Annotated in this window: 57 protein-coding genes and 1 pseudogene (1 of these 58 only partly in view); 25 read left to right on the top strand and 33 right to left on the bottom strand. The window is 61.7% G+C overall.

Translation table 11 applies throughout. The features are described 5' to 3' along the window. Together V7756_RS11460 and V7756_RS11455 are read left to right on the top strand one after the other, a co-directional pair. Nucleotides 1–698, top strand: partial view of a DUF72 domain-containing protein gene (locus V7756_RS11460; RefSeq protein WP_335610308.1) — the 3' portion only. The gene continues 223 nt to the left of window position 1, outside the view; the window shows 698 of its 921 coding nt (coding positions 224–921); its start codon lies off the left edge, out of view; the stop codon is at nt 696–698. A gap of 107 nt (nt 699–805) precedes the next feature. Beyond that, a complete protein-coding gene (locus V7756_RS11455; protein ID WP_335610307.1) occupies nt 806–1,225 on the top strand; it encodes a MaoC/PaaZ C-terminal domain-containing protein in 420 nt (139 codons plus the stop codon). 47 nt (nt 1,226–1,272) lie between these two features. Here V7756_RS11455 and V7756_RS11450 read toward each other — a convergent pair whose 3' ends face one another. Genes V7756_RS11450 through V7756_RS11435 form a run of 4 tightly spaced genes read right to left on the bottom strand, consistent with a single transcriptional unit; the run spans nt 1,273 to nt 4,350 of the window. Next, complete coding sequence (locus V7756_RS11450; protein WP_335610306.1) at nt 1,273–1,929, bottom strand: glycosyltransferase; 657 nt, start codon at nt 1,927–1,929, stop codon at nt 1,273–1,275. Next, nucleotides 1,926–2,525: a class I SAM-dependent methyltransferase gene (locus V7756_RS11445; RefSeq protein WP_335610305.1), complete on the bottom strand. Its 600-nt coding sequence runs from the start codon at nt 2,523–2,525 to the stop codon at nt 1,926–1,928. The genes V7756_RS11450 and V7756_RS11445 overlap by 4 nt, the downstream gene beginning before the upstream one ends. Then, nucleotides 2,522–3,313, bottom strand: coding sequence for a PIG-L deacetylase family protein (locus V7756_RS11440; RefSeq protein ID WP_335610304.1), 792 nt, complete (start codon nt 3,311–3,313; stop codon nt 2,522–2,524). The genes V7756_RS11445 and V7756_RS11440 overlap by 4 nt, the downstream gene beginning before the upstream one ends. Nucleotides 3,314–3,321: 8 nt before the next feature. Next, nucleotides 3,322–4,350 (bottom strand): acyl-CoA dehydrogenase family protein, encoded by a 1,029-nt coding sequence (locus V7756_RS11435; RefSeq protein WP_335610303.1) that lies wholly within the window; start codon nt 4,348–4,350, stop codon nt 3,322–3,324. A 30-nt stretch (nt 4,351–4,380) separates the two neighbouring features. Here V7756_RS11435 and V7756_RS11430 point away from each other — a divergent pair, with 30 nt between their 5' ends. From V7756_RS11430 to lepB, 4 genes are all read left to right on the top strand, one after another. Continuing rightward, nucleotides 4,381–4,974: an Sbal_3080 family lipoprotein gene (locus tag V7756_RS11430; RefSeq protein WP_335610302.1), complete on the top strand. Its 594-nt coding sequence runs from the start codon at nt 4,381–4,383 to the stop codon at nt 4,972–4,974. A 52-nt stretch (nt 4,975–5,026) separates the two neighbouring features. Next, on the top strand, nt 5,027–5,452 hold the full coding sequence (locus V7756_RS11425) for a thiol-disulfide oxidoreductase DCC family protein (RefSeq protein WP_335610301.1): 426 nt from the start codon (nt 5,027–5,029) through the stop codon (nt 5,450–5,452). Beyond that, nucleotides 5,442–5,843: a DoxX-like family protein gene (locus tag V7756_RS11420; RefSeq protein WP_335610300.1), complete on the top strand. Its 402-nt coding sequence runs from the start codon at nt 5,442–5,444 to the stop codon at nt 5,841–5,843. The genes V7756_RS11425 and V7756_RS11420 overlap by 11 nt, the downstream gene beginning before the upstream one ends. Before the next feature lie 132 nt (nt 5,844–5,975). Then, nucleotides 5,976–6,812 (top strand): signal peptidase I, encoded by an 837-nt coding sequence (gene lepB / locus V7756_RS11415; protein WP_335610299.1) that lies wholly within the window; start codon nt 5,976–5,978, stop codon nt 6,810–6,812. A 36-nt stretch (nt 6,813–6,848) separates the two neighbouring features. Here lepB and V7756_RS11410 read toward each other — a convergent pair whose 3' ends face one another. Genes V7756_RS11410 through V7756_RS11400 form a run of 3 tightly spaced genes read right to left on the bottom strand, consistent with a single transcriptional unit; the run spans nt 6,849 to nt 9,231 of the window. Next, nucleotides 6,849–8,225: a TRAP transporter large permease gene (locus V7756_RS11410; protein ID WP_335610298.1), complete on the bottom strand. Its 1,377-nt coding sequence runs from the start codon at nt 8,223–8,225 to the stop codon at nt 6,849–6,851. After that, nucleotides 8,225–8,785 (bottom strand): TRAP transporter small permease subunit, encoded by a 561-nt coding sequence (locus tag V7756_RS11405; protein ID WP_335610297.1) that lies wholly within the window; start codon nt 8,783–8,785, stop codon nt 8,225–8,227. Before V7756_RS11405 ends, V7756_RS11410 begins: the two co-directional genes overlap by 1 nt. Before the next feature lie 53 nt (nt 8,786–8,838). Then, nucleotides 8,839–9,231, bottom strand: coding sequence for an acyl-CoA thioesterase (locus V7756_RS11400; RefSeq protein WP_335610296.1), 393 nt, complete (start codon nt 9,229–9,231; stop codon nt 8,839–8,841). 246 nt (nt 9,232–9,477) lie between these two features. On the opposite strand from V7756_RS11400, the gene V7756_RS11395 reads away from it, so the two are divergent. The 5 genes from V7756_RS11395 (at nt 9,478) to phoU (ending at nt 16,131) form a co-directional block, all read left to right on the top strand. Beyond that, nucleotides 9,478–10,446, top strand: a complete 969-nt coding sequence (locus V7756_RS11395) for a PstS family phosphate ABC transporter substrate-binding protein (protein ID WP_335610295.1) — start codon at nt 9,478–9,480, stop codon at nt 10,444–10,446. Between the two features lie 114 nt (nt 10,447–10,560). Then, nucleotides 10,561–12,837, top strand: coding sequence for an ABC transporter permease subunit (locus V7756_RS11390; protein ID WP_335610294.1), 2,277 nt, complete (start codon nt 10,561–10,563; stop codon nt 12,835–12,837). Between the two features lie 9 nt (nt 12,838–12,846). Beyond that, nucleotides 12,847–14,523, top strand: coding sequence for a phosphate ABC transporter permease PstA (gene pstA / locus V7756_RS11385; RefSeq protein ID WP_335610293.1), 1,677 nt, complete (start codon nt 12,847–12,849; stop codon nt 14,521–14,523). A gap of 28 nt (nt 14,524–14,551) precedes the next feature. After that, entirely contained in the window at nt 14,552–15,385 is an 834-nt protein-coding gene (gene pstB, locus V7756_RS11380; RefSeq protein WP_335610292.1) for a phosphate ABC transporter ATP-binding protein PstB, read from the top strand. Between the two features lie 14 nt (nt 15,386–15,399). Then, nucleotides 15,400–16,131: a phosphate signaling complex protein PhoU gene (phoU, locus tag V7756_RS11375; protein ID WP_335610291.1), complete on the top strand. Its 732-nt coding sequence runs from the start codon at nt 15,400–15,402 to the stop codon at nt 16,129–16,131. Nucleotides 16,132–16,196: 65 nt separating this feature from the next. Here phoU and V7756_RS11370 read toward each other — a convergent pair whose 3' ends face one another. Continuing rightward, nucleotides 16,197–16,511 (bottom strand): c-type cytochrome, encoded by a 315-nt coding sequence (locus V7756_RS11370; protein WP_335610290.1) that lies wholly within the window; start codon nt 16,509–16,511, stop codon nt 16,197–16,199. Between the two features lie 321 nt (nt 16,512–16,832). Between V7756_RS11370 and V7756_RS11365 the strand changes: the two are divergent. Next, a pseudogene (locus V7756_RS11365) lies at nt 16,833–17,992 on the top strand (iron-containing alcohol dehydrogenase). A 57-nt stretch (nt 17,993–18,049) separates the two neighbouring features. On the opposite strand, the gene V7756_RS11360 reads toward V7756_RS11365, so the two are convergent. The 10 genes from V7756_RS11360 to V7756_RS11315 form a co-directional block, all read right to left on the bottom strand. Further along, a complete protein-coding gene (locus V7756_RS11360) occupies nt 18,050–18,721 on the bottom strand; it encodes a hypothetical protein (RefSeq protein ID WP_335610289.1) in 672 nt (223 codons plus the stop codon). A gap of 65 nt (nt 18,722–18,786) precedes the next feature. After that, nucleotides 18,787–20,136 (bottom strand): PASTA domain-containing protein, encoded by a 1,350-nt coding sequence (locus tag V7756_RS11355; protein WP_335610288.1) that lies wholly within the window; start codon nt 20,134–20,136, stop codon nt 18,787–18,789. A gap of 12 nt (nt 20,137–20,148) precedes the next feature. Then, a complete protein-coding gene (locus V7756_RS11350) occupies nt 20,149–20,883 on the bottom strand; it encodes a hypothetical protein (protein ID WP_335610287.1) in 735 nt (244 codons plus the stop codon). 2 nt (nt 20,884–20,885) lie between these two features. Beyond that, entirely contained in the window at nt 20,886–21,659 is a 774-nt protein-coding gene (locus V7756_RS11345) for a hypothetical protein (RefSeq protein ID WP_335610286.1), read from the bottom strand. After that, nucleotides 21,656–22,183, bottom strand: coding sequence for a hypothetical protein (locus tag V7756_RS11340; protein ID WP_335610285.1), 528 nt, complete (start codon nt 22,181–22,183; stop codon nt 21,656–21,658). The genes V7756_RS11345 and V7756_RS11340 overlap by 4 nt, the downstream gene beginning before the upstream one ends. 24 nt (nt 22,184–22,207) lie before the next feature. Further along, a complete protein-coding gene (locus tag V7756_RS11335; protein ID WP_335610284.1) occupies nt 22,208–22,912 on the bottom strand; it encodes a hypothetical protein in 705 nt (234 codons plus the stop codon). A 30-nt stretch (nt 22,913–22,942) separates the two neighbouring features. Beyond that, nucleotides 22,943–23,422, bottom strand: a complete 480-nt coding sequence (locus tag V7756_RS11330; protein WP_335610283.1) for a hypothetical protein — start codon at nt 23,420–23,422, stop codon at nt 22,943–22,945. A 3-nt stretch (nt 23,423–23,425) separates the two neighbouring features. Next, complete coding sequence (locus tag V7756_RS11325; protein WP_335610282.1) at nt 23,426–25,150, bottom strand: OmpA family protein; 1,725 nt, start codon at nt 25,148–25,150, stop codon at nt 23,426–23,428. Nucleotides 25,151–25,162: 12 nt separating this feature from the next. Then, a complete protein-coding gene (locus tag V7756_RS11320; protein ID WP_335610281.1) occupies nt 25,163–25,741 on the bottom strand; it encodes a tetratricopeptide repeat protein in 579 nt (192 codons plus the stop codon). After that, nucleotides 25,728–26,843 (bottom strand): hypothetical protein, encoded by a 1,116-nt coding sequence (locus V7756_RS11315; protein ID WP_335610280.1) that lies wholly within the window; start codon nt 26,841–26,843, stop codon nt 25,728–25,730. Before V7756_RS11315 ends, V7756_RS11320 begins: the two co-directional genes overlap by 14 nt. 626 nt (nt 26,844–27,469) lie before the next feature. Between V7756_RS11315 and V7756_RS11310 the strand changes: the two genes are divergently transcribed. Then, the gene (locus tag V7756_RS11310) at nt 27,470–28,378 is read left to right on the top strand and encodes a response regulator (RefSeq protein ID WP_335610279.1); all 909 of its coding nucleotides are present in this window, start codon (nt 27,470–27,472) and stop codon (nt 28,376–28,378) included. A 3-nt stretch (nt 28,379–28,381) separates the two neighbouring features. On the opposite strand, the gene phoR is transcribed toward V7756_RS11310, so the two are convergent. The 4 genes from phoR to V7756_RS11290 all read right to left on the bottom strand — a co-directional run bounded on the left by phoR (nt 28,382) and on the right by V7756_RS11290 (nt 31,971). Continuing rightward, the gene (gene phoR / locus V7756_RS11305) at nt 28,382–29,674 is read right to left on the bottom strand and encodes a phosphate regulon sensor histidine kinase PhoR (protein ID WP_335610278.1); all 1,293 of its coding nucleotides are present in this window, start codon (nt 29,672–29,674) and stop codon (nt 28,382–28,384) included. Nucleotides 29,675–29,741: 67 nt separating this feature from the next. Beyond that, a complete protein-coding gene (gene phoB / locus V7756_RS11300) occupies nt 29,742–30,431 on the bottom strand; it encodes a phosphate regulon transcriptional regulator PhoB (protein WP_335610277.1) in 690 nt (229 codons plus the stop codon). A gap of 101 nt (nt 30,432–30,532) precedes the next feature. Further along, nucleotides 30,533–31,423 carry a 4-hydroxybenzoate octaprenyltransferase gene (gene ubiA, locus V7756_RS11295; RefSeq protein WP_335610276.1) on the bottom strand — a complete coding sequence of 297 codons (891 nt, stop codon included), beginning with the start codon at nt 31,421–31,423 and terminating at the stop codon, nt 30,533–30,535. Nucleotides 31,424–31,449: 26 nt separating this feature from the next. Continuing rightward, nucleotides 31,450–31,971 carry a chorismate--pyruvate lyase family protein gene (locus V7756_RS11290; RefSeq protein WP_335610275.1) on the bottom strand — a complete coding sequence of 174 codons (522 nt, stop codon included), beginning with the start codon at nt 31,969–31,971 and terminating at the stop codon, nt 31,450–31,452. A gap of 181 nt (nt 31,972–32,152) precedes the next feature. On the opposite strand from V7756_RS11290, the gene V7756_RS11285 reads away from it, so the two are divergent. From V7756_RS11285 to V7756_RS11275, 3 genes are all read left to right on the top strand, one after another. Beyond that, a complete protein-coding gene (locus V7756_RS11285; RefSeq protein ID WP_335610274.1) occupies nt 32,153–32,320 on the top strand; it encodes a rubredoxin in 168 nt (55 codons plus the stop codon). Between the two features lie 51 nt (nt 32,321–32,371). After that, nucleotides 32,372–33,538, top strand: a complete 1,167-nt coding sequence (locus tag V7756_RS11280; RefSeq protein WP_335610273.1) for an NAD(P)/FAD-dependent oxidoreductase — start codon at nt 32,372–32,374, stop codon at nt 33,536–33,538. A gap of 199 nt (nt 33,539–33,737) precedes the next feature. After that, the gene (locus tag V7756_RS11275; protein ID WP_092287169.1) at nt 33,738–34,010 is read left to right on the top strand and encodes an HU family DNA-binding protein; all 273 of its coding nucleotides are present in this window, start codon (nt 33,738–33,740) and stop codon (nt 34,008–34,010) included. A 79-nt stretch (nt 34,011–34,089) separates the two neighbouring features. On the opposite strand, the gene V7756_RS11270 is transcribed toward V7756_RS11275, so the two are convergent. The 3 genes from V7756_RS11270 to V7756_RS11260 form a co-directional block, all read right to left on the bottom strand. Next, complete coding sequence (locus tag V7756_RS11270; protein WP_335610272.1) at nt 34,090–35,496, bottom strand: aminoacyl-tRNA deacylase and HDOD domain-containing protein; 1,407 nt, start codon at nt 35,494–35,496, stop codon at nt 34,090–34,092. A 99-nt stretch (nt 35,497–35,595) separates the two neighbouring features. Next, a complete protein-coding gene (gene recG, locus V7756_RS11265; RefSeq protein WP_335610271.1) occupies nt 35,596–37,680 on the bottom strand; it encodes an ATP-dependent DNA helicase RecG in 2,085 nt (694 codons plus the stop codon). Next, nucleotides 37,677–38,591, bottom strand: coding sequence for a hydrogen peroxide-inducible genes activator (locus tag V7756_RS11260; RefSeq protein WP_335610270.1), 915 nt, complete (start codon nt 38,589–38,591; stop codon nt 37,677–37,679). Before V7756_RS11260 ends, recG begins: the two co-directional genes overlap by 4 nt. 365 nt (nt 38,592–38,956) lie before the next feature. Between V7756_RS11260 and V7756_RS11255 the strand changes: the two genes are divergently transcribed. Beyond that, nucleotides 38,957–39,805, top strand: a complete 849-nt coding sequence (locus V7756_RS11255) for an NAD-dependent epimerase/dehydratase family protein (protein ID WP_442908994.1) — start codon at nt 38,957–38,959, stop codon at nt 39,803–39,805. A gap of 3 nt (nt 39,806–39,808) precedes the next feature. On the opposite strand, the gene V7756_RS11250 is transcribed toward V7756_RS11255, so the two are convergent. Then, complete coding sequence (locus tag V7756_RS11250) at nt 39,809–41,095, bottom strand: PQQ-dependent sugar dehydrogenase (protein WP_335610364.1); 1,287 nt, start codon at nt 41,093–41,095, stop codon at nt 39,809–39,811. Between the two features lie 213 nt (nt 41,096–41,308). Here V7756_RS11250 and V7756_RS11245 point away from each other — a divergent pair, with 213 nt between their 5' ends. Beyond that, nucleotides 41,309–41,731 carry an OsmC family protein gene (locus V7756_RS11245; RefSeq protein WP_335610268.1) on the top strand — a complete coding sequence of 141 codons (423 nt, stop codon included), beginning with the start codon at nt 41,309–41,311 and terminating at the stop codon, nt 41,729–41,731. A gap of 213 nt (nt 41,732–41,944) precedes the next feature. Here V7756_RS11245 and V7756_RS11240 read toward each other — a convergent pair whose 3' ends face one another. The 4 genes from V7756_RS11240 to gmk form a co-directional block, all read right to left on the bottom strand. Then, nucleotides 41,945–42,325 carry a RidA family protein gene (locus tag V7756_RS11240; RefSeq protein WP_335610267.1) on the bottom strand — a complete coding sequence of 127 codons (381 nt, stop codon included), beginning with the start codon at nt 42,323–42,325 and terminating at the stop codon, nt 41,945–41,947. Between the two features lie 15 nt (nt 42,326–42,340). Then, a complete protein-coding gene (gene spoT, locus V7756_RS11235) occupies nt 42,341–44,488 on the bottom strand; it encodes a bifunctional GTP diphosphokinase/guanosine-3',5'-bis pyrophosphate 3'-pyrophosphohydrolase (RefSeq protein WP_335610266.1) in 2,148 nt (715 codons plus the stop codon). A gap of 64 nt (nt 44,489–44,552) precedes the next feature. Continuing rightward, the gene (gene rpoZ, locus V7756_RS11230) at nt 44,553–44,810 is read right to left on the bottom strand and encodes a DNA-directed RNA polymerase subunit omega (RefSeq protein WP_335610265.1); all 258 of its coding nucleotides are present in this window, start codon (nt 44,808–44,810) and stop codon (nt 44,553–44,555) included. A gap of 108 nt (nt 44,811–44,918) precedes the next feature. Further along, nucleotides 44,919–45,542, bottom strand: coding sequence for a guanylate kinase (gene gmk / locus V7756_RS11225; protein WP_335610264.1), 624 nt, complete (start codon nt 45,540–45,542; stop codon nt 44,919–44,921). 144 nt (nt 45,543–45,686) lie between these two features. On the opposite strand from gmk, the gene V7756_RS11220 reads away from it, so the two are divergent. After that, nucleotides 45,687–46,931: a DUF2254 domain-containing protein gene (locus tag V7756_RS11220; RefSeq protein ID WP_335610263.1), complete on the top strand. Its 1,245-nt coding sequence runs from the start codon at nt 45,687–45,689 to the stop codon at nt 46,929–46,931. A 127-nt stretch (nt 46,932–47,058) separates the two neighbouring features. Continuing rightward, nucleotides 47,059–47,832, top strand: a complete 774-nt coding sequence (locus tag V7756_RS11215; RefSeq protein WP_335610262.1) for a GntR family transcriptional regulator — start codon at nt 47,059–47,061, stop codon at nt 47,830–47,832. Between the two features lie 43 nt (nt 47,833–47,875). Here the strand turns inward: V7756_RS11215 and V7756_RS11210 are convergent, their stop codons facing one another. After that, complete coding sequence (locus tag V7756_RS11210) at nt 47,876–49,234, bottom strand: NCS1 family transporter (protein ID WP_335610261.1); 1,359 nt, start codon at nt 49,232–49,234, stop codon at nt 47,876–47,878. A 236-nt stretch (nt 49,235–49,470) separates the two neighbouring features. Here V7756_RS11210 and V7756_RS11205 point away from each other — a divergent pair, with 236 nt between their 5' ends. Further along, nucleotides 49,471–49,779 carry a hypothetical protein gene (locus V7756_RS11205; RefSeq protein ID WP_335610260.1) on the top strand — a complete coding sequence of 103 codons (309 nt, stop codon included), beginning with the start codon at nt 49,471–49,473 and terminating at the stop codon, nt 49,777–49,779. 106 nt (nt 49,780–49,885) lie between these two features. On the opposite strand, the gene V7756_RS11200 is transcribed toward V7756_RS11205, so the two are convergent. Further along, nucleotides 49,886–50,629 (bottom strand): aspartate/glutamate racemase family protein, encoded by a 744-nt coding sequence (locus V7756_RS11200; protein WP_335610259.1) that lies wholly within the window; start codon nt 50,627–50,629, stop codon nt 49,886–49,888. A gap of 191 nt (nt 50,630–50,820) precedes the next feature. On the opposite strand from V7756_RS11200, the gene puuE reads away from it, so the two are divergent. Genes puuE through V7756_RS11185 form a run of 3 tightly spaced genes read left to right on the top strand, consistent with a single transcriptional unit; the run spans nt 50,821 to nt 53,117 of the window. After that, nucleotides 50,821–51,762 carry an allantoinase PuuE gene (gene puuE, locus V7756_RS11195; RefSeq protein ID WP_335610258.1) on the top strand — a complete coding sequence of 314 codons (942 nt, stop codon included), beginning with the start codon at nt 50,821–50,823 and terminating at the stop codon, nt 51,760–51,762. Further along, nucleotides 51,759–52,604, top strand: coding sequence for a bifunctional allantoicase/(S)-ureidoglycine aminohydrolase (locus tag V7756_RS11190; protein ID WP_335610257.1), 846 nt, complete (start codon nt 51,759–51,761; stop codon nt 52,602–52,604). Before puuE ends, V7756_RS11190 begins: the two co-directional genes overlap by 4 nt. Before the next feature lie 12 nt (nt 52,605–52,616). Next, the gene (locus tag V7756_RS11185; RefSeq protein WP_335610256.1) at nt 52,617–53,117 is read left to right on the top strand and encodes an ureidoglycolate lyase; all 501 of its coding nucleotides are present in this window, start codon (nt 52,617–52,619) and stop codon (nt 53,115–53,117) included. 45 nt (nt 53,118–53,162) lie between these two features. Here the strand turns inward: V7756_RS11185 and V7756_RS11180 are convergent, their stop codons facing one another. Further along, entirely contained in the window at nt 53,163–54,029 is an 867-nt protein-coding gene (locus tag V7756_RS11180) for a YicC/YloC family endoribonuclease (protein ID WP_335610255.1), read from the bottom strand. A gap of 155 nt (nt 54,030–54,184) precedes the next feature. Between V7756_RS11180 and rph the strand changes: the two genes are divergently transcribed. Then, complete coding sequence (gene rph / locus V7756_RS11175) at nt 54,185–54,904, top strand: ribonuclease PH (protein ID WP_335610254.1); 720 nt, start codon at nt 54,185–54,187, stop codon at nt 54,902–54,904. Nucleotides 54,905–55,023 lie beyond the last annotated feature (119 nt).

Genomic DNA, 55,023 nt, shown 5'->3' with positions numbered 1-55,023 from the left:
CGCGCTATATAACCCACGTGAAGCGCCTCAAGGAGATCGAGGAGCCGATGGCGAACTTCTACGCGTCGGGCGTATTGCAGCTGAAGGAGAAGCTGGGCGCCACGCTCTGGCAGTTTCCGCCCAGCTTCAAGTACGACGCCGAGCGTTTCGAACAGTTTCTCTCTCTGCTGCCGACGACCTGGGCGGCAGCGCGCCGACTGGCCAGGCATGCCAGCCGCGGCGAACCGCCAGCAAAGTCAGAACTGCCCGCCAGAACGCCGCTGCGCCACGCGGTGGAAATTCGTCACCCGAGTTTTACCTGCGTGGAGTTCGTCGAACTGCTGCGCAAATACCGGGTAGCTCTGGTGGTGGCCGATACCGCAGGCAAGTGGCCGCTGCTGGAGGATGTGACCAGCGATTTCGTCTATATACGCCTGCATGGCGATCAGGAGCTGTACAGTAGCGGTTACAGCGACGAGGCGCTGAGCCACTGGGCAAAGCGGATTCGCAGCTGGCTGGCCGGCCGGCAGCCGCGCGACGCGCATCGGGTGGCGAGCGCGGCGCCACCCAGGCGCAGCTCGCGGGACCTGTTCTGCTATTTCGATAACGACATCAAGGTATGTGCGCCCTACGATGCCCGGCGCCTGCTGCGCATGCTGTCACTGGCCGAGCATCTGGCGGTAGTACCCGGCGAGCCAGCGTCAGAATTGCCTGATTAGCGCGCGCGGGCGACCCTAAGAACGGCGCGCCTGCCGGCCCCCCTTGGTTGGGCCGCCGACCATCCTGTTTAATGCCCCGGCCCGGTGCCGGCACTGAGATCTTTGACATGCAGCCGATCATTGCAGGCTACAGCTTTGAGCAACACCGAGTCTTTTCGGTCGCAGAGCTACAGGAACTGGCACGTCTATGTGGCGACAGCAACCCACTGCACCATGACCTGAAACGCGCGCAAGCGAGCCGCTTTGGTGGGCTCATAGCCAGCGGGAGTGCCATCAGCGCAGTGTTTTCGGCGATGATTCCGGCACACATTGGCGAGCAGGTTCCGATGCTGGGCCTGGAGATGTCGTTCCGGTTCAATGCCCCGGTGCGACCCGATGTGGCGATAGTTCTGCGCTGGCAGGTTGTCGAGGTACAGGCAAGAAAGGCACAGCGTTCGATAGCGACGCTGCAGGGGGAAGTGCGTGACGGCGCACAAAACCTGCTTATCGCCGGGTCTGCCAAGATAATGCTGCTGGCCGAACTATAAGCGCCGGGCTTCAACCGCAGCGACCGTTCAAGTGGCCGCCCTTGGTATCAGGTGGTCGCCGCGAGGCCTTTCAGATAGTCATTGAAACCCTCGGCGCAGCGTGCTTCGCGACGCGCGCTGGTCTCTACACTGTTGCCGGCGGTCCAGGAAATGCGCGCACCCAGCGCCTCCAGTGCATGTACCAGGGCCACATCTTCGTGGGCCATTACTGGCGGAAAGCCGCCGGCACGCTGGTAGGCGTGCGCACAGACGCCCAGATTGGCGCCGTGTATATGCCGATGACCTTCGCGCTGCTGGTAAAGACGCAGATACAGATTGCGCACGGCGTCCGGATATTCATCCCAGCGGGTCACCCGCACCGTGCCGCAAACCACCTCGGCCTCGGAATGAATCTGGCGCACCAGCCAGTCTTCGGGCACCAGGCTGTCGGCATCGGTGCTGGCCAGCCAGCGCGCACCCTGCTGGAGCAACCAGTCTGCGCCGGCGCGTCTGGCAGCCCCGACATTGCGTTCGCTGATTGTCAGACAATGCACGCCCGCCTGCGCGGCGATGCTCGCCGAGCTGTCGCTGCAGGCGTCCAGAACCACTACCGGGCAGACTTGCTCGCCGTTGAGCATGGCATGCCCGGCGGCCTGCGCCACGGCACGCAAACAGGCCGCCAGGAGCAATTCCTCGTTGTGCACGGGTATCACCACACCGATCAATTTAGCCGCTCCTCAAGACTCAGAGTGTCAGCGTCGGCAGTCCATACCTCCAGCAGAAAATCCCGTTCCTCATGACGCAGCAAACGCGGCAGAGCCAGATGCTGATCGAGTAGCTCGTGCACTTGCCGGCCGCTTAGTGCGCAGCCTTCGATGGGATGCAGCCAATGGCAGGCGATTAGTGTGCCGCGCGGTCGCAAGCTCTGTCTGGCTTGCTGGACGAGTTGCTGCCACTGATCGCCGTCCAGGTAGTAGCCCAGCTCGCTGAGGACTATCAGGTCGAACTGCTCGGCAGGCCAGTCTCCCGGCGCTGCGCCCACCTCGACCCGGGCTTGGGAGCACTGGGCCAGGCGTGCGCGTGCCAGCGCCACGGCGCGGGCGCAGATATCCATGCCGAGAAAGCGCGTACTGCGCGCGGCTAGCGCCCGGCTCAGCTCGCCGTTGGCGCAGCCCGGCTCGAACACGTTGGCGTAATGCTGATGGGGCAGGCTGGCCAGGGTCAGGTCACGCTTGCGTTGCTCATACCAGCGCTCACTGAAGGCCCAGGGATCCTGGCTGTCGGCAAAGAGTTGGTCGAAATAAGAGGCGGGGATGCTCATAAAAATACCAGTTCAAAGGGTTGCAGCAGCCGCGCCAGTGTCGCTGCGGCAAGAACCGGTGGCGCGCCAGTGCTGGGATCAGGCTGCAGTTGGCTGCGGTGCGCCTGGGCTGCGCAGGTCTTGCGCGCCAGTTGCGCCTCGCTCAGCGGCAGTTTGCGTGCCCGCGACCAGGGCAGACGCGAGTCCTCGGGGGCAGCCCAGTGCCAGGCCCATACCGGTACCTCGATCAACTGCGCCTGGGCGCGGCGGGCACACTCGGCGGTAGCGGCGCCCACCGCTTCGTGATCGCAATGCCCATCCCTTCGCCAGGTGCTGAGTACCCGGTCACCCGGGCGCAGCAAAGCATCAAGATAGCGCCGCAAACGATCAAGGTGGGCGGCAACCTGGCCATCGGGCAACGCCAGATGTTGCCAGTCCACCTGCGCGTCGGCGAAACCGAGCCTCGCCATGGCGTTCCGGCTTTCCTGGCGCCGGGTGGCGCGCAGCCGGTCTGCCGACCATAGTGGTGATTGCGGATGGCTGCCTTCACCATCGGTGACGGCCACCACGGTGAGTTTGTGATTGCGCTCAGCCACGCCCGCCAGCAGGCCGCCGCAGCCCAGGTTCTCATCATCTGGATGCGGCGCTACTACTATCACCCGCGACTGGGATGGTATTAGCTCGGCCAAGCTGATAGGCGGCACAGCGGCCAGCGCCTGGCTAGCCTGCCACGCGTGTAGCGGGGTGCCTGCGATGCCGAATGCGCCGGCGTTGGCGCTAGCTGGCGCGGCGGCGAGTGGTGTGCGCATCAACCGGCTCACAGCTGCCAGCTGAAACTGGCGCGCGCGGCGATCTGGCTCCCCAGTTCGGCCAAGTCGCGTTCAGCGTGGCTTTGCCGCATGAAAACCGGCAAGTCGGCGGCCAACCGGGCGAAACGGGCATCGCGGCAATAGGGCGTGGCGCCGAGGCCGCGACCGACGTGATGCAGTACCTGCTCCGCCGCCTGTTCGACCTGCGCGCGCACCCTTAGCACGGCCAGTTGGGCTTCCTGTCTGGGGTTGTTATCAATCCACTGCGCGCACTCGCGCAGCGAACTGGCGGCGCTGCTCAGCGCGGCGTCCACCGCGCCCAGATGCGCCTGGGCATGAACGTCATCCTGCCGCCGCGCGCAGAAGTCCTTGAGGTACAACGCCAGTCCCGAGGCGGCGCCATACCAGCAGGCAGCGATACCGCCACCGCCGTGCCAGAAACCGCGCCGGGAGAGGTATTCGCCCGGCGCCCCCACCAGGCAGGAGGGGGCTTGCTCAAAGCTCACATCCACACTGGCGGTAGCCGCCATGCCCACGGCTTGCCAACCGTGTTCGCCGATATCGACTTGCGGTTGATGCAGATCCACGGCAACCAGTTGCGGCTGCTCCTGCTCGTTCCAGGCGGTCAGCAAAGCCCAGTCGATCTGGGCTGCACCCGAGCACCAGGCTTTGGTGCCGGTCAGTAGCGGCGTGCCTTGCAGATCCTCGGTGATGCGCACCCGGGCCTGCGGCGGTTCGGCTGCCCAGACTGCCCAGAGCCCTGATTTGAGCAGGTGGGCGCCGCCGAGCTCCTGCAAAATGGCAATGGCGTCGGTATGGCTTTCGTACAGCTTGGCCAGCGACAGGTCGTGGGCCGCAACCAGAGCCAGGGCCTGCCAGCGCTGCAAGGTTTCGCCTTTGCCTGGCTGCGGTAGCACATCGAGGCCCTGATCGGCACAAAATCGCATGGCCACCTGCAACTCATGATCGTGTCGCAGGGGCTGGGGTCGCTTGGCAATGACTTCCAGTATGGCGGCGAGTTGTTTGGGGTCAGGCATGGAGCACGGCTTCCTTGGCAGAGTCTGGGCTTGCCTAGTTTCGAGCGGATAGCCGCTCGAATCGTTCAAACTCTTTGGCCGCAAGCCGCAAGCCGCAAGCCGCAGCAAAAGCAAAAGCAAAAAGTAATTTTCCTGAATATCAGCGAGAATGAGGCGCTTGGGTATCCGGCTATGGGAGCCGGCCCGGAAAAAGGACGCGCCATGAAAAATGGACTTTTATGTCTACCGCTGCTTATTGCCGGCTGCACTTCGGTCACGGTCGAGCCGGTGGATCCGGCCGATGGCATCGTGTATGTCTGCATACAGGACAACGCCAAAGTCATGGTCAGCGATTTTTTACCGGTGGTGCAGGCCGGCTTCGAGCGCCACGGTATCGCCACGCAGGTATTTTCCGGCGCTTTGCCGCAGAAGTGCGAATACGTGCTCAGCTACACGGCCCTGCGTTCCTGGGACATGGCACCTTATCTTTCGCATGCCGAGCTCTGGCTCGACCGGCGCGGTCAGCGGGTGGCGTCGGCGGAGTATCATCTGAACGGCAAGGGCGGCCTGTCGTTGATGAAATGGCAGGGCACGCAAGCAAAAATGGATCCGGTAATCGACCAACTGCTGGGCGGGGCACGCTGACCGGCCCGGTTGTGCCGCAGCCCGCTATAAGCGCTACCACGGAGGCATTTGCATGACCCCCACACTGCTTTCAGCCGACTCGCGCATCATTCTGTTCGACGGCGTGTGCCGGCTCTGCAACGGCTGGGCAAATTTCATCATCCAGCACGACCACAGCCATAGGTACCTGTTGTGCAACGTGCAATCGGTGGCCGGCCAGCAACTGTTGCAGCATTTCGGTTATCCGACGGACCGTTTTGCTACCATGCTGGTGATTGAGCAGGGGCGTTGCTTCGAGAAGAGCGAGGCGTTTTTCCGGGTCATGCGCGGATTGGGTTGGCCCTGGAGGTGGGTGACGGCGCTGCGGCTGGTGCCGCGGCCGCTGCGCGACTGGCTGTATGACCGTGTTGCGCTGAATCGCTATCGGTTGTTCGGCCAGTACGAGGTCTGTCGGCTGCCTGCGCCGGAACACGCCGAGCGGTTTGTCGATGGCCGTTGATAACCTGCGACACATCAGCTTTTGCTGCCGGGTGGGGCTGGGGCTGTTGTTCGTCTATCACGGGCTGGTGCCAAAGATTCTGTATCTGAGTGCCATTGAGGTCAGTCTGGTCGAGGCCAGTGGCGCCGGCTTGCCGGCGCGCATTGCCTCGCCACTGGCGGGCGTCGTGGAAATTCTCTTGGGCGTACTGATCGCCTTGCGTCTAGGCGGCAAGGTGCCGGTGTGGTTGGCTGCGCTGGCCCTGCTGGGGTTGCTGCTCTATGTGGCGGTGTTGAGTCCGGCGCTGCTGGTAGAGGCGTTCAACCCGGTTACCACCAACCTGCTCGGCTTGCTGCTCTGTTATCTGATTCTGCGGCTGGAGTCGTCGCCAGGCAGCGTGGGCGCTGGCTGAGTCTGCGTGGAATCTACCCGGTTCGCTGTGGTCATAGCAGCGGGCAACGGATCGCACGCGTTGCCGTTGGCCGTTTGTTTACCCTGCCGCTTAACCGCCTGCCCGCCGGCCGGGCCCTCACCAGGAGCCGTCTTGAACAACGTCAGTCCGCCGAGAACCTGGATAGCCGTGCTGCTGGGCATTTTGTTGCAGCCCTTCGTGTTTCTCTATGTGAATCGCCCCGGCCTGTTCTGGCTCTATTTTCCTGCGGCTCTGCTGGTCGCCGGGCTGGACTGGTACTTCTCGTTGTCGCTCCACCTGCTGTTCAGCCTGCTGTGTCCGCTGCATGCCTGGTGGCTGCTGCGTAGGGGGGCGGTCGGCCAGCCGCGACCCTGGTACAGTCGAGTCTGGGTGGTAGTGGGCTGCTATTTGCTGCTGATGCTGACAGTGATGCTGGTGCGCACCTATCTCTACGAGCCCTACGCGGTGCCGTCGGCCTCGATGCACCCGACCCTGGTAGAGGGTGACGTGGTGATAGTAAGGAAGTGGGGCTTTTCCCAGCCCGCGCTCTATGGTCAGGCGCTACCTGGCGCAGCGCAGGTGGCGACGGCGCAGCTCCAGCCGGGCAAGGTGTATGTATTTTATCCGCCCGATATGAACGTGCTCTATGTAAAACGACTGCTGGCCTTGCCCGGGGATGTCATTGCGCTGACGGAGCAGGGCCTGGTGGTCAACGGCGAAACCCTGCCCAGAGAGCGGGTGAGCGAAACCCAGCTGGCCAGCATTTACGCCGAGGCGGCTGGCGACAGCCGTTATCAGGTTCAACAGCTCAAGCAAGCCGCCTCAATGCCCATCCGCACCTTTAAAGTGCCGGCGGGGCATTATTTCTTTCTTGGCGACAATCGCGACAACTCCGACGACAGTCGCCACTGGGGCAGCGTGCCGGCAGAGCGTATTGTGGGGGAAGTGGTGGCGGTAGTGCCCAGATAGCGGCGCGTTGATGGCCGGTTTTGCTCCGGCCCGCCTTTAATGCGCCATCAGCCCCGGCAGCCAGGTCACCAATCCAGGCCAGCAGGCGACGATGATCAGCATCAGAATCTGGATTGCGATGAAGGGCAAGACCCCGCGATAGATGGCCGAGGTCGGCACGCTCGCCGGTGTGACGCCGCGCAGGTAGAACAGCGAAAAGCCGAACGGCGGCGTCAGGAAGGAGGTTTGCAGGTTCAGCGCGATCATCACGCCCAGCCATACCGGGTCGAGCCCCATGCTCAGCAAGACCGGCCCGACGATGGGCACCACCACAAAGGTGATCTCGATGAAGTCGAGAATGAAACCGAGCAGAAAGATCACCAGCATGACCACCAGGGTGGCGGTAAACACACCGCCCGGCAGTTGTTCGAACAGGTGATGGATCAGGTCGTCACCACCGTAACCGCGAAACACCAGCGAGAAGATCGAGGCGCCGAGCAATATCATGAATACCATGGCGCTGATTTCGGTTGTGGCCTGGGCGACCTCGCGCAATTTGCCCAGCCCCAGTTGCCGCTTTGCCAGCGCCAGCAAGGTCGCGCCCAGCGCGCCAACGGCGGCTGCCTCGGTCGGCGTGGCGATGCCCGCCAGAATCGAGCCCAGTACGGACATGATCAGCAGCAAGGGGGGCAGGAGACTAAGCAGCACCTGGGGCCAGGACACCTCGGCCCGCTCCTCGTCGGTCAACGCCGGTAGCTTGTTGGGCTGCCAGATGGCCACGCATATCAGATACAGCAGATACAAGCCTACCAGCACCAGGCCCGGCAACAGCGAGCCGATAAACAGATCGCTGACGGTGACGGTCTTGGGCGAGAAGATGCCCAGACGGGTTTGCGCCTGCTGGTAGGCGTTGGACAGCACATCGCCCAGCAGCACCAGGATGATTGATGGCGGAATGATCTGCCCCAGGGTGCCGGTGGCCGCGAGGGTGCCGGTGGCCAGGGCGGGATCATAGCCGCGCCGCAGCATGCTCGGCAGCGCCAGCAAGCCCAGAGTCACCACGGTGGCGCCGACAATCCCTGTGCTGGCTGCCAGCAGCGCGCCGACGATGCATACCGAAAACGCCAGACCGCCGCGCAGCCCGCCAAACAGCCGTGACATGGCCTCCAGCAGGTCTTCGGCGATGCGCGATTTTTCCAGCATCACGCCCATGAAAACGAACAGCGGCACCGCGAGCAGGGTCTGGTTGTTCATGGTGCCGAACAGGCGGCTGGGCAATGCGCCCAGAAAACTTGGTTCAAACAGATTCAGCGCCATGCCCAGCCCGGCAAACAGCAGGGACATGCCGCCCAGGGTAAAGGCCACCGGGAAGCCAGCCATGAGGGCCAGACAGATGCAGATGAACAGGGCGACGGCCATGTATTCCACGCCCATTACAGGTGCTCCTCATGGCTGGCCGGCAAATGGCTGGGCAGGGCGCCAGCGATCACGGCCGCGGTCTTGATCAGCTGCGATATCGCCTGCAGCAGCAAACTGGTTACCAGCAATAGAATGAAGCTCTTCTGGATATAGACCCAGGGCAGGCCGCCAGCGTCCGCCGAGCGCTCCTGGCGCTGCCAGGCCACACTGACATAGTCCCAGCAGTTCCAGGCCAGAAACAGGCACATGGGCAACAGGAACAGCAGGCTGCCGGCAAAGTCGATAATTGCCTTGCCGCGGGAAGAGAAACGCCGGAAGAATATATCCACGCGCACATGGGCGTCACGTTGCAGCGCCCAGGCTGCGGCACCCATGAAGGCCAGTGAGTGGCCGTACATGATGATTTCCTGGGTGGCGGGGGCACCGATGCTGAAGGCGTAGCGTAACACTACAATCAGGCAGGTCAGCAGCACCAGCAGCACACTCAGCCAGGCGACACCGCGCCCCAGCAGGCTATTGGCATGATCGATGGCGCGCGCCAGCGTCAGGCCGGCGGTAAACAGAGGGCGAGACATGGCTGCGGGCACTCGGTCGGGGTGGCGGCGCTGTTGATCCGACCCTGAAAGGATCAGGACGGGATAACGCGGGTCCGGCCACGGTCATCAATGGCGACGAAAACAAAGGTGGCTTCGGTCACCTTGCGGCTTTCATCGTGGGCCAGGTCCTCGCTCCAGACCTCGACCAGCATCTTGATCGAACTGCGGCCGATATCCAGCACATCGCAGTGGAAGGCCAGCTGGGCACCGACCGGCACTGGCACCATGAAGCCCATGCGATCGATGGCGACGGTCGCCACGCGGCCGCGCGCGATGCGCGCCGCTGTACTGGTGCCGGCTACATCCATGTGCGCTACCAGCCAGCCACCGTAAATATCGCCGAAACTGTTGCAGTCGCGGGGCAGGGTGGTGATCTTCAGCGCCAGTTCACCCTGGGGAACCGGGTCCATATCTAAATCGTGCATTAAACACTCGAATAACGGTCTGGTTTGTATTTGTTGTAGCCGAAGGCGGGAGCGTCAAAGTCCGGCCAAGCCTTACATGGTAAGGGATTGCGGTCGGTGGCTCAATCATTCTCTGTGGGAAGATGCCCGAGTTGAGCGCTGGTTGGTGTGTTTCACATAATTGTCATAATTCGTGAATAGAGTTGTCACATCACGCTTTGATACTGAGTCGCGTGTTGCAAACACTACCTCACTAGGAGAATGACAATGAAACTCAAGCGTATGTTCGCTGCTGTGACCTTCGCCGCTGCCGGTGTAGCCGCCAGCTCCAGCTTTGCTGCCGTTGATCCAGCTCTGGAAAACTATGAGCGCGTCGGCGGTGTATCCGGCAACCTGTCCAGCGTCGGTTCTGACACACTGGCCAACATGATGACGCTGTGGGCTGAAGAGTTTAAGCGTCTGTACCCGAACGTCAACATTCAGATTCAGGCCGCAGGTTCCTCTACTGCGCCACCTGCGCTGACTGAAGGTACCTCCAATCTGGCGCCGATGAGCCGCATGATGAAGGACAGCGAAATCCAGGCATTCGAAGAGCGTTATGGCTACAAGCCGACCGCTGTTCCGGTTGCCATCGATGCCCTGGCCGTATTTGCCCACAAGGACAACCCGATCAAGGGTCTGACCATGGCGCAGGTTGACGGTATCTTCTCCTCCACTCGTCTGTGTGGCGGCGAAGAGCTGACTACCTGGGGTCAACTGGGTCTGGACGGCCAGTGGGCTGATCGCGACATCCAGCTGTACGGCCGCAACTCGGTTTCCGGCACCTACGGTTACTTCAAGGAAAACGCCCTGTGCAAAGGCGACTTCCGCAGCGGTGTGAACGAGCAGCCAGGTTCCGCTTCGGTTGTTCAATCGGTCAGCCAGTCGCTGAACGCAGTAGGTTACTCCGGCCTGGGTTACAAGACCTCCAGCGTCCGTGCGGTTCCGCTGGCCAAGGCTGAAGGTGAAGAGTTCATCGAAGCCAACGAAGCCAACGCCATCGCTGGTACCTACCCGCTGTCACGCTTCCTGTACGTCTACGTCAACAAGGCACCGAACGGCGAGCTGGCTCCGCTGGAGCGTGAGTTCGTCAAGATGATGTTGTCCAAGCAAGGCCAGGATGTGGTCTTCAAGGACGGCTACGTGCCAATGCCCAAGCGTGCTGTAGACAAGGTTCATCAAGAGCTGGGCTTCTAAGCCGGCCAAGGTCGGGCAAGGACGCCTGAGCAAGGGGTGTGTCTATGACACGCCCCTTTTTATCGTCATACCGTTGTAACCATTTCGTCACATTGACCCTGTAGGGTGTGCGCCATGACTATGCAATCATCACCCAAGACGTCCCGCGTCGACTTCAATACGCCAGCGATGCAACGCCATCGTTCCGTGCGTCACTTCAAGGACCACTTCACTCGCTGGTATGTCGCGATTGGCGGTCTGGGCGTGATAGTCGCGGTGTTGCTGATTTTTCTGTATCTGCTATCGGAAGTGCTGCCACTGTTTGGCGGAGCCGATATGGAGCAACGCGAGCGCTATTCCACCGGTTGGCTAGAGCAGGCTGATCCGCCGTTGATGCTGGCCATGGAAGAACAGGGCGAGGTGGCTATTCGCGTGTCCGCCGCAGGTAATGTGAGCTTCTTCAGGACACTGGATGGTGGCTTGGTTTCAGCTCAGCAGTTGCCCATTCCCGAGGGCGCGAGCATTTCCAGTTTCAGCGTCGAGAGCCCTAATACGCGGCAGTTTGTCGTGGGTCTGAGCAACGGCCAGGCGATCATTGCGCAACACAACTACAAGGTGACCTACCCGAACGATGTTCGGTTGATTACCCCCGAATTGAAATTCCCCTACGGTGCCGAGCCGATCACACTGGATGCTCAGGGTCGTGCCCTCGAGCACGTTGCCATGACTGGCGATGACAGCGGATTGACGCTGGCTGCCAACGTAGGACGCGAGCTGCTGGTCACTGCCATCAGCCGTCAGGAAAACATCATGACCGGCGAGGTGACTACCTCGCAGAGCGAGCTCGAGCTGCCGCCAGCGCAGGGCGATATCAGCAATATTCTGATCGATCCGCTGCGTCAGTGGATGTACGTGGTCAATGGCGGGCAGTACGTCGATGTACTGTCGTTGCGCGCGCGCGGCGAGCTGAACGGCCACTACAAGGTGATCAGCAGTCAGAACGCGCAAGTAACTGCCAGCAACATGATGCTGGGCGGCATCTCGCTGATTATCGGCGACAGCAATGGCGACCTGCAGCAGTGGTTCATGGTGCGCGGCAACGGCAAGCCGACGCTGACACCGGTGCGCAGCTTTGATCAGCAGGCCGGTGTGGCCATCCAGATGATTCAGCCGGAAGAGCGTCGCAAGGTGTTTCTCACCACCGATGCCGAGGGCCAGTTGGGCATCTACAACTCCACCGCCCACAACAATCTGCTGGTTGAGCCGCTGGACGACCAGCCGGTGCGTGCCTTTGCCATCGGCCCGCGTGCCGACCACCTGCTGGTGGAGCATGACAACGGCGAGCTGAGCTACTGGGACGTGGAGAACGAACACCCGGAGATATCCTGGTCTTCGCTGTGGGGCAAGGTCTGGTATGAAAGCTATCCAGAGCCCGATTACGTCTGGCAGTCGACGTCCGGTACCTCCGAGTTCGAGCCCAAGCTGAGCCTGGCGCCGCTGACCTTCGGTACGCTCAAGGCCGCCTTTTACGCGATGATTCTGGCCACGCCAATTGCGATTGCCGCCGCGGTGTATACCGCCTATTTCATGGCTCCCGGCATGCGCCGCAAGGTCAAGCCGATCATCGAGCTTATGGAGGCATTGCCGACGGTTATTCTCGGTTTTCTTGCCGGTCTGTGGCTGGCGCCGCTACTGGAGGACAACCTGCCAGGCATCGTCTCGTTACTGATTCTGCTACCTATCGTCTTCATCGGCATTGCCTACCTCTGGAGCCGCATGCCCGAGCGCACGCGGCTGGCGGTACCGGATGGTTGGGAAGCGGCGCTACTGATTCCGGTCACCCTGTTACTGGGTTGGGCCTGCTTCGAGGCGAGCGTCTATATCGAAGCCTGGTTCTTCGGTGGCGATATGCGCGTCTATCTGACCCGTGATCTGGGCATCGACTTTGACCAGCGCAACTCCCTGGTGGTGGGCCTGGCCATGGGTTTTGCGGTGATTCCGACCATCTTCTCGATTGCCGAAGACGCTGTCTTCAGTGTGCCGCGTCACCTGACACAGGGTTCGCTGGCATTGGGCGCCACGCCGTGGCAGACCATGAGCCGGGTGGTCATTCTGACGGCCAGCCCGGGGATCTTCTCGGCGGTAATGATCGGTATGGGTCGCGCTGTGGGTGAAACCATGATCGTACTGATGGCCACTGGCAACACGCCGATCATGGACTGGAACATCTTTGAGGGCATGCGCACGCTGTCGGCCAACATCGCAGTGGAGATGCCCGAGTCGGAAGTCGGCAGTACCCATTACCGGGTGCTCTTTCTCGCCGCACTGGTGTTGCTCAGCTTCACCTTCCTGATGAACACGGCAGCAGAGCTGATACGTCAGCGCCTGCGCAAGAAATATGCCTCACTCTGACCTACGGGAATGCACACAGTGAAACAGAGCAACTTCACAACCTGGTTCAAATCAGGCAGCCCCTGGGTCTGGATGAATGCTGGCGCGGTCGCCGTCGCGGTGATCATGACCCTGGGCCTGCTGCTGCTGATCGCCGTGCGCGGCCTCAGCCACTTCTGGCCGGCCGATCTGGTGGAAGCGCAATACACCATTCCCGGTCAACCGCCCATTACCCTGATCGGCGAAGTCACCACGCGTGAGCAGGTACCCACCGAGCGTCTGAAGGGCGCCGGCCTGCCAGTGGATCCGGAGAAATCCGAATTCATGGATCGCGAGTTGTTGAAGGTGGGTAACCGTGACCTGTACGGCGCGGATTTTCGCTGGATTGTTGCCGACTGGCTGAGCGATGAGCGCTATCCGGAAGACATCATGGCGATCGAACGCCGTGAATGGGGCAACTTCTATGGTTACCTGCTCAGCGTCACCCGCGATGGCCAGGTGATCGAGGGCGAACAGGCTCGCGAGGCCCTGGGCGCTGCGGTCGAGCGGGCCGAGGGCATCTATGAAGAAATCCATTCGCTGGAAACCGGCGCCATCGGCAAGATCAACTCGGAGCTGGAGCGCATCCGCCTGCGTGAGCGTGGCTATGAGCTGAACAACGCGCTGACCGCAGATCGCAAGGCCGAGCTGGAGGCCGAGCGCGCGGTGCAGAACGCGCTTTATGCCGAACTGGAAGGTCAATTGGTCGAGTTGTACACCGCGTTCAACCGCGACAGCCTGATGGCGCGCGCCATGGACGGTCAGGAAAAACGCATCAGCCTGTCTGCGGTGGTGCGAGTATTCCACCCCAACGCCATGGGGATTACCGACAAGATCGGCCACTATTTCGCCAAGCTCTGGGAATTCGTCAGTGACGAGCCGCGTGAGGCCAACACTGAAGGTGGGGTATTCCCGGCGATTTTCGGCACTGTGATGATGGTGCTGCTGATGTCGGTGATAGTTACACCCTTTGGTGTGCTCGCCGCAGTTTATCTGCGCGAATACGCCAAGCAGGGCGTGGTGACGCGCACCATCCGCATTGCGGTGAACAACCTGGCCGGTGTGCCCTCGATCGTATACGGGGTATTCGGCCTGGGCTTCTTCATCTACTTTCTGGGCGGCAACATCGACCAGCTGTTCTTTCCGGAATCCTTGCCTGCGCCAACGCTGGGTACCGGCGGCCTGCTATGGGCTTCGCTGACCTTGGCGCTGCTGACCGTGCCGGTGGTGATCGTGGCGACTGAAGAGGGTCTCACGCGGATTCCCCGTTCGTTGCGCGAAGGCTCGCTGGCATTGGGCGCGACCAAGGCCGAGACCCTGTGGAAGGTGATTCTGCCGATGTCCAGCCCGGCCATGATGACGGGTCTGATTCTGGCGGTGGCGCGCGCTGCGGGCGAAGTGGCTCCGCTGATGCTGGTAGGCGTGGTAAAGCTGGCGCCGACCCTGCCGCTGAATGCCAACTACCCTTATCTGCACCTGGATCAGAAGTTCATGCATCTGGGCTTTCATATCTACGATGTGGGCTTTCAGAGTCCCAACGTCGAAGCAGCTCGCCCGCTGGTCTACGCCACTGCGCTGTTGCTGGTCGGGGTGATTGCCTCGCTGAACTTTGCTGCGGTCGCCATTCGAAATCACCTGCGCGAAAAATACAAAGCGCTGGAAAACTGATAACCCCTTTCAACGCGGACTCAAGATTATGTCTAACGATATCAAAACCCACGCAATGGATATGAGCGCCCTGGGTCGCCCGCAGCAGGACATGAGCATGGATCAGGAAACCGTCGCGCTGGAAGTGCCTGGGCTGAGCCTGTTTTATGACACCAAGCAGGCGCTGCACAATGTCAGCATCAAGATACCGCGCAACCGGGTGACCGCCTTTATCGGCCCGTCCGGCTGCGGCAAGTCGACCCTGCTGCGCTGTTTCAACCGGATGAACGATCTGGTCGACAGCTGCCGCGTCGATGGGCAGATTCTGCTGGATGGCGAGGATATCTACGCCAAGGGCGTGAACGTGTCCGAGCTGCGCCGCCGTGTCGGCATGGTGTTCCAGAAGCCCAACCCCTTCCCCAAGTCGATCTACGAAAACGTGGCCTACGGCTTGCGTATTCAGGGCGTGAACAACAAGCGCACCCTGGACGAGGTGGTGGAGTGGGCGCTCAAGGGCGCCGCCCTGTGGGATGAGGTCAAGGATCGCCTGAACGAGTCGGCACTGGGTTTGTCCGGCGGTCAGCAGCAGCGTCTGGTGATTGCCCGCACCATCGCGGTGGAGCCGGAAGTACTCTTGCTGGATGAACCGGCCTCGGCGCTGGATCCGATCTCGACGCTGAAGATCGAGGAGTTGATCAACGACCTCAAGAACAAGTTCACCATCGTCATTGTCACTCACAACATGCAGCAGGCAGCGCGGGTATCGGATTACACTGCCTTCATGTACATGGGCGAGCTGATCGAGTTTGGTGATACCAACACCCTGTTCACCAACCCGTCGAAGAAACAGACGGAAGACTACATTACTGGCCGCTACGGCTAACCGGGGATTGCACCATGCCAGATAAAGAAGCGTTTAATCAGCACATTTCCCAGCAGTTCAACGCCGAGCTGGAAGAAATCCGTACCCAGCTGCTGGAAATGGGCGGGTTGGTTGAAAAGCAGATCAACGACGCCATAGTGGCGCTGATCGAGGGCGACGGCAAGCTGGCGGAACAGGTCCGCGAGAAAGACGACGCCATCAACCAGATGGAGCTGGACATCGACCAGGAGTGCATGCGCATTCTGGCCCGCCGGCAACCGGCGGCCAGCGACCTGCGCCTGGTGATCAGCATCAGCAAGATCATTGTCGATCTCGAGCGCATTGGTGACGAAGCCTCGAAAATCGCGCGCCGCGCCATTGATCTGGTGGAAGCCGGCCAGGCCCCCAAGGGTTACGTCGAGTGCCGGCACATCGGTCATCATGTGCGCCGCATGGTGCAGGAGGCATTGGATGCCTTCGCCCGCATGGACACCGAGCAAGCCTTTTCGGTGGCGCGCGAGGACAAGTCGGTAGATCAGGAATACAAGTCGGCGATGCGCGAGATGATTACCTTCATGATGGAAGATCCGCGCTCGATCTCACGGGTGCTCAACATCCTCTGGGTGCTGCGCTCGCTGGAGCGGGTCGGCGATCATGCGCGCAACGTTGCCGAGCACGTTATCTACCTCGTCAAGGGGACCGACGTGCGGCATATCGGTCTCAAGCGTATGGAAGCTGAAGTTCGCAAGGACAGCGACCCGGTCTGACGGCTGTTTCGCTGCAAACAACAAACCCGCCAATCGGCGGGTTTGTTGTTTGCAGGGTGCGCCTTTCACTTGTGGCTCAGCACCCACTCGGCCAGCACCTTGGCCTCTTCCTCGGTGACCTGGTTTGGCGGCATGGGGATCGGACCCCAGATACCGGAAACGCCGTTCTTGATGTGTCCGGCAACGGTCTCTACCGCGCCCTCCTGGCCGGCGTACTTCTTTGCTACCTCGGTATAGGCCGGACCAACGAGCTTGCTGTCTATCTTGTGGCACGCGACGCAGGCCTTGCTGTTGTAAAGGTCTTCCCCTTCGCTGGCGAAAGCCGCGCCTGCGGCGAGTAGCGCGCCAGCGGTGATTACCGGTAACAGTATGCGTTTCATGGACAGTCCTCGAGCTAACGGATAACGACAGTTTCACCTGTCTGATGGATGAGCTTTTATCAGCCTCTTCTACTAATTAAACATGGACGCAAATTCGCTACAAGGCAAGCGACCGGATGTCGCGCCTGAATGATGGACGCGCTCTGGCATTTTGCGTATGTTGCGGGACAAAATTGCAAAATGTATCTACTGCCGCTGCCTTGTCTGTAGCTCGCCGCTCACCGCCCCGAGCTGAACCAAACGATGGCCGGCGCATCTACTGACATAGAGCCCAGGACATAGGCGTGCAACAAGACCTGCCCTGAGCGTGCCGGAGGGCCGATGGATATCAAGTCATACAGCATCAACTGGCACTACCCCACGTCCATGCGCGTGGGCGCCGGTCGTATTCGCGAACTGGCTCAGGCTTGCAGTCAACTGGGCATGGAAGCGCCACTGCTGGTGACAGATCCGGCCTTGGCCACCTTGCCCATGGTCGCAGACGCGTTGCAGCTGTGTCGTGATAGCGGCTTGCGTCCCGGGCTGTTCAGCGCGATCAAAAGCAACCCCCTACCGGCGCCAATGTGGCAGCGGGCGTGGTGGCCTTGAAAAACGGTGGGCACGACGGCGTTATTGCCTTTGGCGGCGGTTCTGCGATTGACGCGGGCAAGGCTATTGCACTGATCGCGCAGCAAAACTGCACGCTTTGGGAGGCACAGAATCCGGCCTTGGTTGATCCGGCCAGGATGTTTCCGCTGGTGGCCGTGCCGACCACTGCCGGCACCGGCTCCGAGGTGGGGCAGGCGGTGGTGATCAGCGACGACGAGAGTCATCTCAAACGGGTCATCTTTCATCTGAAGATGATGCCCCCGATCGTCATTCTCGACCCGCAGCTGACACTGGGTCTGTCGCCGCAGCTCACTGCCGCTACCGGTATGGACGCCCTGGCACATAATCTGGAAGGCTATTGCACGCCGCTTTATCACCCCATGGCCGAGGGCATCGCCCTGGAGGGAGTGCGTCTGGTAAAGGAGCATCTGCCGCGCGCGGTGCATGACGGCAACGATATTCATGCTCGCCTGCAGATGCAGGTGGCCTCCAGCATGGGCGCCACTGCCTTTCAGCGCGGGCTGGGAGCACTGCACGCCCTGTCGCACAGTCTCGGTGCCTTGTCCGATGCTCATCATGGCCTGCTCAACGGCATACTGATGCCTTACGTGCTGCTCGCCAACCGGAGCGCCATCGAGGATGAAATGCAGCGCCTGGCACGCTACCTGGACCTGCGGCAGCACAGTTTCGCCGGGGTATTGGAATGGATACTGGATCTGCGTGCCGAACTGGGTATTCCGCACAGCCTGGCCGAGCTGAATATTGACCCTGGCCACGCCGAAAGCGTTGGCTTGATGTCGGCTCGTGATGTTACCGCGCGTACCAATGCCGTGGCGCTCGATGCCGGGCAGTATCAGGAGCTGTTTCTCAATGCTCTCAAGGGTTCACTCTAGCCTTGCCTGGCTGCTGGCCAGCTCGGCGGCCGACCTGCATGATGCCAGCACGCAAACTCAGCCAAAGCTGACCTGAATCTGCGAACCTGCCACGCTGATTTCACCGGCGGCAGGTGTTTGCGCAGCGATTTTCTTGTTGACCGGAGGGCTTGGCAGCGGCTCGCCATTCTTGTCCACCGCCAGTACTTCCAGCGCAAAACGCGCTGCCAGGGCTTCCGCCTCTTCCAGCAGTTTGCCGGTGAGCCCGGGTACCACGCGAATCTCGCTGGCGCGCCCGGGTGCCGGCACCGGCACGATCTTGAACTGGATCTTGGCGGCAGCGGTGGCCTGGAAACCGTAGCGGTTGGTCAGGTCGGCATTGACTGGCGCTGCATAGACTCTGGCCGCCGGCAGGCGCGGCAGGAAGCGCTCGGCCAGGCTGAGGGCTTTGCTGCTCGCCGCAGTCGACGCTGGGGCGGGCGCAGCGCTGTTGTTCTGGCCACTGATGCTGAGCGCCACCTGAATCTCGCCAGTGGTTTCCGGCAGGGCGTAGAAGGTCGGCTGGTAGCCGATTTCCTGCAGCAGCTTGAGTTCGTCGCTGTCGCTTTCGTGGTAGATGGCCAGTATCTGCGCCAGCGAGGCGCGATCCAGCGCCTCCTGCGCCTGGGCAACGCCCTGGCCGACCGAGGCAATGATATCGCCGATGGGGGCGGCCATGACATCGCTGACCAATTCCTTGATGGTGGGCATAGCTTGCGTCCTCTGTGCGTGGCTGCTGCTCAGCCGGAATGAAACGGATCAACCCCGGTGCGCGTTCAGGCCTGGGTAAAGACCACCAGCACGCTTTCGCCGGGGGGGAGTGTCGAACCCTTGGCCGGAATCTGGCGGATCGCCTGGCCGATGCTCTGATTCTTGCCCACGCTTTGATAGGCCGCTTCCAGTTGCAGACCGAGATCGCCGGCCAGGCGACGCGCGAGTGTTTCTGTCAGATCACTGAAATCGGGAACCGTCACCATCGGCTCGCTACTCTGTCCCGTGCTGCTGTCAGGCAGGTATTCCAGCGCGACGTCGGTAAAGATGCCGCTGTTGCCCTTGTCGATTTCCGCCAGGGTGGGCAGGGTCATGCTGTTGCCATTGACCAGGGTTTTCAGATTCAGTGATACCTTGCCAAGCCGGTAGGGCACGCCGTCTTCGTTGAGCTTGCTCTGGGCCTGCTGCAGCTGACGAGCGATATTGCTGTACAGCTCGCCGGCATCCACCTGAGTGTGCATCTGCTCTTTGAGCCGTTCGCTTTCTTCCCGAGCGCGGGCTGCCTCTTCTGCCGCTTCGCTGCGCTGTTTGCTCAACTGTTCCAGGCGTTCGGAGACCTGGGCAATTTCCAGATTCTTCTGGTTGAGGTTGCGCTGCAAGGTGGCGGTAGAGAGCTCGAATTCGGTGGACTGGCGCAGAATCTGTTCGTTGAGTTGCAGTTTTATCTGGTTGGTGGCCAGTTCGATCTGTTCATTGCCGGCGGCTGCGGGTTTGCTCTGCAGCTGCTTTTCCAGGGTCTGGATTTTCAGTTGCGCCTGCTTGAGCTCATTGCCGGTGTTCTGTTTATCGCGCTCCAGGGTATTGATCACCTGCGCCTTCTGGTTCAACTCCAGCGATTGCACTTCCAGTTGTTTGCTGAGGTCGGCCTGGGCCTTGAGTTGAATACTGGCCGGTTGTACCTGCGGCTGCGCTCGCACTACCTGCGGGTTGATACGCAGGCTGGCCATCTGCAGGGTCAGCTTCACCACTTCCCTGGGCATGCCGGCCAGCAGGTAGTCGTCGGCGGCCGTGAAGGGGCTGTCGCGCTCGCTACGCGGTACCGCGTTATCGCCGAGCCGCTCGATGTCGCCGTAGGACAAGCGCACCAGCTTGCCGGGTTCGACCTTGATCAAGCCGCCCTCGGCCAGCACCCGCGCGGGTTCCTTGGCTTTGCTGGTTTCGCACAGGCGCAGTGCTGGCAGCATGGCGCCTTCGCTCAGATCGACTTTCAGCGCGAAGTCACCCTTGGCATTCAGGCTGCCCTTGGCGGCGCTGCGCCAGAGCTGCCGGGCCATGTCGTAAAGTTGCAGTTCGACTTGTCCGGAGGCAGCTTTGCCATCTGCCTCGAACACACTGCCGCTGATGCTCCATTGCATGGGGTTGAGATCCTATGGGGTCAAGATGAGCTGGGTGAGGGAGGCGCCGCTGTTGATCAGCAGCACCAGATTGGTGTTGGCCGGCAAGGTGTTGGTCAGGCTGAGGCCGACCTGGGCGACGCCCGTTGCGTCGGTTTGCAGCACCCGTTGCTCCAACTGCAGGCCGCTGCGCAGCTGTTCCTGAGACAGATTCTTCACGCCGGCGGCCTCACTCAGCAGCAGGCTGGTCTGCAGATCCAGATTGAGCTCCACCGGCGCCTGGGCAATGCGCTCGCCAGCGCTGTTGCTGACCTCTATCAGCAGCTCGCGCTGTAGCGGCTTGGCCTCGTCAGCGGCTTGGGCTCGGGCGTTGATACGCAGCGTCGGCAAGCTGTTGCTCGGTGGTACCGAGACCAGGCGCCCGCTGAAGGTACTGGTCAGCTCGGTGGCGCCGGTGCTGGCCTCGGCGCTGCGCTTGAGGTCCGGCAGCTGCAATTTGAGCAGCGGGATGCGGCTGGCCTTGATGGAGTTGGTGCGCAGGGTGCGTACGCCGGTATCGCTGTCTTGTGGCTCGCTCGGCAGGCTCGCTTCCACGGTGGCCTTGATGCTGAAATCGAGATAGGGCAAGTGGTAGCTGCTTTGTGGGCGGCCAAAGGCGTCGGTGGGCGGGATGTCGTCCAGCACGGCCTGGGCATCGCGCAGACCGCGCGCCAGCCCCAGTAGTATCTGCTCTATCGAGCCACTGACGAAGTCGCTGGAATTGCTCATGATTAGTCGGTACTCAGTTGTGGGCGTTGGCTGCGGCGCTCGGCGGCGCGTTGTTGCAACAGGTCTTGCTGGCGCTCGGCACGGCGGGCTTCACGGCGTTCTTCCAGGCGCCGCTCCTGCACCTGCTGGCGGCGTTGCTCGAGTTGTTCGAGTGGCCCGGTGTCGACTTCGAGCAGCCGACGCTGGCGCTGCGCATAGCGGTCATCGAAGCTTTGTTGTGTGGTGGGCTCGCGCAATGCCGGCATATTGGCCTGCGCGCCGCCGAACGCGTTGTTCAGGCGATCGGTCAGTGGCCGCAGCAGAGGTTCACGCAATGCCTGGCTGCGTTCCTGTTGCAGGCGTGCCAGGGCATTGCTGCGCCCTTGCTCGACTCGCCGGTCGAGCCGTTGCAGCAACCCCTGATGAGCCTGCTGCTGGCGCGCGGCACTGCCTCTGGCCTGAGCCAGCTGTTGCTCGCGCTGTTGCCACCAATGCTGCAGCGGCGCCTGACTGTCGGAGGGCGATAGCTCGCGCTGCTGCGTCCGACGCTGCTCCCAGGCGGCATGTTCTGCGCGTCGCTCGGCGGCGCTGGGTACTGGGTAGACGCGGTTGGACCCGCTCTGCTCGGGCTGCCCGCCCAGGACACGCATCTGCTGCTCCAGCGTTTGCCTCTGCTGTAGCAGGCGCTGCAACCCTGGCACTTGCCCGCTGAGCTGCTGCAGGCTGCTTCCCGCCGCAGGCGCGGCGGAGTTGGCAGCCTGCTGGCGCGCCAGGTCGCGCCAGGTCTTGCGGCTCATTCTTCTTCCGCTTCGATCAGCGCGCGGATGCGCTCTTCCAGCACCGCAGGTGCCGGCACCGGGACCAGCTTGGTGCGCATCACCGAACTGCCTTCGGCCGAGTACTGGTATTTGCTGGCGTAGCTGGCGCTGACCGAGCTGGCGCTGACCGAGCCGGCGGCGAAGAAGGGCAGCCCCACCCCTTTGGCACTAGCCTTGACCTGGGTGCGCTTGTAGGTCGAACTGCGCTCGCTGTTGATACTGATCGAGAGCTTCAGTTCGATCACGGTATCCACAAACTGATAGAAGCTTGGAGTAAAGCCCAGCTCCAGCAGGCTGTAGGATTTGCCATTGCTGAACTCCACCTTGTAGGGCGCCTCTTTGCCGTCGCCGTCTTCGTCGCTGCCGGTGGCAAAGCCCGCCATCATGCGCGCAATGCGCAGCGATACCAGGTCGAGCTCGAGCTGGGCTTCGGCGATGCCGACGCCCATGTTGCGCACAATCAGCGGAAAGGGCGCGTTGAGTAATTCTGTGCCGACACTCATGTGGTTGATCCTCTGTCAGCGCTATTAATCTTCTTCCGCCGGTTCGGCGGGTTGGCGACGCGCCTCGGCAGCTTCCATCATGCTGCGGATGCGCTCTTCGAGAATCGGCGGTGGCGGCACCGGCGACAGCTTGGTACGCAGCAGGCTGGAGCCCTCGGCCGAGTAGGAATACTTGGAGGAATAGCTGGCGTCGACCTGGCTGGTGGAGACAGTCGAGGAGGATTTGTCCTTGCCGCCGAATATCTTGCCGAATACGCCACTGCCCTTTTTGCTGTTGCTGTTGCGGGTGGTCTTGTTGCTGCTGGTGCGGCCGTACTCGGAGGTGCGGGTGATCTTGATCGCGATCTTCACCTCGATGATGGTATCGACGAAGTTGTAGAACACCGGGGTAAAGCCGAGCTCCAGCATCGACAGCCGGGTAGGTACACGAATCTGGCCATCTTCGGTCTGAAATTTCTTGGCGGCGGTGACTATTTCAGTGTAGCCCTTGTCGGTGGCAGCCAGGCTATCGGCTTCGGCCGGCGTCATGTATTCATGACCGAAGAAAATGCGGCTGTCGTCAAAGGTGATATTGCCGTCGTCGTCGTAGATGGTGCGCAGCCCGCCCATCATTTCCGCGACCTCGATCGAGCTTTCATCGAGCTTTATCTGGGCCTCGGCGATGGCGAAGGCCATTTGCCGGATCATGTCGCCCATGGGGACGTTCAGCAGTTCCTGTCCAATACTCATTGTGATGCTCCTTTAATAGGCAGTCGCCAATCAGCTGTTTGCTCCGGGCAGACCCTCGTCATAGAGGCGCCGCAGGACTTCGTTGAGAGCTTCGGGGGCAGGCAGCGATACCAGACGTGCGGCAATCGAACTCGACCCTTCGGCGGAAACCGAAAATTTTCGGGCGTAGGACACATCAACACTGGCGGCCACCATGACCACGCCATAGTTGACCTTGGCGGTCACCCCGGCCGAGACCGAGGTTTCCGTGGTTTCAGTCATGCTGAACGAGAGCTTGGCCTCCACTGTGGCTTCGGTGAAGGCATAGAAGCTCGGCGTGAAGCCCAGGGTCAGCAGGTTGTAGGTTTCGCCGCCGAGCTCGACCGGGGTTTCGGCCATGGTCTTGGCGACAGCGACCGAGTTGGCATCCAGCGCCGACTGCGCCTGGGCAATGGCAACGCCCAGACGCTCGATGATCTGCGGCAGCGGGGCGCTGACCAGTGAGCGGGTAACGCTGACGGTCTCGCTCATGATCTAGTCCCTCAGGAAGGTGCGTATGGTGTCGAGAAACTCCGGCGGCGCGGGAATGGATACCAGGCGCGCGGAGATGGAAGAGTTGCCGGTGACATCAAGTTCGAATTGCCGCGCATGGCGCACATCCAGGGTGGCGCCAAAGGCGACCGTGCTGTTGCCGGTGCGCCTTGTGGTTTCGCGCGCACTGCTGCTGTTGGCGAACTGCTCATTGATGGTGATGCTTTCGCTGCTGGTCATACGCAGCTCACGGCTGGAGGTGCTGAGCAGATGCAAGCGCACCGGGTCGCTCTTGCGCGCCAGATGGCATACGGCGCCACCAGAAGAAGCGCTGATCTGGCTGTCGCTGTCGGCATTGATGCTGTTGGCCAGATTCTTGGCGAAGGCCTGGGGGCTGTCAGCGGCGTGTCCGTCCACGGCGGCGCCGGACAGGCCCCAGCTGCGGCCCTCGGCGGTGACCTGCTTGCCATTGACCCCGCTCATGTCGTTGGCATCGTAGGTGAGAACCCACCCATTGCTGGCCGGCTCCGAGTTGTCGCGCCGATCGGGTTCCACACCGGTGAACACCTGGCCATCGGCGCCACGGATGTCCAGCAGGTCAACGGCCAGCAGAATCTGAACGCGCCTGTGCTGCTGATCGTGGGGTACACCCTCGGCGCCCTCGGGGTTGGCTGCGGTCTCGCCTTCACCGATTGATTCGGTTATCTGCGCCGGATCAACGCCATTGGCCAGCAGTTGCCGGCGCACCTCCGCCACCCGGCGTTGCGACAGGGCAAGGTTGTAAGTGGGGCTGGCGGGCGCATCGGCATGGCCGACCAGCCGGAATGGCAGACCGGAGCGGGCCAGCATTTGCGCAGTTTCCTGCAGCTCGTCACGCTGGTCGGGTCGGATATTGTTGCGATCAATATCGAACAAAATGTCGGAAATGGGCTCGCCCGGCGGCCAGTGGTGGACGCTAAAGCTGGCGTCTTCAAAGGCGGTTTTTACTTTGCGAGCATAGTTCGCCACGCTGTTGGAGCGGGTGACAGCGATGCTGGTTTGCGGGTTGACCACAAAGGTGGTGTCGCTGTTGGCAGCAATGCGAATGACCCCGCCGGCGTAACCGAAAGCGCGAAAGGCCACGGCATTGGGCGAGACGGTGACCTGCTGCGGGCTCGCATTGGTAGTGGGGTTGATCGGCGTTTCGGTGCGCTCGAAAGCGACAGCGCTGATGTCCTCGTTCGCGGCCAAACCGTCGACCAGGCTGTTCAATCGGCTTTCTGCGTCGGCGCCGTTGAGCGCCACGCTGCTGTCATTGATGCGCACTTCACCGGTCGAGCGCGAGGTGATCTGCAGGCTCGCCTCACGGTTGCGGGTTTCGGCGCGACTGCCGCTGCTACTGCTGGATGAGCTGCTTTCGTTGTCGTCGTTACTGGTTTCGGCGTTGTTGTAGGCCCCGTTGATACCAAAATCGACCCCCGTGGTTTCCTCCACGCGCAGGTGCAGATTCATCGAACAGCTGATATCGGCGTGCTGGTAGTGGTAGAACGCCGGGCTGAAGCCCATTTCGATCAGCGTTTTGCCGCCGAGGCCAGGGATCGGCTGGATGAAGGCGTCCAGCTGCTCGATGGAATTGGTGTCCAGCGCCTGCTGGGCGCGCGCAATTCCCAGGCCCAGGCTGGAGATGAAGTCGGCAACACTGGCGTCAGCCAGTATTTCGCCGGGACGCAGACCGTTGTAATCGCTCATGCCGAACTCCTGTCAGAAGGGGATGGCCGCGCGGGCGCGTTGCAGGCGCTCGGGAGGCAGGGGGATGGCGCGCGCCGGATCAACCAGCGCCTTGCGCACGATGAAATACTGATGCCGATGCTGCGCGTCACCGAGCTGCCTGACGCCCACGGTCAGCCCACGCTTGCTCCAGCCGGTGAGTTCTCGGGCCAGCGGCAGTGGCTGCTGAGCGGCCAGTTGCAACGCCTGCTCAAGGCTGGCCATGGCGGCGTCCAATCGACCCTGACGCAACAGGACACAGCCGCGTCGTTGCAGGTTTTCGGCGCGGTCGCGGCTGACCAGCGGCAGAGGCGAGGCCAGTCGCTGGTAGTGCTGTTCGGCCTCGTCGCAGTAGCGCAACACGCTGTCCAGTTCGCCGCTGAGTTCCAGGCTTTCCATCACGCACTGGGTGTAGTGCCGAAAGAAGACTTCCGGTGCGCCGCTACTGACCGCCAAGCGCAGAGCTTCGCGGTAGTGCTGCAACGCGTCCTGATGCCGGCCCTTGAGGGCCAGCAGCTTGCCCTGTTCGGCGATGCCCAGATGCAGGCGCAGGCTGTTTTCAGTGGTGGCCATGCTCGTGCTCCTCCCACTCGTGCTCGATGCCGAGCTGCTCCAGGGCCTGTTGCAGCCAGCGCGGCATGAGTTCGCCGTAGACTACGGCTGAACGCCAGGGTAGAGGGAGTTGCATGTGACCCGGCTCAAGCAGACCGGCCTGCTGCAGCAGCGGCAGCGCGGCGAGGGCATTGCTGCCGCGCGGCAACAGCAGACGGCATTGACGCAGGGTTACCGGTTGCGCCTGTACCGGCATGCCGGCGGTGCTCCAGGCATCCAGCCGGGCTTCCAGATCCTGCGCAGACACGCCTTCCTCGACTACCACCGGCAGGTTGTCGAGTACGCAATCGATCAGTTCGGCGGGGAGGCCGGCGAGTCTGGGTAGCTGGCTGGTATCACTGGCGGCAGATACGCTGGTCAGACTGAGGTCGTAACGCATGAAGGTAAGGTCGAGCAGACGGATGCCGCCGGCCGATTGATGCCGGCGCCACAGATACAGGGCCTGCTTGGTGTCTAGCGTATCCAGCACCTCGCAGCTGTCGGGATCGTAACCAATGCCCTGGCTGCGCAGGTCGTGCAGCAGGCTATCGAGCCCGGCACCGGGGGCGCGGTTGATCAGCAAGCGGTAACGTGCCAGCGCGCGGGTCGAGCAGCACACGGCCACGTCCAGGTCGGCCAGCAGCTTTTGTAGCGCATGTGCCGTGGCCTCGCTGACGTCGCCGAGCACCACACCGGGCGGCGTGAGCAGCATCTGCAGCGCGGCTTCCGGACGACAACCGAGAAAGTGCGCCAAGCGTTCGCAGCAGGTAGGTAGTTGAGTTATGTCGCGCACGTAGAGGGCTATGTCCAGCGGCTTGCCGGCTTGCGGGCCGGGCAGGTCGGAGGGCTCCACGCGAATTTGCAGGCCGGCTTGTTGCAGTATGCTGGCCAGTCCCTGCGCCTGGGTGGGCTGCAGATCGTCCAGCAGCACCGAGGGTGCGCGATAGAGCGCGTTGGCTACCCGGCTGGCAGGCAGGCCCAGTTGCCGGGCCAGCAAGCCGGCCAAACCGGGTTGGGCAGAACCGACCGATTCGACTACCAGGCGCTGGCCGGCTGCCAGGCGCGGCTCAAGGGTTGCTTGCATGACAGAGTCTCCGGAGTCAGACGTGCCCGCCGCCGTACGGCAGAGGCGCAGCAGATCTGCCTCCGGCATGGCGACACGCGGATATGAGAAAAAGGCAAAGGCTGAGCAGGGGCAACAACGCTGCGGCGGCGCGCACAGCGTGGGTCGGCCCAGATCGAACCCTATCGAGTCGGAATACGAGGTCGAGTCGGCATACGGGGCGGGTTGGCGAGCAGCCGATGGCCGGGCTGGCCGCAGTGCCCAAGGGCGCGCTGGCTGGCAGGCGGGTAATACTGGAGAGGCGGAAGGCTCGGCCTTCCGACAGCTTGAGTGACTTCGCCAAAACCCACACCTCCGTGTCGGGAATCGACGACAGCGACGCCGTAATGGCGTCCGACGATCAGAGCTAAAATGACAGCACGCAAATCAACATAGTCGAGCCAAAAAAACTGTCAATGGTGGCCCTTTGCTGTAAAGCTGCTGGGGTTTTCATGCCGCTCTAAGCTAAGCTAGGGTCTGTTGGCGTACAACGCACTAGGCATTTCGCATGACCAGATTCAGCCCTCGCGCCCTGCTGCGCGCGAACCTGGCGTCGGCGCGGTCAAGAGTCACAGGCCTGACCGCATTACCTGAGGAACCGTAAAAGCATGGCAAAAGTGTCTGTCCTGATTGTTGATGATGCCCCGTTCATCCGTGATCTGGTGAAAAAGGCTCTGCGTAGTCATTTTCCAGGCTTGCAGATCGAAGAGGCCATCAATGGTCGCAAGGCCCAACAGATGCTCTCGCGCACCGATTTCGATCTGATCCTGTGTGATTGGGAAATGCCGGAAATGGGCGGCCTGGAGCTGTTGCAATGGTTTCGCGGACAGCCGGGCAAGGAGGCGGTGCCCTTTGTCATGGTGACCAGCCGGGGTGACAAGGAGCATGTCGTCGAGGCCATTCAGGCGGGAGTGAGCGACTACGTTGGCAAGCCCTTTACCAACGAGCAGCTACTGGCCAAGGTCAAGAAGGCCATGCACCGGGCGGGCAAGCTGGCCCAGTTGCAGGGGCCCCAGGCGCCGCGCCCCAGCGCCGGCATTGCCCAGGGCTCGGTCGCCAACCTGACCGCCGGTCGGAAAGTCGAAGCGCCTGCGGCGCCAGCCATTCAGCACCCACTGCTGCAGCGCGAGAGCGCAGGCGGCGCTGCGGCCAAGCCACCCGCTGCCGCCAGCACGCAAGCGGTCCGAGGCCAGGCGCAGCTGCGCCTGGCGGGTCAGCAGTTCGCCTGTGTTATCAAGACCTTGAGTTTGCGCGATGCCCTGGTGGTGGTACGCCGCAGTGAGCGCATACCGCAGCTGTTCGAAAGCGGCGTGCTGGACCTTGAGCAAGACAGCGACCAGACCATCGCCCGTATCAACGCCTACGTGCATGCCGTTGCCGCGATGGAGCCCAAGATGGACTCGGAGTGGGTCAAGGTCACCCTGAAGTTTGTAGACCAGGATCCGGCGAAGCTCGACTACCTCTCGCGGTTGATCGCCTCGGGCACGGCGCAGCAGCACTACAGCCCCGGCGCCTGAACCTTAGATTGAGCGACGCGGCGGGAAGTGGCAGATGAAGCGGCTGCCTTCGCCGAGTTTGCTTAGAATTTCGAGTTTGGCGCCATGGCGCAACAGCACATGCTTGACGATCGCCAGTCCCAGACCGGTGCCACCGGTGTTGGTGCTGCGACTTGAGTCCACTCGGTAGAAGCGCTCGGTCAGGCGGTTGATGTGCTGCGGCGCAATGCCCACCCCATTATCCTGCACTGCCAGGTGTTGTCCGGCGTCATCACTCCACCAATGCAGGTTGACCTCACCGCCGGTCGGCGTGTACTTCACCGCGTTGAAAGCGAGGTTGGAGAAAGCGCTGCGCAGCTCGCCTTCAACGCCTTGCACTCGTGTGCTTCCTTCAATCTGCAAATTGATGCGATGCCCCTGCTCACCGGACAGGGCCTGGGCATCCTTGCGAATGCTTTCCAGCATGGGCGCAACGTCTATTACTTCATCTTCGCTGGTGTGATCCGAGGTTTCCAGGCGGGCCAGCAGTAGCAGGTCATTCAGCAGACTCTGCATGCGATTGGACTGCTGCTGCATCTGCTGCAAGGGTCGCTTCCAGCGCGGATTCATTTCCGCGTCGCTGTCGAGCAGCGTCTCTACGTAACCTACGACTACCGTCAGCGGTGTTCGCAGCTCATGGGAGACGTTGGCGACAAAATCCTTACGCATTTGCTCAAGGTTGTGTAGCCGGGTTACGTCGCGCACCACCATCAGACGATCGCCGGGGCCGTAACGGGTCACGGCATATTGCAGCTGGGTGTTGAGGTCGATGGGCGAGTGAATTTCCAGCGGTTCGCGGAAATCGCCCTGTTCGAAATATTCGATAAAACGCGGGTCGCGGATCAGGTTGTTGACATGCTGGCCGCTGTCATCGGGGGTGCGCAATCCGAGCAGGCGTTCGGCAGCGTGGTTCCACCATTCCAAATGCCCGTCCTGATCGATCATCACCACCGCATCGCGCAGTGCCGAGGTGGAAGACTGGATGCGGTCGATGACTGCCTGCAGACGGGCACGCATGCGGCTATCGCGGCGCTGCAAATGGTAGATACTGTCGAATATCTCGCCCCAGACACCCTTGGCTTCCGGCGGAGGCTCGTTGGGATGGGTGCTCAGCCAGGCATAGAATCGCGACATCTGGCGCAATGTCCAGATCAGATAGAAGCCCAGACCAAACACCAAGGTCCAGGCGGGTTGCTTGATGACCCAGCCAACCAGCAGACAGGCCAGGACCAGCAAGGTGAGCTGGCCGAGCACGCGGCTGAAACTGTTTTTACTCACAAGAGCTCCCTAACATCCACTCGGCCATCGCGCGTATTTGCCGTCGAGCCGCGATACTGACGGCGCTTCAAGCCTTGGTCGAGAATCGGTAGCCGGTGCCGCGAACGGTTTGTACCAAATGCTCGTAGTTGCTGCCCAATGCCTTGCGCAGACGACGAATATGCACGTCAACGGTCCGCTCTTCAACGTACACGTTGCCGCCCCACACCTGATCGAGTAGCTGCCCGCGCGTGTAGGCGCGTTCCTGGTGGGTCATGAAGAATTGCAACAGACGATACTCGGTCGGGCCCATTTCGGCTGCACTGTCGTCAATGGTCACGCGGTGGCTGACCGGGTCCAGATGCAGGCCGGAGACTTCGATCGGCGCCTCGCCGTCGACCGGACCGGCTCGTCGCAGCACCGCTTTGAGGCGGGCAACCAGCTCACGCGGAGAAAAGGGCTTGGTAATGTAATCATCCGCGCCTACTTCCAGACCCTGGATCTTGTTGTCTTCCTCGCCCTTGGCAGTGAGCATGATGATCGGGATATCCGCGGTCATTTCATCACGCTTGAGCCGCCGGGCAAGCTCGATGCCGGTAGTACCGGGCAGCATCCAGTCGAGCAGGATCAGGTCCGGCTTGCTATCGATAATGCTGGCATGGGCCTGTTGGGTATTTTCGGCTTCGAGGCAGTCGTAGCCTGCCATTTCCAGTGCAACCGCGATCATTTCACGGATGGGCGCTTCGTCATCGACGATCAGAATGGTTTTGCCTGACATGGTTTACCGTCTCGTTGCAGATTTCTGACATGCGCCGATTAGATAACATTTTTGTTTCAGTTATATGACTGTAACGGGTCAGGTCGATGAAAGTTCGGCTTTCAGCCTAGCCAGTAGTCTAGCGCCAGGCCGATAAACACCAGCATGCCGGCCCAATGGTTGGACAGAAAAGCACTCAGACAAGCCTGAGCCTCGCGCTCCCTGATCAGCCAGTGCTGCCAGGCAAAGCCGATCACCATGCCCAGCAGACCCAGGTAGTAGTAGAGGCCCAGTTCGAAGCGAAAGCCCACCAGCACCAGGCAGAGCAGGGTGAGGCCCTGCAGAAGCCCGATGATGGCCCGATCAGCCTCGCCGAAGAGGATGGCTGTGGATTTGATGCCGATGCGCAGATCGTCCTCGCGGTCACACATGGCGTATTCGGTGTCGTAGGCGACGGTCCATAGCAGATTGGCCAGAAACAGCAGCCAGAGCGCCGAGGGCAGGCTACCCGCTTCGGCGGCAAAGGCCATGGGGATGGCCCAGGAAAAGGCCGCGCCCAATACGACCTGGGGGTAGAAGGTAAACCGCTTGCAGAAGGGATAGAGCGCCGCCAGGACGATGCCGCCAAATGACAGCATGATGGTCAACCGGTTGGTGAACAGCACCAGGACAGCACTCAGTGTGACCAGCACGGCAAACAACACCAGAGCTTCCTTGGCCGTCACCCTGCCAGTGGCCAGCGGCCGCTGCCGAGTGCGGCGCACGTGGCCGTCCAGGTGGCGGTCGGCGTAGTCGTTGATTACGCAGCCGGCGGCGCGCATGAGAATCACGCCGAGCACGAAGATGAACAGATTGGCGCTGCTGGGCACCCCGTCGGCGGCCAGCCACAGCGCCCAGAGGGTCGGCCAGAGCAGCAGATAGGTGCCGATCGGGCGGTCCAGCCGCATCAGCTGAATGTAGTCGTTCGCTTTCGGGTGCAGGCGGCCCAGGGGTTTGATCAGCAGACCTAGCAAGGTGTCACTCCAGATATTAGAACGGTTCAGGTGCCGGCGGGCGGCCAGCCCTGCAAGAATACTTCACACACCAGCAGCTGCAACTCGCCATCGGAAAACTGTGATCGTCTTGCCCATAGGCCTTCTGCGCGCCAGGGCGAGGGGAGCCATTCCGCGGGATAGCGGCTGATCTGGATGGGGCCGCGATTGATTTGCGGATTGCGGAACAGCAAGTGTCCCAGGCTGGTGGTGCCAAGCTTGTGCAGCTCCACCGCTGCGCTGCCCAGGGCGCTCAGTGGCGCCACCGAGCGAGCGAATACCCTGGGCGCACCAGCGGTGTGCAGCAACACCTGGCGCACCCAGACCGGCTGGCCGGCGGCAATACCCAGCGTCTGCGCCTCGTCTGCGCGCGCGGGTTGCTCCTCCTGCGCGAGCAATTCAACCTTGAAGTCATTATTGCCGGCGTCGGTCAGCCGCTGGGTCAGCGAGCCTTCGGCGCAGAGCCAGTGGAACAGAGGAGCAGGGGGCGGTGCCGGGTGGCAATCGGTGGCAAACCAGTCGGGCAGCATTGCGAAAAGACATCTCCGGCGGGCGGTTTAACGGGTGCCCGGCAGAGTACCACGAAACACCACTGCACCGCGCTGATACGCACTGTTGCAGCAGTTGAGCCGCTGGTCTGGCCTTGGACTTGCATTGCAATTGCGGTAGTGTCGCCAGCAGATCATTCTCCAATTCATGCAGGTAGCAGCAATGAAGAAGTGGCAGTGCATTGTGTGTGGTTTCATCTATGACGAAGCTGAAGGCTGGCCGGATGACGGCATCGCCGCCGGTACGCGCTGGGAAGACGTCCCGGCAGACTGGATGTGCCCTGATTGCGGCGTGGGCAAGGAAGACTTCGAAATGATCGAGATCGGCTGATGCGTCAGGGGTCGCCTGACGCCGGCATTGCCGTTTGCAGAGGATAGAGAGATGAGCCAAAGCGCGCCGCTGGTTATTGTCGGCACTGGCCTGGCCGGTTACAACCTGGCCAAGGAAATACGCAAGCTGGACGACGATCGCGAGCTGCTGCTGGTAACTGCGGATGACGGCCGCTTTTACTCCAAGCCGCTGCTGTCCACCGGCTTTGCCAAGGCCAAGGAAGCGCATGAGCTGGCCATGCAGGATGCGGTAACCATGGCCGAACAGCTCAATGCGCGGATTCTTACGCACACCCAGGTCAGCGCCATTGATCCCGAGCGTCGTGTGCTCCAGCTGGGCGAGAATGAGCAGCCCTACTCCGAGCTGGTACTGGCGGTAGGCGCCGAGCCACGTCGGCTCCCCTGGACCGACGCTTTGGGCGAGCGCTTGCTGTCGATCAACGACCTGCTGGATTACGGCCGTTTTCGCAGCGCTCTGGCGGGCAAGCGCAGCGTGCTGATCATCGGCGCCGGCCTGATAGGCTGCGAGTTTGCCAATGATCTGGTGGCGGGGGGCTTTCAGGTCACGGTGGTGGCCTCAGATCCCTACCTGATGCCGCAGTTGATCCCCGAGCCGGTGGCGGCAGCCGTGCAGGCCGAGTTGGAGATGCTGGGCGTCGAGTTTCATCTGGGCTGCGCCATCGAATCGGTGCTGGAGCAGGGTGAGGGCATCAGTGTACGCCTGGACAATGGCATACAGATCGCTGCCGATCAGGCCTTGTCAGCCATCGGCTTGGCGCCCCGACTAACCTTGGCTGAGCAGGCCGGGCTGCAGATCGGGCGTGGCATTGTGGTGGATCGGCGGCTGGCCACCAGCCAGGCGCACATCTATGCGCTGGGTGACTGCGCCGAGGTGCACGGCCTGAACCTGATGTACGTGATGCCGCTGATGACAGCTGCTCGCGCGCTGGCCAAGACCCTGTGCGGTACTGATCACGAGCTGAGTTATCCGGCAATGCCGGTAATGGTAAAGACGCCGGCTTGTCCTTTGGTGGTGGCGCCACCTTTGACCGCCGAATCCGGCCATTGGACTACCAGCGGCAGCGGCAGTGATCTGCAGGCGCTGTTTCATGATGAGCAGGGCCGCCTGCATGGCTTTGCCTTGACCGGAAGCCGGGTGGCAGAAAAGCTCAAACTGAGCCGTGAATTGCCGGGCTGGCTATTGGCTACGCCGACTTGAACAAGACACTTTGGCCTTTTGTCGGGAAATTGCCGCTTCAGGCCCCTGTTCGGCGCCCTGACGGCTGGCGTAATGCGGTGAGTCGTGCCATGCTGATCTGGCTGTGGCAGAGCCGCGGAACCAGCGGTTCGGCGGCTTTATCACTCCCGCTGCGAGGATGCGGCGGTAACAACAAAAACAACAGAATATGAGGCTTTATATGCGTAAACCGGATCTCGCGGCGGCGATTGCCGACAAGGCTGACCTGAGCAAGGACCAGGCAAACCGAGTACTCAACGCCGTATTGGATGAAATCACTCAAGCCCTCAGCCGTCAGGACTCAGTTACCCTGGTTGGTTTTGGAACCTTCCTGCAACGCCACCGCGGTGCCCGCACCGGCAAAAACCCGCAGACCGGCGCTCCCGTTCAGATCAAGGCGAGCAACACAGTGTCTTTCAAGCCAGGCAAAAGTCTCAAAGACGCCGTCAACTGATTGCACTGCGTAACGGAGGTCGGGGTCCGGCCTCCGTTACAGCAACGCTTCCTGCATTGTTCAATTGCTACCGCTCGTCTCAGGCATTTGCCTGATATTTGCTGACCAGCGCTCGCAATGCGTCGCGCGCTTCCAGTACCTTGGCGACAATCTCTTCGGCTTTTTCGTCTGTGAGTCCCAGCCGTTCAAGTAACGCTGCGGGTACCGGCATTTCCGGTCCCGAGCCGATCTGATGACGGCTCAGCAGTGCCAGGGTCAGGTAGACCAGATTGGCGTAGACGTGCTCCTCGCCCTGGTAATAGGGGTTGTGCTGGTGCCGCAGGGCGATGCTGATTTCTTCGGGCATGTCCCAGTAGCGCACCAGCCAGCTGCCGATCTGGTCGCGGGTAACGCCAATCAGATGCTGCTCTATCAGATGGGGCGCCACATGCGGGTTGGCCTCAACGTGGCGACAGATCATCTTGAAGTAGGGCGGGAATATATAGGCCAGCACCAGATACCCGAAGTTGTGCAGCAGCCCGGCCAGATAGTTCAGGCCGAGTTCGGGCCGACGCTCGCGCGGCATGGCCTTGGCCAGCCCTTCGATGACCGCGGCAGTATAGATTGCCTGCTCCCAGTAGGGCGTAGTGCGTTCCGGCGCATCCTTGGGCAGCTTGAAAGTCTTGCCCAGGGCCAGACCCACAGCAAGATTGATCACCAGATCGAAACCCAGCACACGACCAATGGCATCTTCTACCGAACGGATCTTGCCTGGGGCAGCGTAGTAGGGGGAGGCGGCCCAACTGACCACTTGCGCCGCCAGGCTGGGGTCGGTTTCAACCACATCCGCCAGCTCCTCAATACCGGCATCCGGGTTTACCCGCAGTTTCATGATCTTCTGCGCACTTTCCGGCAGCGGTGGGATCTCGATGGTTTCTTCCAATCGCTGTTTCATGCGCAGGGCGGTGAAATTCTGCACCGCATCGGACAGATCCTGAGTGTCCTGCTCCGGGCTCGCAGCTGGATTGTCCAGGCTGCTCAGGGGCACTGCAAATCGCGCCATACTGGCTTTTGCCATCAGCGTTCTGGCGTTTTCCTGGCTGAGTTGCAGGCACCAGCCGGGCAGGCCGCTGTCGAGGCTGACGTAGGAATGGTCCAGCAGGCTCTGCTCGCAGACGCAGGGCGAATTGAACAGGATCGGCAAGCCGGGTAGCTCGCTGAGCTGATGTTTGCTCAATATGCGTTTGAGTTCGCCGTCGCGTACCGGCTGCAGATCGCGCCCCAGCAGAGCGCCCACGCGCTTCAGGTCCAGTAGATGGTCCTTGGGAATCAAGGCCAGTACGGTGCCGATGCTGTCGCACAACAGGCTTGCCTGCACCTGTTGCGCCACGGGGCCGGCGTGCTCAAGGGGACGCAGCTGGTAGGCAATGCCTTGTTGTTGCAGCAGTTTTTCGATCAGGTCGGGCAGGCTGGTGCCAGAGTTGTCGCACACGGCTTCATTGTTCATTGCACTTTCCTTGATCCTTTGGCTGAGCCGGGCTCAGGGCGTATAAGGCTCTTGGTTCGATGTTAGCATGGCGTTCCTTGCTGCCGAGCATAACCCCGCTCACACCTGGGCAAAATGCTGGCCCTGCGCTATCCAGCGGTCGAGCAGTGGCTGCACGTGGGCAGGATAACCACTGGCTAACAGCTGCGCCGCCTGCTGCACGTCCGGCAATAGATCGGCATCGCGCACCAGGTCGGCTACGCGAAACTGCACCAGGCCGGTCTGACGGGTGCCCAGCACCTCGCCGGGGCCGCGCAGGGCAAGATCCTTCTCGGCGATCACGAAGCCGTCGCTGCTCTCGCGCATGATGCCCAGGCGCTCGCGCCCGAGCGCCGACAGGGGGGCGTGATAGAGCAATACGCAGTGACTGGCTGCACTGCCGCGGCCAACGCGGCCGCGCAGCTGATGCAGTTGCGCCAGACCCAGGCGCTCAGGATTCTCGATCACCATGAGGCTGGCGTTGGGCACATCCACGCCCACTTCGATCACCGTGGTGGCTACCAGCAGGTGCAGGTCGCCGCCCTTGAAGGCGGCCATGATCTCGGCCTTCTCGATGGCCTTCATGCGGCCGTGAATCAGCCCGATGGACAGCTCCGGCAGACTGTTGCACAGATCTTCCCAGGCACTTTCTGCAGCCTGTGCCTGCAATTGCTCGGATTCCTCGATCAACGTACACACCCAGTAGGCCTGGCGTCCTTCGGCGCAGCCGGCGCGTACTCGTTCTATCACCTCCGGACGGCGGCTGTCGGAGACCAGGACGGTATTGACCGGGGTCCGTCCCGGCGGTAGTTCATCCAGCACCGAGGTATCCAGATCGGCGTAGGCGCTCATTGTCAGGGTGCGCGGAATCGGGGTGGCCGTCATGATCAATTGATGAGGCGAGAAGCCGCCGGCGGCGCCTTTGTCGCGCAGCGCCAGGCGTTGCTGCACGCCGAAGCGGTGCTGCTCGTCGATGATCGCCAAGCCCAGGTTGTGAAATTGCACTTCCTGCTGGAAGAGCGCATGGGTGCCCACCACCATGGCGGCTTCGCCGGTGGCAATCATCTGCAGCTGATTGGCCCGCGCCTTGCCCTTGAGCTTGCCGGCGATCCAGGCAACCGACAGGCCGAGGGCGGAAAACCAGCGCTGGAAATTGTTGAAGTGCTGTTCGGCGAGAATTTCCGTGGGTGCCATCAATGCCACCTGCCAGCCGGCTTCCAGCGCCTGCAGGGCTGCCAGCGCGGCGACCACGGTTTTACCTGCGCCCACATCGCCCTGCACCAGGCGCAGCATGGGTAGGGGTTGGCGCAAATCACTCAGGATCTCTTCGGCGATACGCGCCTGGGCTCCGGTCAGGGGAAAGCCCAGTTGCTGCAAAAAGGCTTTGGCCAGCGCGCCTTCTGCCTGCATAACTGGGGCGCGGTGCGCGCGCATTTGGGCGCGCAAACGCAGCATGGCCAACTGGTGTGCCATCAGCTCTTCAAAGGCCAGGCGGTGCTGTGCCCAGTGACGGCCATCCTGCAGGGCTTCCAGGTCTATGTCCGGCGGTGGGCGATGCAGTATCTGCACCGCCTGGTGCAGCGACGGCAGCTGATATTGCTCGGCCAGTGCCGGCGGTAGCCATTCGGGCAGGTGGTTGCCATTGGCCAGCCAGCCCAGCGCGGCTTCGCTGAGACTGCGCAGGCGCTGCTGTGAGAGGCCCTCGGTGGCCGGGTAGATGGGCGTCAGCGTCTCGTTCACTGGCAACGTCTGGGCGCCATCGAGGTTCTGCATCTCCGGGTGATAGATTTCCAGCCCGGAGGCGCCGGGGCGTACCTCGCCGTAGCAGCGCCAATGACTTCCGCGGCTGAGGTTGGCCTTGAGCGCCGCAGAGAAGTAGTAGAAGCGCAAGCTGATGGTGCCGCTGCCATCCTGGATGCGGCACAGCAGGCTGCGCCGTCGACCCATGACCACATCCGCGCCTACCACCACACCTTCTATCACCGCATCCAGGCCCGGCTGCAGTGCGCCTATGGGCGTGACCCGGGTGCGATCCTGATAACGCAAGGGCAGGTGAAAGAGCACGTCCTGCACACTGTTCAGGCCGAGTTTGCCGAGTTTTTCCGCCAATGCCGGACCAATGCCCTTGAGCAGAGTCAGCGGGGTGTGTTCCGTGACGCTGCTCACTTGCCTGGCTGGCCCACCGAACAAAGCCGAATCGAATCGCTGAGCAGCTCTACCGCTTTCGGTCGCGGGAAGCTGGCGCGCCAGGCGATGGCCACGGTGCGATAGGGCGCCGGCGCGGCAAAGCTCTTGGTAACCAGCAGGTCCGAACTGTAGTAGCGATCATCAGCGGCAGACATGGGCAGCACCGTCATGCCGATACCCGAAGCCACCATGTGTCTGATGGTCTCCAGCGAGCTGGATTCCACTGTGGTGTGCTTGTGCTGCTCTTCACCCTTGCGCAGGGTGGGGCAGGCTTCCAGCACCTGATCGCGGAAGCAGTGGCCCTCACCGAGCAACAGCAGCTTGTTATCGTCCAGTTCATCCAGGCTCACGCTGGTGCGCTCTGCCCAGGGGTGACTGGCCGGGATCAGCAAGCTGAATGGCTCGTCGTACAGCGGTTTGGTCAGTACGTCAGGCTCCTGGAAGGGCAGCGCGATGATGATCGCGTCCAGCTCGCCGTTGCGCAGTTTGTCGCGCAGTACGTGGGTAAAGTTCTCTTCGATATAGAGCGGCATTTCCGGCGCCACCTTGTGCAGCTGCGGCACCAGATGGGGGAACAGATAAGGCCCTATGGTATAGATGGCGCCAACCTTGAGTGGTGCCGCCAGCTGGTTCTTGCCGGCGCTGGCCAGTTCGCGAATGGCCAGCGCCTCTTCCAGCACCTTTTGCGCCTGGGCCACAATCCGTTCGCCAATGGGCGTGACGCGCACGGCGCTTTTGCTGCGCTCGAAAATCATGATGCCCAGCTCGTCTTCCAGCTTTTTAACGCCCACGCTGAGCGTCGGTTGAGACACATGGCAGCGTTCGGCGGCGTGGCCAAAATGCTGTTCCTGGGCAAGGGTCACTATGTAGCGTAATTCGGTCAGGGTCATGGGCTCTTGGCTGCATTGGCAACGGGGACGGGATGAGGGCTAGCATAGCCCTTTGCTTGATAGAGTAAAACAATCAGACGGTGTTTGTGAGGCGATAGCCTCATATGGGGAGCGGCCGAACAGGATTTTTCGATGTCTGTGTTCTGCCCCGTCTTTCGGCATTACCGGATGTGCATGTGCATGTGCTGTGCGTGCCATGGCCTCGTCAGGAGCAATGATCCCGTATCGATGCTGGCCGCGCTACGCGCTGCCTTTGTAGGGTGGAAGGCCGAAGCCGTCCACCATGGTGGACAAGCCTGCGGCGTTGACCACCCTACGAACTTCGCCGAGGCTGTTAGAGTGTGGTCCTGAGACCGACGAATGAGGTGGTTATGAAACAGGTGGTTATTGCTGGGTGCGGCGATGTGGGTACCGCGCTGGGGTTGCAGCTGCACGCACGTGGCTGGCAGGTTTATGGGCTGCGCCGCGATCCAACCTCATTGCCTGCGGAAATTACGCCTGTTGCGGCCGACCTCACCCAGCCTGAAAAGCCGCCGGGCTGGCCGACCAAAGTCGATTATCTGGTGTATTGCCCCGCTGCCGGCAAGCGCGATGCCGAGGTGTATCAGCGCTTGTATGTCGAGGGGCTAGAGCATGTGCTGGGCTGGATCAAAGACAGCCGGCAGCGCCTGCAGCACCTGCTGCAGGTTTCCAGCACGGCGGTTTACGCGCAATCACAGGGCGAATGGGTGACCGAGAATAGCCGCGCCGAGGCCGATACGCCTACTGCCGTGCAGTTGTTGGCGGCAGAAGATGTGGCGCTGCGCAGCGGCGTACCGGCCAGCGTAGTGCGCCTGGGGGGCATTTACGGGCCGGGTCGCAACCGCCTGATCGGGCAGGTGCGTGAGGGCTTGCAGGTGCCGGCCGAGCCGCCGCAATACACCAACCGTATTCATCGCGATGACGCTGCCGGGCTGCTGGCGCATTTGCTGGCGCTGGCCGAACAGCGCGAGCTGCTGGCGCCCTGCTATCTGGGCGTGGATGATGAGCCCGCCAGCCTGTTCGAGGTCACCGGCTGGCTGGCCGAGCAATTGGGCACCAGCCTGCAGCCGGACGGAGCGCGCTCGACACGCAGCGGCAGCAAGCGTTGCAGTAACGAACTGGCCCGGGATACCGGCTGGCAGCCGAGGTACCCCAGTTACCGCGAAGGCTACGCCGAGCTGCTCAAGGGGTGAGGCTCAAGGCTGCGCGCTGCTGACGCGCCAGATGACGTTGCCCACGTCGTCGGCCACCAGCAACGCCCCCGTGCCGTCGATCGCAACGCCGACCGGACGGCCCTGAGCTTCGCCCTGTGCATTCAGGAAGCCATCCAGCACTGTGTAAGGCGCATCGTTGGGTCGACCTTCCTTGAAGGGGACAAAAAGCACCTTGTAGCCACTAACGGGCTCGCGATTCCAAGAGCCGTGCTGGCCAATGAACAGGCCCTCGGTAAAGGGCGCCGGCAAGCGGCTGCCCACGGCATTGCTCAAGCCCAGAGAGGCGGTATGTGAGCCCAGGGCATAATCGGGTACCAGCGCCTTGGCGACCATTGCCGGGTTCGACGGGCTGACCCGCACATCCTCATGCGGACCGAAGTAGCTCCAGGGCCAGCCGTAGAAGCCGCCGTTCTGCACTGAGGTCATGTAGTCCGGAACCAGGTCGTTGCCGAGCCCATCACGCTCGTTTACCGCCGTCCACAGCTCGCCGCTGTAGGGCTCCCATGCCATGCCCACCGGGTTGCGCAGGCCGCTGGCATACAGCCGCTTGCTACCGTCGGCCGGATTGATTTCCCAGATGGCCGCGCGGCCCTGCTCCTGATCCAGGCCGTTTTCGGCGATATTGCTGTTGGAGCCGACGGCCGCGTACAGCTTGCTGCCGTCGGGGCTGGCAATCAGGTTCTTGGTCCAGTGGTGATTGAGTGGGCCAGCGGGCAGGCTGGTAACGCGCTCGCCAGCTGCGGTGATCTGGGTCTGGTCGGCGCGGTAGGGAAAGCGCAGTACGCCATCGGTGTTGGCGACGTAGAGGTCGTTGCCCACCAGCGCCATGCCGAAGGGTGAGTGCAGGCCGGTGATGAACTGCGTGCGCTGATCTGCTTTGCCGTCGCCGTTGCTGTCTCTGAGCAGGCTGATGCGGTCGGCGCTGGGGGTGGCTGCGCCGGCTTTGGCCATGGCCTTCTTGGTCAGCCAGCCCTTAACGCCGCCACCGTCATCCGGCTTGGCTGGGGCGTTGCTTTCGGCCACCAGCACATCGCCATTGGGCAGCACGTGCAACCAGCGCGGATGATCCAGGCCGCTGGCGAATGCCTGGACCTGCAAGCCCCTGGCGGCCTGGGGTTTGCCGCCGGAGGGCCAGCCGACCGCCGGGGCGATGTTCACGGTCGGTAGCAGGCCGCCTTGCGGCTCGGGCAAGGCCGGGTGCGGCCCCATGCCGGCGGTGATCGGCAGCGCCGCTGGGTTGCTGCTGCAACCGCCCAGAATTAGCGCCATACCCAGGAGGGGCAGACAGATACGCGGGGAATTATTCACGGGATTTCCTTGTCGGTGTTAAGGCAGCCGGAAAAAAGCTCAGTTTAGGCGAGCTGCTGGATAACCTCTATCACTGACCCGGCATGGGCGAGGATGTTCACTCGGCTGGCTCGATTCGCATGACCCCGCTGGCCAGTCGGCCAGTGGTGCAACTCGCAACACGAGGAGAAACAGATGAAAAAGTCAGCATCCGCGCATTGGGAAGGTTCCCTGAAGGAAGGCAAAGGCACGATCTCCACCGAAAGCGGCGCGCTCAAGGCCAACCCTTACGGCTTCAACACCCGTTTTGAAGACCAGCCTGGCACCAACCCCGAAGAGCTGATCGGTGCAGCGCACGCCAGCTGCTTCTCGATGGCCTTCTCCATGCTGCTGGGCGAAGCTGGTTACACCCCGGACAGCATCGACACAAAAGCCGTGGTTACCCTGAGCAAGCAGGACGACGGCTTCGCCGTCACCGCCGTGGCGCTGACCATGGACGCGGCGATTCCCGGTATAGAGCAAAAAGAGTTTGATGAGATTGCCGGTAAGGCCAAGAGCGGCTGCCCGATCTCCAAGCTGCTGAAAGCCGATATCAGCCTCGAGGCGAAGCTCGGCTGAGCCGGCTTCGTCAGCTGCCAGCTTCAAGCTTCAAGCCGCAAGCCGCAAGCCGCAAGCCGCAAGCTTCAAGCAAAAGCAGGCTTGGGGCTGCGGCAGGGTTGATTTTTTTGACGGCGTTTGTGGCTGTAGTGGACCCAAAAAAACCGCGCAGGCCTAAACCGCGCGGTTTTTTCTTGCAGCTTGAAGCTTGCCGCCTGTAGCTGGGGGGGCGCGTTAGCCCACCACCATAATCCCATCCATCTCCACCGGCACGCCCTTGGGCAGTGCAGCAACGCCGATGGCGGCGCGGGCCGGGTAGGGCTTGTCGAAGTAGCGTTCCATGATTTCGTTCACCTTGGCAAAGTTGCCCAGGTCGGTCAGGAAGATATTCAGCTTGACGATGTCCTGCAGCTGGCCACCGGCCGCTTCGGCAACGGCGGTCAGGTTGTCGAATACCCGGCATACCTGGGCTTCAAAGCCCTCAACCACTTCCATGGTGGCCGGGTCGAGCGGAATCTGACCAGACAGGTAAACGGTGTTGCCGACCTTGATGGCCTGGGAATAGGGTCCGATCGCGGCAGGTGCCTGCTCGCTGGTAATGACTTGCTTGTTCATGTGTGCTCCGGGAAATCAGTTTTTCAGACGGGTAATGCGCATCACGCCGTTGAGCGAGCGAATACGCTTGATGAGGTGTGACAGGTGCAAGCGGTCGCGCACCCGAATGACCAGTTGAACCACGCTGATGCGGGCGTCGCGCTCGTCCACACTGATCTTGTCGATACTGGCGTCGGCCACGGTGATGCTGGTGGCCAGCTGCGCGATGATGCCGCGTTGGTGCTCCAGCTCGACCCGCAACTCGACGGTAAATTCGCCGCTGACGTCCTTGTCCCAGGTCAGATGCAGGGTCTTTTCGGTGTTCTGGCGGCTGTCGACCAGGTTCTTGCAGTTTTCCTGATGGATAACCATGCCCTTGCCGGATGACAGATAACCGACAATGGGGTCGCCGGGGATCGGATTGCAACAGCGCGCAAAGCTGACTACCAGGCCCTCGGTACCGCGAATGGCCAGCGGCTTTTCGGCGCTGCCGGCGGTATCGCCAGCCTGGTCGATGCGCTGTTTCTCGGTATCTTCGCCGCCGCCATCCGTGGCCAGCAATCGGCGCGCCACCACATAGGCCATGCGATTACCCAGACCGATATCGGAGAGCAGGTCTTCCAGCACCTCCATGCCGCAATCGGTCAGCACCTGTTGGATACGCACCTGGGGGATGTCCGCCAGATGGGTATCGAAGCTGGCCAGCACCTTGTCCAGCAGGCGCTCGCCCAGGGCAATGGATTCGGAGTGACGCTGGTGCTTGAGAAAGTGGCGGATGTTGCTTCGTGCCTTGCCGGTAATGACAAAGCTCAGCCAGGCCGGGTTGGGGCGCGCGCCAGGCGCGGTAATGATCTCGACCGTCTCGCCGCTCTGCAGCGGTTCGGACAGTGGCGCCAGACGGCGGTTGACCCGGCAGGCGATGCAGCTGTTGCCAATGTCGGTGTGTACGGCGTAGGCGAAATCGACCGGCGTGGAGCCCTTTGGCAGCTCCATGATGCGGCCTTTTGGGGTGAAGATGTAGACTTCATCGGGAAACAGGTCAATCTTGACGTTCTCGATGAACTCCAGCGAGTTGCCGGCGTTCTGCTGCAGCTCCAATACGCTCTTGAGCCACTGGCGGGTGCGCGCGTGGTTGCCGTTGATCACGTCATCCTTGGATTTGTAGACCCAGTGCGCGGCAATACCACTGTTGGCCAGCTCTTCCATCTCTTCGGTACGAATCTGGATTTCGATGGGCACCCCGTGCATACCGAACAGGGTGGTATGCAGCGACTGGTAGCCATTGGCCTTGGGGATGGCAATGTAATCCTTGAAGCGACCTGGAAAGGGTTTGTACAGGCTGTGCACGGCGCCCAGCACGCGGTAGCAGGTGTCGGCCTTGTCGACGATGATGCGAAAGGCGTAGACGTCCATGATCTCGGTGAAGGCCTTACGTTTGCCGCGCATCTTCTGATAGATGCCGTACAGGTGCTTCTCGCGGCCCATGACCTTGCCCGGCAAACCCTCGCGTTCCAGACAGGCCTGCAATGACTCGAGGATCTTGTTCAGCAGCTCCTTGCGGTTGCCGCGCGCGCTGCGCACGGCGCGGTCGATCAGCTGCGAGCGCATGGGGTACATGGCCTTGAAGCCCAGATCCTCGAACTCGGTGCTCAGGCTGTGCATACCCAGGCGGGCGGCGATAGGGGCGTAGATTTCCAGGGTTTCCTTGGCGATGCGGCGACGTTTTTCCGGTGCCAGCGCGCCCAGGGTACGCATGTTGTGCAGGCGGTCGGCCAGCTTGACCAGGATCACGCGAATATCGCGCGCCATGGCCAGCGCCATCTTCTGGAAGTTTTCGGCCTGCGCCTCGGCCTTGGTCTCGAAAGTCATCTGGGTCAGCTTGCTGACGCCATCGACCAGTTCGGCCACGGTGTCGCCAAACTGCGCGACCAGTGCATCCTTGGGAATGCCGGTATCTTCGATCACATCGTGCAGCATGGCGGCCATCAGGCTCTGATGGTCCATGTGCATGTCGGCAAGAATATGCGCTACCGCGAGGGGATGGGTGACGTAGGGCTCGCCACTGCGACGGGTCTGGCCGTCGTGCGCCTGTTCGGCGTAGAAATACGCTCGCCGGACCAGGTTGACCTGTTCCGGCTCGAGATACCTGCCGAGGTTATCGGCAAAGACTTCTATCGCAGACATGTAGCTCTCCCGCGTCCACCGAGGTGGACGTATACGTCAGGAATGCACGGCCTGCGCAATCTGCTTACTCGGCCTCGTCGGCTTCCAGCGAGTACAGCGGTTCTTGCTGATCCTGCAGGGCTTCTTCAGCCATGATCTTGTTGGTCACGAGACCTTCAGCAATTTCGCGCAGGGCGACCACGGTCGGCTTGTCGTTTTCCCAGGCTACCTTGGCATCTTTGCCGCCGGTGGCCAGCTGACGTGAACGCTTGGAGGCCAGCATGACCAGCTCAAAACGGTTTTCTACATTTTCCAGGCAGTCTTCAACGGTGACGCGGGCCATGGTGTTACTCCGGAACGGGTATCAGTGAATCGGGTTGCGTTGCAGTCGATGGCTATCAAGCAGCGACCTGATAGTAACGCAGGACCAAGCAGTTTACTTAATTGCGCCTCAGTCTGACAAGAGCGCCTGCAATAGGCGGGTGTGGCGAAGTTGCTGGGCGCCGGTCTGCAGGTGCCGGGCGCGCACTATTGCCTTGAGATCATCCAGCGCAGTGGTGAAGTCGTCGTTGATCACCAGGCTGTCGAATTCGACGTAGTGGCTCATCTCGGCCACGGCCTCGGCCATGCGCTTGTCGATCACCTCGCCAGCGTCCTGGCCACGTTGGGTCAGGCGCTCGCGCAGTGCGCTTTGCGACGGCGGCAGGATGAAGATCGAGTGCGCCTGCGGAAGCTTGTGACGCACCTGCTGCGCGCCCTGCCAATCGATCTCCAGGATCAGGTCGTGGCCTTGGGCAAGGGTGCTTTCGACAGTGCTTTGCGAGGTGCCGTACAGATTGCCGAAGACCTCGGCGTGCTCGAGAAAGTCGCCCTGGCCGACCTGCTGCATGAAGACCTCGCGGCTGGTGAAGTGGTAGTTGACGCCATCCACTTCCCCGGGGCGCATCGCGCGCGTGGTGTGCGAGACGGACACGTGCAGGTTGTCGGTCTGCTCCAGTAGCGCCTTGACCAGGCTGGTCTTGCCTGCGCCAGAGGGGGCAGAGACGATGTACAGGGTGCCGGTGGCGTGGCTCATCAGAAACAGTTTCCTGCGGGTCGATTAGGGGACGATGGCGCAAATTATAGGGACATTGACCGCTGCCGTCATGGGTAACCTTTGCACGGCTTAATCCGCTAAGCTGAGGGCCTATCCTCGAATCGCAACAGGAAGCGCAGGCGTATGATTTCCAAATGGCAGTGGTTGCTGGCGCAATTGACACGGATGCTCTGGGTGCGCGCTTCATTCTTTGCATTGCTCGCGGTAATTGCCGCGTTGTTGGCCACCGCCGCCGACCGTGTGATGCCAGAAGGCTTGCCCATCAGTATCGGTGCCGATTCGGTGGAGCCGATTCTGAATATCCTGGCCTCCAGCATGCTGACGGTCACCACGTTCTCGCTCACGGTAATGGTCTCGGCCTATGCTGCCGCCACCACCAGCGTGACGCCGCGCGGCGTGCGCCTGCTGATGCAGGACACCACCACCCAGAACGTGCTGGGCACCTTTATCGGCTCCTTCCTGTTCAGCCTGGTGGCTATCATCGCGCTGAGCACCGAGGCCTACGGCGAGCGTGGCCGCATCGTGCTGTTCATGTTCACGCTGCTGGTGGTCTTGATCATCGTCGTCACCATGCTGCGCTGGATCGATCACCTGTCACGGTTCGGGCGGGTGGGCGACACTACCGATCGGGTCGAGCAGGCGACCATGGGCGCGCTGCAGACCCGGATCGACATTCCCTGCATGGGCGCGCGGCCCTGGCTGGATGGTCAGCTACCGGATGACTTCATGCCGGTCCATGCCGGATCCGTTGGTTATGTGCAGCATCTGGATGTGGCGCGGCTCGCCGAGGCCGCTCGTGAGCATGATCTGCAGGTCTATGTCGGCAGCTTGCCGGGTAGTTTCGTGCATCCGGCACGGCCGTTGGTCTGGGTAGCGGCGTTCACGCCGGAAGAACAGCTTGACCAGTTACGTGCGGCCTTTACCGTGGGCAAGGAGCGATCATTCGATCAGGACCCTCGTTTTGGCTTGGCGGTGCTGGCAGAGATCGCCTCGCGTGCATTGTCGCCCTCGATGAATGACCCCGGCACCGCCATTGATGTGGTCGGCCGGGCGGTAAGAATACTCTCGTGCTGGCCGGCCGATCCGGGCAGTGTGCTCGCCAGCGAGGTGCAATATCCGCAGGTCTGCGTGCCACCGCTGAATCTGGCGGACCTGTTCGACGATGTGTTTGCCCCGGTGGCCCGCGATGGCGCCAGCCTGATCGAGGTGCAACTGCGGCTGCACAAGGCCTATCAGGCGCTGGCTGCCAAGGGCGGTAGCTTCCGGGACGAGGCGACCAGGCACGCCGGCCTGGCATTCAAGCGCGCGCAAACGGCGATGACACTCGAGGAAGATCTGGCGCTGCTGCGCGCTGTCATCCAGGGGTGAGTGCCGTACGGCGAGTTGAACGACCGGCTCTCGCGGTCACTAAAACCCGCGCGTCTTGCCGCGAACGGCAGCCATTTGTATACAATGGACGGCCAAATTGCCCGCTCACTTCAAAGAGACTGTATTGATGATCGACCGCCGGTCCCCGCCAGTTGCCGCCCACGCTGAGCCTGAATCCGCTCCAGCTTCCGATTCGGCAGCCAGTCGCAGCAGGGAGACGGGCCGGGGCGCGCAGCGCCAGGATGCCATCTATCGAGCCATCAGTGAGGCCGTCATCGAGCATCGCCTGAAGCCGGGCTCGCGCCTGCGCGAGGATGCCCTGGCCGAGGTGTTCGGCATCAGCCGCACTGGCATTCGCAAGGTATTGCAGCGTCTGGCGCTGGAGCAGCTGATTACGCTTACCCCGGGCAAGGGAGCGGCGGTGACTCGACCTTCCGCCGAGGAAGCACGCGACATCTTCGAGGCCCGGCGGATGATTGAATGCGCGTTGATGGCACGCCTGGCCAGTAGCGTCCAACCCGCCGAACTTGAACAGCTGCGCGAGTTGGCTGGCCGCGAACAGCGGGCCCTGCAAGGACAGGAGCAGAGCGCGGCGATCCGATTATCGGCCGACTTTCATGGTCGGCTGGCGGAACTGGCGGGCAACCAGACCCTGGCGAGCTTTGTCGGTCAGCTGTGTTCACGTTCATCGTTGATTCTGGCGGTGTACGGGCACGCCGGTAATCTGGGCTGCGAGTGTAACGATCACAATCAGTTGATTGATCTGCTGCAGGCCGGCGACAGTCAGCAGGCAGCGGCGTTCATGCGCGATCACCTGGACTCGATTGAAGCCTCGCTGTCGATCGACGAGGCCCCGGACGAGGCGCCGGATCTGCGCGATATATTCGCCGGCTTTCAATAAGCCAGGCTGACCGCCGCAGGATGCGGTGCTCAGCCCGCGTGGGTTACTGCCGAAAACGCTGGCAGGGGGCCCAGTACCGCATCAGCAGATAGTAGCTCAGCCCAGCGGGAATCAGGCTCGCGTACCAGGACACAGTCGCGATGTTCAGCGCCACGATAGCGCCGATGGCCGTGGCGATCAGAGCGGCGTAATTGACCCCGCGATAGGGGCCTTGGGCATCGTACAGGTGCTCCAGATTCAACGTGCGCTTGCGCAGCAGGTAGTAATCCACCACCAGAATGGCAAAGATCGGTCCGAGAAACGCGGAGTAGGTCTGCACAAAAATCTGCAGGCCGGCGGCCGAGTCATCGCTCACCAGCTTCCAGGGGAAGGTGGCAAAGGCCAGTAAACCGACGATCACGGTAGCCGGGCGAAACTTCAGCTTGAACACGTCCATCAGCACATAGGTGGGCGGCACCACATTGTTCAATACATTGGTGGTGACCTGGGCAAAGGCGATGAACAGCAGTGTGGTCATCAGCAGCGGGGTGTTGTCCACGGCGTTGGCAAACACCTGGATCGGGTCGGCCACGCCAGTGGCTTCCGACACCATGTAGCCGATCAGGCCCATGAACAATGTGCAGGGCAGAATCGACATCGAATAGAGGGTAGTCAGCAAGCCAGGCCCAGTGCCGTGCTTGTGCTCGCGAGCATAATCGCTGACGTTGAGAATCATGGTGCTGTAGATGCCGAGGAACAGCATGGTGGCGCTCCAGAACGGCAGCCCCCAGGATCCCTGCATGGTCAGCAGGCTGGTGGACAACTCATCGCCGTAGCGCTGCACCGTGCTGTAGAACATGTACACCAGTGAGGCCAGAATAAAGGCGCTGCCCACGTTCTCCAGCCACTTGATGCCCTGAAAGCCCATGACCGACAGGGCGATCTGCAGAAACTGGAAGGCGATGAAGAAGAACACCAGGTTGTCGAAGCCAAACAGCGTGGCCGACACCATGTTCAGCGCGCCAGCACCGATCCAGCTCTGAAAACCGTACCAGACGATAGCCGGCACCGCGCGCACCAACCCCGGTAAACGGGTACCGGAAAAGCCGAAAGCGGCGCGCGCCTGCACCATGAAAGGGATGCCGTACTTGTAGCCGGCGGCGCCATTGAGCACCAGGGCGATGCCGATGACGAAGCAGCCGATGGCAATCGCCAGGGTAGCCTGCAACAGGTTCAGCGTGCCCACCACGCTGGAACCCATGGTAAAGGTACCGATGGACACACAGCCGCCGAACCAGGCCAGCAGGTAGGACAGCCGGCCCATGATGCGGGTTTTTTGCGGTGCCAGCGATTCCTCGCCGGGTGCCTTGCGATCAGGCGCCGGTTGGCCGCCCAGGGTTGCCGTGTTGGCGTCAGTGTTCATGAAATGCCCTCGTGATTGATGTTGTTCATTGTTATCTCCGAGTTTGAGCGAACCCGCGGTGCTGCTTTTTCGCTCGCGCGCTGGGCACGTAGCCTGGCACCGAGGGTAACGCTCGCCTTGCACTGCCTTGCTGGAAAAAATCGGAACTCCGGGGGGCTGATTGCCGTCAACTGCCTTGCAGGCAGAGCGACGGGCTCTTCTGGCCCGCCGTGTAACCCGATACGGAGGAGTCTTTTATGTCCAAACTGAAGATACTCGCAGCCGTGATGGCTTTTGCTGCGCTGGGTATTGCCGCCCCTGTCGCTCTGGCAGATACCAGCGATGCCGCGGACAGAACCCATACCCCCAGCACACAAACGACGCCCGGGGCCGCCGCGGGGGATGGGTCTCATACGCCCACGAAGTCCCACGAGCGGACCAGTGACCAGGCGGGAGATGGCCATGGCGACATGACCGATCAGGATGCCGCCACGCGCACCAGCCCGTACAAGAAGACCTATCCGGATGAAGCCGATGTCGGCGAGACTGACGACGCTGAACAGTAAAGCGTGATGAGGGGAAAGGACCTCAAGGGGTCCTTTCCCCATAGCTGCTGTGGCTGTCATCAACCTGCTCCTGGTTCCGTGAGTCCGACTGACATGTTGTCGTCAGCTAGCCCGGCTGGCGATTGGAATAACGCTCGAAGCTGCCGGTAAAGGGCTTGGCCGGCGGGAATGCCAGGTCACCGAACTTGCTGGTACCCAGTCCCAGCCCAACCACCGCCTCTGCCAATTTGACCGCCGCAGTCACCCCTTCCACTACCGGCAAGCCCACCGCCTCGGTAATTTGCGGGGTCAGATCGGCCATGCCGCCGCAACCCAGCACAATGGCGCCGATATTGTCTTCGCGCTTGGCGCGCAAGCATTCCTCGATAATCAGCTGCAGCGCCAGATCGGGATTGTCTTCCAGCTCCAGCACCGGGATATCGGCAGCGCGCACGCGCCGACAGCGATGGCTGAAGCCGTAGCTATCGAGCAGGTGCTCGGCGATGATGGCGGTGCGTGGCAGGGTGGTGACCACCGAGAAGCGCGTGCTGATCAGGCTGGCCACATGGAAGGCCGCCTCGGCGATACCAATGACCGGAGCGCGCGTCAGTTCGCGCGCGGCATTCAGGCCAGGATCGCCAAAGCACGCGATAATGTAGGCGTCGGTCCCCTCGCGCTCACCGGCGATGACTTCTTCAATTACGCCCACGGCGCTCACGGCTTCGTCGAAATGGCTCTCGATCGACACCGGCCCGCTGCTCGGTTGCGTGGCGCTGATGCGCGTGCCAGCAGCAGCGGCAACCGTGGCGGCGGCGCCTATGGTGTCGGTCATGGCGCGGGTGGTGTTGGGGTTGATCACACGGATATGCATTGAGCTGGCCTGTTCTGTGCTTGGACATGTTTAGTTGTACACAACATCTTCGGATAATTGTATACAATTGAGTGAGCGTAAAATCAAAGATATCCCACACTTATTGCGCGCAATAAGTGTGCCTGGGGCCCCAGAGGGGCGCTCAACCAGCGGAAAACACGAAGAAGCATAGACAGAAGGGACCGGCAGTCATGAGCAGAAGCCCGAATTACCCCCGTGATCTGATTGGCTACGGCAGAACGCCGCCGCAGGCAAATTGGCCGGGCAAGGCACGCATCGCCGTGCAGTTTGTACTGAACTACGAAGAGGGCGGCGAGAACTGCGTGCTGCACGGCGACAGCCATTCCGAGAAGTTCCTGTCGGAAATCGTTGGCGCCGAGGCCTTTGCCGACCGCCATCTGAGCATGGAATCCATCTATGAATACGGCTCGCGGGTTGGCGTGTGGCGCCTGCTCAACGAGTTCGAAAAGCGCGGCCTGCCGCTGACCGTATTTGGCGTGGCCATGGCGCTGGAGCGGCATCCCGAGGTGGCTCAGGCCTTCAAGGAGCTGGGGCATGAAGTGGCCTGTCACGGTTGGCGCTGGATCCATTATCAGAACGTGCCGGAAGAGGTAGAGCGCGAGCACCTGCAGCGTGCACTGGAGATATTTCAGCGCCTTTATGGTGCGCAGCCGGAGGGCTGGTACACCGGACGCGACAGCCCCAATACCCGTCGGTTGCTGCTCGATCAGGGCGGCTTTTTGTATGACAGCGACTACTACGGCGATGACCTGCCATTCTGGAGTCGCGAGGCCGACAGCCAGGGTGAATTGCACAACCACCTGATCGTGCCCTACACGCTGGACACAAACGACATGCGCTTTGCTTCGCCACAGGGCTTCAATACCGGCGAGCACTTTTTCCAGTACCTGAAAGACGCCTTTGACGTGCTCTATGCCGAAGGCGAAGACTCACCGAAAATGTTATCTATCGGCCTGCACTGCCGCTTGATCGGCCGGCCCGGGCGCTTCCGCGCGCTGCAGCGTTTCCTTGATTACATCGAATCCCATGATCGGGTCTGGGTGACACGGCGCGTTGATATCGCCCGTCACTGGGCCGCGCATCATCCCGTTCAGAACCAGGAGTCAGCATGACCAAGCCAGCCACACCCCGCAGCTATTACGCGCCGACCGGCGGCCATCCGCCGCAGACTCAGCTGACCACCGACCGCGCCGTCTTTACCGAGGCCTATGCGGTGATTCCCAAGGGCGTCATGCGTGACATCGTCACCAGCCACCTGCCGTTCTGGACCGGCACCCGTCTGTGGGTGCTGTCGCGCCCGCTTTCCGGTTTTGCCGAGACCTTCTCGCAGTACATCATGGAAGTGCAGCCCGGCGGCGGCAGCGATCAGCCGGAAACCGACGCCACCGCCGAAGGCGTACTGTTCGTCGTTGAAGGCAGCATGACGCTGACCCTCAATGGTCAACAGCACGAGATGAAAGAAGGCGGCTACGCCTTTATTCCGCCGGCCAGCGACTGGCAGGTGCGCAACGACTCCGGCGCCGTGGTGCGCTTTCACTGGATCCGCAAGGCCTACCAGAAGGTCGAGGGTATCGACGCGCCGGAGGCCTTCGTTACCAACGAGAACGACATCGAGCCGCTGGTGATGCCCGGCACCGATGGCGCCTGGAGCACCACGCGCTTTGTCGACATGAGCGACATGCGGCACGACATGCACGTGAACATCGTCAACTTCCAGCCCGGCGGCGCCATTCCCTTTGCCGAGACCCACGTCATGGAGCACGGCCTCTATGTACTGGAAGGCAAGGCGGTCTACCTGCTTAACAAAGACTGGGTAGAAGTGGAAGCCGGTGACTACATGTGGCTGCGCGCCTTCTGTCCGCAGGCCTGCTACGCCGGCGGCCCTGGCCCGTTCCGCTACCTGCTCTACAAGGACGTGAACCGTCACATGAAGCTGCCCACCTTTGCGCGCTGAGGAGTGACCAATATGGCCACTGAATTACTGCAACTCACAGCGCAGCCACTGACGCCGGAGGCCTTCGCGGCCTTCGGTGATGTGATCGATTCGCGCAGCTCAGAGCATTTTCTGATCAACGCGGGCCGCACCCGACGGCACCACGACCTGGCCAAGGTCGAGGTCGCAGGTGATGACGCGCGCGTGCTGATCAGCATCTTCGTCAGCCAGCCGGTAACAGTGCCGCTGGAGCTGAGCTTTCTCGAACGCCACCCGCTCGGCAGCCAGGCCTTCATGCCGCTGCACGAAGAGCAATTTCTGATTGTGGTAGCGCCGCCCGGCGACACTATTGATCAGGCCGAGGTGCGCGCCTTCATCACCGATGGCCGCCAGGGTGTGAACTACGCCAAAGGCACCTGGCATGCGATCCAATCGGTACTCGAGCGTGAAGGCGAGTTTCTGGTGGTGGATCGTGGCGGTGCCGGGCACAATTGTGATGAGTATCCGATTAATATCCGGGTCTCTCTGGCGTGACATCGCGTTGACTCAGACGCCGCTCCGCAACGGAGCGGTGTCGAGTTACTCGATATTCTGTATCTGCTCGCGCATCTGCTCGATAAACACCTTCAAATCCACCGCTGCCTGAGTGCTGCGGGTGTCGATGGCCTTGGAGCCGAGGGTGTTGGCTTCGCGGTTGAACTCCTGCATGAGAAAGTCCAGGCGGCGGCCGATGGCGTCCTTGCTGGCGAGTACGCGGTGGGTTTCGGCCACGTGAGTGTCGAGGCGATCGAGCTCTTCGGCCACATCGATCTTCTGCGCCAACATGACGATTTCCTGCTCGACGCGAGTGTTGTCCAGCTCCAGCTTGGCGTCATTGAAGCGGTCGATCAGCTTTTGGCGGTGGGCGTTGAGCAGGGTGGGCATCATCTCGCGTAACAGCGCGGTGCGGTCGCTGATGCTGGCCAAACGTTCTTCGATCAGTTGTTTGAGTTCGGCACCTTCGCGCGCTCGATGTGCCTTGAGTTCGGTCAGGGCCGGTTCGAACAGCTCGCGTGCACGCTCTACCAGCGTCGCCTGGTCAGTCTCCTGGCCGCTGAGTACGCCGGGCCAGGCCAGCAATTCCAGCGGGTTGATGGGCGCTGGGTTGGCCAGTTGACCAGCAAGCTGTTCGGCAGCCTTGGTCAACTGCTCGACCAGCGACTGGCTCAGGCTCAAGTCCTGTGCTTCGTTGTTGCTGGCGTTGAAGCGCAGGGTGCATTCCACTTTGCCCCGCGCGAGTTGCTTGCGCAAGCGCTCGCGCAGCGGGCCTTCCAGCTCGCGGAAGGCTTCGGGCAGGCGCAGGGTGACTTCCAGGTAGCGGTGGTTGACCGAGCGCATTTCCCAGGCGAGGTTGCCCTGATCGGTGCTGAGTTCGCTGCGGGCGAAGGCGGTCATGCTGTTTACCATGGGAATCCTCGAAGGTGGCTGATGCGAACGGCAAAGGCGCATTGTAGCCGCTTGCGGGCCGCAAGGTTAAGCGACCGGTCGGGCAGGCAGCTGGGTTGGCCGCGAGCCTGCTATACTCCGCCGACTTTACACACCGCAGTACAAGGATTCCCGCTATGAAACGCCCCAGTGAACGCGCCGCCGACCAAATGCGTCAGGTCACCCTGACGCGCAATTACACCAAACACGCGGAAGGCTCGGTGTTGGTCGAGTTCGGTGACACCAAGGTGATCTGTACGGTCAGTGTGGAGGCCGGCGTCCCGCGCTTTCTGCGCGGCTCGGGTCAAGGCTGGGTGACGGCTGAATACGGCATGCTGCCGCGCTCGACCGGTTCGCGCATGCAGCGCGAGGCCAGTCGCGGCAAGCAGGGCGGTCGCACCCTGGAGATCCAGCGTCTGATCGGCCGTTCGCTGCGCGCTGCGGTTGATCTCAAAAGCCTGGGTGAAAACACCCTGTATATCGACTGCGACGTGATCCAGGCTGATGGCGGCACCCGCACGGCGTCCATCACCGGCGCCTGTGTGGCATTGGTTGATGCCCTGCGCGCTATGAAACTGCGCGGTGCCATCAAGAAGGTACCTGAAGTGCAGATGATCGCGGCGATTTCGGTCGGTATCTACCAGGGCGTACCGGTACTGGACCTGGATTATCCGGAAGACTCCGCCGCTGACACCGACCTCAACGTGGTGATGACCGACAAGGGCGGCTTCATCGAGGTACAGGGTACTGCCGAGGCGGCGCCGTTCAGCCCGGAAGACCTTAACGCCATGCTGGTGCTGGCGCGCAAGGGTACCGAAGAGCTGTTTGCACTGCAGCTGGAAGCATTGAAAGACTGAATGGTCGGTTTGTTGCGATAGTCAAAGGCAGACCCTGGGTCTGCCTCAGACTGCTGACAAAGCCCTGGCTCTTTAGCCGGGGCTTTGTTTTTATATGGGCACTCCAGAATGTCAGGGTA

This window comes from Halopseudomonas sp., assembly GCF_036961105.1.
Taxonomy (GTDB): Bacteria; Pseudomonadota; Gammaproteobacteria; order Pseudomonadales; family Pseudomonadaceae; genus Halopseudomonas.
The sequence above is the reverse complement of the archived record's forward strand: the minus strand, read 5'-3'. Positions and strand labels throughout refer to the sequence as shown.

Excerpts from the sequence above, each read along its gene's own strand:
- V7756_RS11455 (WP_335610307.1), top strand. The coding sequence starts at position 806 with ATGCAGCCGATCATTGCAGGCTACAGCTTTGAGCAACACCGAGTCTTT.
- V7756_RS11445 (WP_335610305.1), bottom strand. The coding sequence starts at position 2,525 with ATGAGCATCCCCGCCTCTTATTTCGACCAACTCTTTGCCGACAGCCAG.
- V7756_RS11440 (WP_335610304.1), bottom strand. The coding sequence starts at position 3,313 with ATGCGCACACCACTCGCCGCCGCGCCAGCTAGCGCCAACGCCGGCGCA.
- V7756_RS11435 (WP_335610303.1), bottom strand. The coding sequence starts at position 4,350 with ATGCCTGACCCCAAACAACTCGCCGCCATACTGGAAGTCATTGCCAAG.
- V7756_RS11425 (WP_335610301.1), top strand. The coding sequence starts at position 5,027 with ATGACCCCCACACTGCTTTCAGCCGACTCGCGCATCATTCTGTTCGAC.
- V7756_RS11420 (WP_335610300.1), top strand. The coding sequence starts at position 5,442 with ATGGCCGTTGATAACCTGCGACACATCAGCTTTTGCTGCCGGGTGGGG.
- V7756_RS11410 (WP_335610298.1), bottom strand. The coding sequence starts at position 8,225 with ATGGGCGTGGAATACATGGCCGTCGCCCTGTTCATCTGCATCTGTCTG.
- V7756_RS11405 (WP_335610297.1), bottom strand. The coding sequence starts at position 8,785 with ATGTCTCGCCCTCTGTTTACCGCCGGCCTGACGCTGGCGCGCGCCATC.
- V7756_RS11400 (WP_335610296.1), bottom strand. The coding sequence starts at position 9,231 with ATGCACGATTTAGATATGGACCCGGTTCCCCAGGGTGAACTGGCGCTG.
- V7756_RS11395 (WP_335610295.1), top strand. The coding sequence starts at position 9,478 with ATGAAACTCAAGCGTATGTTCGCTGCTGTGACCTTCGCCGCTGCCGGT.
- V7756_RS11390 (WP_335610294.1), top strand. The coding sequence starts at position 10,561 with ATGACTATGCAATCATCACCCAAGACGTCCCGCGTCGACTTCAATACG.
- pstA (WP_335610293.1), top strand. The coding sequence starts at position 12,847 with ATGCACACAGTGAAACAGAGCAACTTCACAACCTGGTTCAAATCAGGC.
- pstB (WP_335610292.1), top strand. The coding sequence starts at position 14,552 with ATGTCTAACGATATCAAAACCCACGCAATGGATATGAGCGCCCTGGGT.
- phoU (WP_335610291.1), top strand. The coding sequence starts at position 15,400 with ATGCCAGATAAAGAAGCGTTTAATCAGCACATTTCCCAGCAGTTCAAC.
- V7756_RS11370 (WP_335610290.1), bottom strand. The coding sequence starts at position 16,511 with ATGAAACGCATACTGTTACCGGTAATCACCGCTGGCGCGCTACTCGCC.
- V7756_RS11360 (WP_335610289.1), bottom strand. The coding sequence starts at position 18,721 with ATGCCCACCATCAAGGAATTGGTCAGCGATGTCATGGCCGCCCCCATC.
- V7756_RS11355 (WP_335610288.1), bottom strand. The coding sequence starts at position 20,136 with ATGCAATGGAGCATCAGCGGCAGTGTGTTCGAGGCAGATGGCAAAGCT.
- V7756_RS11350 (WP_335610287.1), bottom strand. The coding sequence starts at position 20,883 with ATGAGCAATTCCAGCGACTTCGTCAGTGGCTCGATAGAGCAGATACTA.
- V7756_RS11345 (WP_335610286.1), bottom strand. The coding sequence starts at position 21,659 with ATGAGCCGCAAGACCTGGCGCGACCTGGCGCGCCAGCAGGCTGCCAAC.
- V7756_RS11340 (WP_335610285.1), bottom strand. The coding sequence starts at position 22,183 with ATGAGTGTCGGCACAGAATTACTCAACGCGCCCTTTCCGCTGATTGTG.
- V7756_RS11335 (WP_335610284.1), bottom strand. The coding sequence starts at position 22,912 with ATGAGTATTGGACAGGAACTGCTGAACGTCCCCATGGGCGACATGATC.
- V7756_RS11330 (WP_335610283.1), bottom strand. The coding sequence starts at position 23,422 with ATGAGCGAGACCGTCAGCGTTACCCGCTCACTGGTCAGCGCCCCGCTG.
- V7756_RS11325 (WP_335610282.1), bottom strand. The coding sequence starts at position 25,150 with ATGAGCGATTACAACGGTCTGCGTCCCGGCGAAATACTGGCTGACGCC.
- V7756_RS11320 (WP_335610281.1), bottom strand. The coding sequence starts at position 25,741 with ATGGCCACCACTGAAAACAGCCTGCGCCTGCATCTGGGCATCGCCGAA.
- V7756_RS11315 (WP_335610280.1), bottom strand. The coding sequence starts at position 26,843 with ATGCAAGCAACCCTTGAGCCGCGCCTGGCAGCCGGCCAGCGCCTGGTA.
- V7756_RS11310 (WP_335610279.1), top strand. The coding sequence starts at position 27,470 with ATGGCAAAAGTGTCTGTCCTGATTGTTGATGATGCCCCGTTCATCCGT.
- phoB (WP_335610277.1), bottom strand. The coding sequence starts at position 30,431 with ATGTCAGGCAAAACCATTCTGATCGTCGATGACGAAGCGCCCATCCGT.
- V7756_RS11290 (WP_335610275.1), bottom strand. The coding sequence starts at position 31,971 with ATGCTGCCCGACTGGTTTGCCACCGATTGCCACCCGGCACCGCCCCCT.
- V7756_RS11285 (WP_335610274.1), top strand. The coding sequence starts at position 32,153 with ATGAAGAAGTGGCAGTGCATTGTGTGTGGTTTCATCTATGACGAAGCT.
- V7756_RS11280 (WP_335610273.1), top strand. The coding sequence starts at position 32,372 with ATGAGCCAAAGCGCGCCGCTGGTTATTGTCGGCACTGGCCTGGCCGGT.
- V7756_RS11275 (WP_092287169.1), top strand. The coding sequence starts at position 33,738 with ATGCGTAAACCGGATCTCGCGGCGGCGATTGCCGACAAGGCTGACCTG.
- V7756_RS11270 (WP_335610272.1), bottom strand. The coding sequence starts at position 35,496 with ATGAACAATGAAGCCGTGTGCGACAACTCTGGCACCAGCCTGCCCGAC.
- V7756_RS11260 (WP_335610270.1), bottom strand. The coding sequence starts at position 38,591 with ATGACCCTGACCGAATTACGCTACATAGTGACCCTTGCCCAGGAACAG.
- V7756_RS11250 (WP_335610364.1), bottom strand. The coding sequence starts at position 41,095 with ATGGCGCTAATTCTGGGCGGTTGCAGCAGCAACCCAGCGGCGCTGCCG.
- V7756_RS11245 (WP_335610268.1), top strand. The coding sequence starts at position 41,309 with ATGAAAAAGTCAGCATCCGCGCATTGGGAAGGTTCCCTGAAGGAAGGC.
- V7756_RS11240 (WP_335610267.1), bottom strand. The coding sequence starts at position 42,325 with ATGAACAAGCAAGTCATTACCAGCGAGCAGGCACCTGCCGCGATCGGA.
- spoT (WP_335610266.1), bottom strand. The coding sequence starts at position 44,488 with ATGTCTGCGATAGAAGTCTTTGCCGATAACCTCGGCAGGTATCTCGAG.
- rpoZ (WP_335610265.1), bottom strand. The coding sequence starts at position 44,810 with ATGGCCCGCGTCACCGTTGAAGACTGCCTGGAAAATGTAGAAAACCGT.
- gmk (WP_335610264.1), bottom strand. The coding sequence starts at position 45,542 with ATGAGCCACGCCACCGGCACCCTGTACATCGTCTCTGCCCCCTCTGGC.
- V7756_RS11220 (WP_335610263.1), top strand. The coding sequence starts at position 45,687 with ATGATTTCCAAATGGCAGTGGTTGCTGGCGCAATTGACACGGATGCTC.
- V7756_RS11215 (WP_335610262.1), top strand. The coding sequence starts at position 47,059 with ATGATCGACCGCCGGTCCCCGCCAGTTGCCGCCCACGCTGAGCCTGAA.
- V7756_RS11210 (WP_335610261.1), bottom strand. The coding sequence starts at position 49,234 with ATGAACACTGACGCCAACACGGCAACCCTGGGCGGCCAACCGGCGCCT.
- V7756_RS11205 (WP_335610260.1), top strand. The coding sequence starts at position 49,471 with ATGTCCAAACTGAAGATACTCGCAGCCGTGATGGCTTTTGCTGCGCTG.
- V7756_RS11200 (WP_335610259.1), bottom strand. The coding sequence starts at position 50,629 with ATGCATATCCGTGTGATCAACCCCAACACCACCCGCGCCATGACCGAC.
- puuE (WP_335610258.1), top strand. The coding sequence starts at position 50,821 with ATGAGCAGAAGCCCGAATTACCCCCGTGATCTGATTGGCTACGGCAGA.
- V7756_RS11190 (WP_335610257.1), top strand. The coding sequence starts at position 51,759 with ATGACCAAGCCAGCCACACCCCGCAGCTATTACGCGCCGACCGGCGGC.
- V7756_RS11185 (WP_335610256.1), top strand. The coding sequence starts at position 52,617 with ATGGCCACTGAATTACTGCAACTCACAGCGCAGCCACTGACGCCGGAG.
- V7756_RS11180 (WP_335610255.1), bottom strand. The coding sequence starts at position 54,029 with ATGGTAAACAGCATGACCGCCTTCGCCCGCAGCGAACTCAGCACCGAT.
- rph (WP_335610254.1), top strand. The coding sequence starts at position 54,185 with ATGAAACGCCCCAGTGAACGCGCCGCCGACCAAATGCGTCAGGTCACC.